This is a genomic window from Saxibacter everestensis (assembly GCF_025787225.1).
In the GTDB taxonomy this organism is placed as follows: Bacteria; Actinomycetota; Actinomycetes; order Actinomycetales; family Brevibacteriaceae; genus Saxibacter; species Saxibacter everestensis.
Genome location: NZ_CP090958.1, coordinates 1828479 through 1885604, shown reverse-complemented (window position 1 = coordinate 1885604; position 57126 = coordinate 1828479). Strand labels below are relative to the sequence as shown.

Genomic DNA, 57126 nt, shown 5'->3' with positions numbered 1-57126 from the left:
CCTCTGATCCGTCGAAACTATCCCATGCTGTCCGAAGCCCTGCTCGCCGGCGCTTCCGGTCAGCTACGAAACATGGCGACGACCGGCGGTAATTTGCTGCAGCGAACCCGCTGCGTCTATTTTCAGGATGTCAGCACCCCGTGCAATAAGCGCGACCCCGGGTCAGGCTGCTCCGCGCTCGGCGGTTACTCGCGCGACAACGCGATTTTCGGTGCATCGAGGGACTGCGTCGCCGTCCATCCATCCGACATGGCCGTGGCCATGGCTGCGCTCGACGCGACCGTCATCGTGCAGGGCGCTGCCGGAGAGCGTGGAATTCCGATCGCGGAGTTTCACCGTCTCCCAGGCGACTCTCCGCAGCGAGACACAAATCTCGATCATGGTGAACTGATAACTGCCATAGACCTACCGAGCGCCGGGGCATCGGCCAGATCGGCGTATCGGAAAGTTCGCGATCGTGCCTCATATGCCTTCGCCTTGGTTTCCGTCGCCGTAGTCGTCGAGCTTGAAGACAGTGCGGAGGCTCCGGTAGTTCAGAACATTCGGATTGCCCTCGGCGGCGTCTCGCATAAGCCCTGGCGGGCCCGTCAGGCAGAGGAAACGCTTCGTGGCAGACCCGCGACCGAGGAAGAATTTCGTGCGGCAGCCGACACCGAGCTTCGGCTGGCCGAGCCGCTGGAAGGCAATGAGTTCAAGTTGCCGATGGTGCGGAATGCCATGGTGTCCGTGCTGCGCGCGCTCACTGAGGGGAGCGGACGATGAATGACGCCTTGCCTGCCCGGGAAATTGGCAGGAGCCTTGAGCGGATCGATGGCCGGGCAAAGGTCACTGGTGCCGCGACATACGCCTACGAGCACGAGGTAGAGAGTCCGCTATACCTCTTTCCCGCGCAGGCCACGATTGCTCGGGGCCGGATTATTTCCATCGATACCGCGGATGCCGAGGCGATTGCCGGAGTGCACGCCGTGCTGACTCACCTCGATGCGCCGGAGCTGGCTAGTACCGAGGATGCCGAACTGGCGGTGCTGCAATCCGGCGATATCGGGTTTCGTGGGCAGTTCATCGCTGCCGTTCTCGCTGAGTCGCCGGAGATCGCTCGTCAGGCCGCCGGCGCGGTCAAAACCGAGTACGAACCGTGGCAGCACGACGCCGACCTGCGTCCGGACCGGGGTGACCTGCACCCACCCGGCAATGACTACGACGCTGACACGAGCGAAGGGGATGTCGCTGCGGCCCTCGCCGCGGCCGACGTATCCATTGACCAGACATACACCACGCCTGCCGAGCACAATAATCCGATGGAGCCGCACGCGACCATCGCGGTATGGCAGGGCGAGGACCTCACTCTGTACGACTCCACCCAAAGCGTTCACGGTGTAAGGAAACAGCTCGCTACTGTCTTCGGCATTGATCCGGAGCGGGTCAGGGTAATCTGCCCCCACGTCGGCGGCGGCTTCGGCTCAAAAGGCTTGCCACATGCTCACGTGGTACTTGCCGCCCTCGCAGCTAAGTTCTCATTTGGACGGCCGGTCAAGTTCGCGTTGACCCGCCAACAGATGTTCGCCCTGGCCGGCTACCGGACGCCGACGATTCAGCGGGTTCGACTTGGTGCCGATTCGTCGGGTCGGCTCGGCGTGATAACCCACGATTCAATCGAACTGACCTCGCGGATCAAGGAATTCCCGGAGGGAACCACCAAACCGACGGCGATTATGTACAAGGCGCCGAACCGCAGGGCTACCGAGCGGCTCGCCGACCTGGATGTCGCTGTTCCGTCTTGGATGCGCGCTCCGGGCGAATGCCCGGGAATGTTCGGTCCCGAGGTCGCCATGGATGAACTGGCCGAGGCATGCGGTCTCGACCCGGTCGAACTCCGGGTGCGTAACGAGCCGGACGAGGGGCCCGTGTCGGGCAAACCATTCGTCAATCGTCACCTGGTGAACTGCTTCCGGGAAGGAGCGCGACGCTTCGGGTGGGATCAGCGCGACCCTCGGCCTCGGTCCCGGCGCGAAGGTGACTGGCTGATCGGTACCGGCATGGCGGCTGCCACCTATCCTGCGCTCCGAACCCCAGGCTCAATAGCCCGGATCACGGTGACAGCTGAGGGCACCTACCAGGTGCGGATCGGGTCTGCGGATCTCGGAACCGGCGCCTGGACAGTGCTGAGCCAGATCGCCGCCGACGCGCTCGGCTGTTCCCTGGCCGAGGTGTCGGTTGAAATCGGCGACACATCGTTACCGACGGCATCGGTCGCCGGAGGATCCACCGGAACAGTCAGCTGGGGCTCGGCAATCATCGCTGCCGCCGACGCGCTGCAAGAGAAATATGGGGACAGCCCGCAGCCCGGCGATGAGGTTGAGGCGGAGATGCCAATGAATCCCGCCGATGACGAGTACGAGCGGCATTCATTCGGCGCCCAATTCGCCGAAGTTGCCGTGAACGCCGACACCGGTGAGATACGTGCCCGTCGCTTGCTTGGCGTGTTCTCCGCCGGGCGAATCATCAACGTTCGCACCGCCCGGTCGCAGCTGATCGGCGGCATGACAATGGGACTAGGGATGGCGCTGCACGAAGAAAGCGTGCTCGATCAGCGGTTCGGTCATTTCGTCAACCATGACCTGGCCGGATATCACGTGCCGTCGAACGCGGACGTCCTCGACGTGGACGCGGTATGGCTGGACGAGCACGATGAGTACGCCGGTCCCCTCGGAGCCCGCGGCATCGGCGAAATCGGCATCACCGGGGTGGCAGCTGCAATTGCCAACGCCGCCTACCACGCGACCGGAATCCGGGTGCGGGACCTGCCGCTGACCGCCGACAAATTCCTGCGATAGCGTGGTGAGGTGGCAACTCGAGAACGACCAACGGCCAAGAACAAGACGAACCTGGTTTCCTGGCATGAAGCGGAGCCGGCACCTGTCGTACTGATCACCGGTGCCGAAGAGGTTATCGTCGACCGCGCGGCCGGGTTGCTCGTGCAGAAGGCGCATGAAGCCGATCCCGCACTTGAGGTCACGGAGATTGACGCAGCAAGCTATGACGCGGGTCAGCTCGCCACCCTGACGTCGCCGTCACTGTTCGGTGAGCGCAAGCTATTGATTGCATCCGGCGTGGAAGCCACGAATGACGCATTTCTCAAAGACGCTATCGACTACCTTGGCGACATCCAGTCCGATGTGATTTTCCTGTTCCGGCACAGCGGCGGAGTCCGCGGAAAACGTCTGCTCGACGCGATTAAGGCCTCTGGCGCTCCCGTTATCGAAGCCACGCCGATCAAGAAGGATTCCGAACGCAATGACTTTGCCACCGGCGAATTCCGGCGGGCGAAACGAAGGATCACTCCCGCCGCTCTGCGCGCGCTCATCGATGCAGTTGGTGCGGATCTGCGTGAGCTAGCATCGGGCTGCCAACAGCTGATCAGCGATACCGAGGGCACCATCGACCTGGAGCACGTCGAGTTGTACTACGGCGGCCGGGTTGAAGTCACCGGTTTCAAGGTGGCCGATGCCGCGGCCGCAGGTCAGACCGGCCAGGCCCTGAACCTGCTGCGGCACGCTATTGCCACCGGGTCGGACCCGGTGCCACTCGTTGCCGCCGTGGCGATGAAACTGCGGGGGATGGCAAAGGTGTCCGCAGTCGGTCGCGGAAACCCTGCAACGGTGGCCAAGGAAGTGGGGATGGCGCCCTGGCAGGTGGACCGTGCCCGGCGTGACCTGTCCCGCTGGAGCCCGGACGCCCTCGCGGAGGCGATCATGGCAGTTGCCGATGCAGATGAGGCGGTGAAAGGCGGTGGACGTGACCCGATCTATGCGGTCGAGAAGATGATCGGCGTCGTCGCCTCCGCGGCGAAGCGCAGGAACTGAGCGCCGGTTACGACCTTCTCAGGCAAATGATTCCGGGTGCGGATCGCGCTGGAACTCGAGCGTTGCCCAGGTGTCCAGCGCCCACTGCTTGTCATCCGCCGAGTCCGAGATGAACGTCAGTGAGACGAGCTCGCCCCGACGAGCCGTGTAGGTGAACAGCGAGTGCTGCAACCGGCCGTCGATTTCCTCGCCGTACCAGTGCGCGAGCCGCAGCTCGTCCTCGCTGGCACTCTCGATCACTTCGACGCCGCCGCCGAGCTGCTCCGGATAGTCGCGAGCCTCGCTGAGAATCTCCGTTAACGGCATCTCCAGCGGGGGAGCGTAGACGGAGGCCCACACGGTGCGCACCGGCGGCCCTGCCGAGACGAGCTGCAGGTCACCATCGAGCACGCGAGACTCGAACTCTTCGCCGAGCTCTACGCTCCAGTGCGGGGTTAGCGGGCGTCGCGCCATATCGGGGCCTCTCTACATCGGCATGGAAGAAAAAACAACGGCGCCACCGAAGTGACGCCGTCGTTAGAGCTTAACTGTTCTCCTAGAGCGATGCTGCCTGCTGTGCGAGAGCCGACTTGCGGTTCGCAGCATTGTTCTTGTGCAGCACGCCTTTGCTGACAGCCTTGTCCAAGGTGCGAGCTGCGGCAGACTGTGCCTTGACGGCAGCATCCTTGTCGCCTGCCTTAGCAGCCTCGCGGAACGCGCGGATTGCCGACTTAACCTCGGAGCGGACGGCCTGGTTGCGCAGGCGAGCCTTCTCGTTGGTAGCAATACGCTTGATCTGGGACTTAATGTTTGCCAACTTGTGCACTCTTTCGTGTTAAAGCGAATACGGTCGTGAGGGCTTCCCGCGCTAGCAAGCACCGATTGGGGATCGACACACCAAAAACACGGGAGCGCATCCGCCCGACCACGGGTGAGACACACCCCAAGCGGACACGCAAGAACTAACGTTACCAGTGTTGGGCGCTATCGCGCCAAGCGCGCCTCGCGCATACCCTGCACCACCTGGTCGAAAGTCTTCCGAGGCATGGCAGCCCCCTCCCGGCGAATCCCGGTTTCCCGAAGCCGGATGACCCGATCCAGCCGAACCTCCGAGGGGCGCCCCTTGGGATCCCAGGGTCCGGATCCGATATCCAGCCAGTATCGCCCGTTGACGCTGCGCAGTCCCGGCCCACCGGCATCGACGTGGTCTCTGCTGCTCAGCATCAGCGCCAACAGGAACTCGCCGTCGCGTCCGACCAACAACATCGGCCGGTCCTTGCCCTGACTAGGGTCGTCTTCGAACGGCGCCCAGCCCCAAACAATTTCTCCCGGGTCCGGAGCGCCATCCGGGTTGGCAGAATAGGCCGGATCGAGGTCACCGACGAAGTCACCGGGATATCCCGAGCGAGGCCTGGCGGGCGCGCTTCGCGCGGTCCGGTCAGCGCGAACATCGTCTGTGACAACTTCGCCGGGAATGACGTCGCCGGTCGGCTTCCGCTGTTTCGGCGGCCGAAGGTTCTCCGGAACTGGGATTCGCGGCCCGCCGCGAGCGTCGGACGCCTTGTTGACCTGATCGATCAGCAGCCGCGATGCCTTCTGTGCGCCCTTTTCGGCGGCGCGACGCACCAGTCGGCCAGCGAATTCCCTAAGTCCCATATCTGAAGATTCTAGCCGCGGAGCCTCAGCAATACCTGGACGGGAAGGTGGTCGGATGGAAACTGGCCGCCCTCACCAAAGGGATTCACCGCCGCCTGGGTCGGCACATAGTGATCCGTGGTCAGAATCCAGTCGATCCGTTTTCCATTCTCGACCAGGCCGCGGTAAGCGTGAAAGGTTCCGTAGGCCGGACCGATGTGTTCCGCGGCATTCAGCCAGGCGTCCTGTAGCGGGCTGCCGTGCGCGGTCAGCTGGGCGTGGATGGGCGACTCGTCGTCGACGTTGAAGTCTCCGGTGACAATCGTTGGCTCGTTCGCCTCGCGAACCTTCTCCAACAGCATCTCAACCGAATGAACCCGAGCCTTCTCGGACCGGTAGTCGAGGTGGGTGTTGATAAACGTGAATGGCACGCCGGTCAGCAGGTCGACGAACTTCACCAGGGTCGTCATCCGTGGGTGCCGGCTGCCCCAGCTTTTTGATCCGGCGCGATCCGGAGTCTCAGACAGCCAGAACACGTCGACGCTTTGCGGATCGACCCGGGTGTTGTCGTAGATCACGGCGGTGAACTCACCGTTGTCGCCGCCCTCGCGCCCCTCGCCGACCCAGCAAAAGCGTTCCGGGGTGTCTTCGATGAGTTGTTCGAGCTGGTCGACGAGGCCTTCCTGGGTGCCGATCACGGCTGGGGATTCCTGCTCGATCAATTTTGCAGCGACTGGCCGTCGCTTCTTCCATGACTGGGCGTCGAAAGCGTTCGCGTAGCGCAGGTTGAATGACATGACCTGCAGGTCCAGGCGATCGCCGACGAGAATGGCTGGCACAAGACACACGATAAAGCATGTGATGATAGATATTCCCAACAACTTAGAAGGTAATACCCTAATGTCACCGAAGGTGAGTGCCCGTTCGGCGTCGTCAATCGTGGCTAGCGCAACTCCGGCCGAACTGATCCGCAATTTCTGCATCATCGCGCATATCGATCACGGGAAGTCGACCCTTGCCGACCGCATGCTCCAAATAACCGGCGTTGTGGAACAGCGGGCCATGCGCGCGCAGTACCTGGACCGGATGGATATCGAGCGCGAACGCGGCATCACGATCAAGTCCCAGGCGGTTCGGATGCCATGGGAAGTCGGCGGGGCCGGCTATGCGCTGAACATGATCGATACCCCTGGCCACGTCGACTTCACCTACGAGGTGTCCCGTTCGCTGGCCGCATGTGAGGGCACGCTGCTGCTGGTCGATGCCGCGCAGGGGATAGAGGCGCAGACGCTGGCGAACCTCTACCTCGCGCTTGAAAACGATATGACCATCATCCCGGTGCTGAACAAGATCGACCTGCCCGCCGCCCAGCCGGAGAAGTACGCCGAGGAACTCGCCAACCTGATCGGTTGCGAACCTTCAGACTGCCTGCGGGTCTCGGGAAAGACCGGACAGGGCGTCGAGGATGTCCTGGACAAGATTGTCGCCGAGGTGCCCGCGCCGGTGGGCGATCCGAACGCACCGGCACGGGCAATGATCTTCGACTCCGTGTACGACACCTACCGGGGCGTCGTCACCTATGTTCGAGTGGTTGACGGTCAGCTCTCCCCGCGCGAGAAGATCGTGATGATGTCGACCCGCGCCACCCACGAACTGCTCGAGATCGGTGTGAGCTCACCCGAACCCGAACCGTCGAAGGGCCTTGGCGTCGGCGAGGTCGGTTACCTGATCACCGGAGTGAAGGACGTGCGGCAGTCCAAGGTCGGCGACACCGTCACCAACGCTGCCAAGCCCGCCGAAGTCGCGCTCGAAGGATACCGGGAAGCGAAACCGATGGTGTTCTCCGGAATCTTCCCGATCGACGGCTCGGACTATCCGATCCTGCGCGACGCGTTGGACAAGCTCAAGCTGAACGACGCCGCCTTGGTCTACGAGCCGGAGAATTCGGCGGCGCTTGGCTTCGGCTATCGCTGTGGATTCCTTGGCCTGCTGCACCTCGAAATCATCCGTGAGCGACTCGAGCGGGAATTCGACCTTGACCTGATTGCCACCGCCCCCAGCGTGATCTACGAAGTCACCCTGGACGACGGCAAAGAGGTCGAAGTCACGAACCCCAGCGAGTACCCGGTGGGCAAGATTGCCGAGGTCCGCGAACCCATGGTCCGCACCACGGTGCTGACGCCGAGCGAATTCGTCGGTCCGGTGATGGAGTTGTGTCAGCAACGCCGCGGCACCATGCTCGCGATGGACTACCTCTCCGAGGATCGGGTCGAGCTCCGGTACATGATTCCGATGGCAGAGATCGTCTTCGACTTCTTCGACATCCTCAAATCCAAGACCCGGGGCTACGCGTCACTTGACTACGACGTGGATGGTGAACAAGCTGCCGACCTGGTCAAGGTCGATATCCTGCTACAGGGTGAGCAGGTCGACGCCTTCTCGGCGATTGTGCATCGCGACAAGGCATACTCCTACGGGGTCATGATGGCCGGGAAACTGCGTGAGCTGATTCCGCGGCAACAGTTCGAGGTGCCGATCCAGGCTGCCATCGGCGCCAGGATCATCGCCCGCGAGACCATCCGGGCAATCCGCAAGGACGTTCTCTCCAAGTGCTACGGCGGCGACATCAGCCGGAAGCGCAAGCTGCTGGAAAAGCAGAAGGAGGGCAAGAAGCGGATGAAGATGGTCGGCCGGGTCGAGGTGCCTCAGGAGGCATTCATCGCCGCTCTCTCCTCGGACGCGGACACCAAGAAGGAAAAGAAGTAACCTAGCTCGTTTGCACTTCGACGCCGAGTCGTTTCGCCCATCGGACGTAGTGGGACCGGAACGGCTCGGCGTTTTTGCTGACCGCGGACAGCAGGTCATCGGCGGATGTCCTGGCCGCGGCTATGACGTCGTCCGGATAGCCGTACAGCTCCTGATGATCGATGAACTCGTCCTCATCATCGATGAATAGTTTGCCATCCGAGCGCGCGATGATGTCGAGGTCCAGATCGACCATGGTTACTTCATCGCCACCCGGGCCGGCACGCCATTGCGGCACGGTGCCGATATCGCAGTACAGCTCCCAGATCACCGCGTCATCCAGGCTCCCGGATGCGCCGAGATCCAGATTGAAGGTTGCTGTCCACCACTTGTCTCGGGGTGCCAGGAACAACACTGCCCGGCGGAACGGGAGTGTGCGTCGAATGCCTCGGCGAGCCAGCGTTCCGGCGGGCATGCCGATCCAGACGCCGTATTCGTCCTCGCCGAGCACGGTCCCTTCGAAGTGCCAGTGCAGGGATTCGTCCCATTTGGTGAAGACGATGCGAACTGCGTTTCCCTGGTCAGGCGGAGACATGCTTTCAGCCTAGTGGAACGATGCGATCGCCTGCCGCAGGAAGCCCTTGTTCGCCTCAAGAGCGGCACGGGCGGCAGTGGCATCAACCTCGGCAACCAGCATCAGGATGGCGAGTTTCACCTCGCCGTCGGCCGCATGCAGTGCTGACGCGGCGACCGACTCGGAGCAGCCGGAAGCCAGCATCACCAGACGCTGGGAGCGAGCCAGCAGCTTCGCGTTACTCGCCTGCAGGTCGACCATCAGGTTTCCGTACGTTTTGCCCAGCCTGACCATGCTGAGGGTGGACAGCATATTACAGACCATCTTCTGTGCCGTCCCGCTCTTCAGCCTGGTGGAACCGTTGATGAACTCCGCGCCGACAACCACCTCGATCGCCACGTCGGCGATCCGGCCGATTGCGGAGTCAGCGTTGCAGGCCACGGCAACGGTGAGGGCGCCCTCGCGCCGGGCGAACTCAAGCCCGCCTCGGACGTAAGGTGTGCGTCCGGACGCGGAGATGCCCACTACGGCGTCTCTCGCCGTCAGGTGTATGTGCTCAAGATCCCGAGCGCCGAAGGACTCGGAGTCTTCCGCGCCCTCGACGGCCTGCACCAGGGCGCCCGGGCCGCCAGCGATAATGCCCAGGACCATCCCGGGATCGGTGCCGAATGTCGGCGGGCATTCGGCCGCGTCGAGCACGCCGAGACGGCCCGGAGTCCCGGCGCCCAGATAGATCAGCCGCCCGCCGTCGGCTAGCCGGGCGGAGATCCCATCCACCGCTGAAACTATGGCTTCCCGTGTCTCGCCCACCGCGGCGGCAACACCGGCATCCTCCGCGTTCATTGCGGCAACCAGCTCGGCTGTGCGCAGTGTGTCCATCTGGCGGTACGTCTCGTTGTAACTCTCCGTGCTTAGACTGTCGAGCTCGCCCAGCAGGTCAGGGAGTGGACCGTCGGTTTCAGAGGCCATCTCGGACTGCCTTTCGGATCGGCCGTAGTTACTGACTTTCATAGTAAGACAGGGTACCGAAAATTATTAACCAGATTACAGTTGGTTCTGACGTTAGTTTAAATTCTTAGAGGCCGGTGGGGCAGATGAGCGTTCAGTCGACGATTCAGTCCCGTTTGCCCGAGCTGCCCGCGTCGGCCAGGCGGGTGGCGCAGGCGATCGTGAAGGATCCTGAGCTCGTCCTGCAGAAGACCATCACCGAGCTGGCCCAGCTCTGCGACACATCAGAGACCTCTGTAGTCCGGTTCTGTCGCAGCATAGGCATGACCGGCTACGTGCAGCTGCGGATAGCGCTCGCTACCGAGCTTGGCCGCGAAGCAGCCCAGATGGCGCCGCCGGACGCGCGAGGAGCGGACCTGCTGCCAAGCGACGGTCTGAGCGAGATCGTGCGCAAGATCGCTTTCGCCGAGACTAAGGGAATCGAGGAGACCGCGGCCGGGATCGACATGAACTCACTGCAGGCCGCGGTCGCCGCCATCTCGGCTGCGCCGAAGGTGCTTTTGTTCGGGGTCGGTGCAAGCCGGATCGGGGCCGGCGACCTGGCCCAGAAGTTGTTGCGGATCGGCAGGACCGCGCTGACATTTGCCGACGCTCATGACGCCATGGTGTCGGCCGCGCTGCTCGGTGAAGGGGACGTCGCGATCGGTTTCTCGCACAGCGGGCGTACCGAGGAGACGCTGCACTTCGCGCGCTCGGCCGGCCGCAACGGGGCAACGACGATCGCCATAACGAACGGAAGTGGTTCGTCCCTCGGCGCGGCGGCTGACATCGCCCTGTTCACTGCGGTCAGGGAGACCGAACTTCGTTCCGGCGCGATGGCGAGCCGGATCGCCCAACTGACCCTGGTCGATATCCTCTTCGTCGCCGTTGCTCAAGGAAATCATGCCCAGGCTGTTGAGGCGCTGGACGCTACTTACGATGCCGTGGCTGACTGGAAGAATCCGCGCCGCTGAGTTCCGGTTCCGCGGCGTGCAGTGGCACCAGTCGCTGGGCGACCGCCTCACCGGTCGAGCGGGACGCGCCGAAACACTCGATGATCCGGCTGAAGCCAATCTCGGTGAAGAGACTCCCGTCCCCGCCATCTGGGCCGCCGCTCTCTCCGCCGCTCTCCGGGCCGGCGCTCTCCGTGTTGCCACCCTCCGGGCCGCCACTTTCAGGGCCGGCCGCGACCAGTACTGCGGTCGGATGATCGACGAGCACGTCGGCCAGCATGCTGCGTTGCTCCGGGGTCGGCCGCGCGGCGTCGGTGATCACGATCGTATCCGCGTGCCCGGTATAGCCGGTGCCTTCGAGCTGAATCCGCTGTGCCAGGGCGGCGATGAACACGTCTTGACCTGGATCGCTGACGATACTGCGTTCAAGCCGGGAATCGATGACGACGGCTCGGTCGGCGGTGAGCCCGACCTGGCCGGTACAGCGCAGGGCGCGGTCGCTGAACCGGAGCAGCTCGCCGTCATTCACCGGTCGCCTGTCCAGCTGCGACATCGCGCGCGCCTCACCCAGCCAGTTGCGCAGCCGCTCCAATCTGGCGGTGGCACGCTCCAGGGTTCCGCGATCGAGGCTGCCGTCATCGAGCGCGCCGAACAGCGCGTCCGCCACCTCGTGGAAATCTGCTTCGTCGCTTGTGCTGCCGCCCTTCGGCCCCAGGTTCGTCGGATTGCCGACGCACAGCAGATCCACCCCTGCCTGCAGCGCAAGCACGGCTCCTGGGCCGGCGCCCCAACGGTGACGGATGGCGGCCATATCCAGCGCATCGCTGATGATCACTCCCGTAAAGCCATCGTCGCGCAACAGCCGGAGAATGTCCGGATTCAGGGTCGCCGGCAGTTCCCCGAACGCGGGAATCCTGATGTGTGCGGTCAAAACCGCCTGTATGCTGGCCCCGACCGCAGCGCGGAACGGCGGAAGGTGCACGGCCGCTAACGCATCGGGTCGGATATCTGTGACCGGGAGGTCGAGATGTGAGTCGACGGCGACGTCTCCGTGGCCCGGGAAATGTTTGGCGCATGCGGCGATTCCCGCCGACTGGAAGCCCTCGCTTGCGGCAACTGTGTGCCGGGCGACCAGCTCAGTGGACGCCCCGAAGGAACGTAAGCCGATCACCGGATTCGCTGGATTGACGTTGACGTCGGCGACCGGCGCCAGATTGATGTCGATTCCTGCTTCCCGCAGCCGGAGTGCCAGGCCCGCCGCCACCGCCCTTGTGGCGTCGACATCATCGATCCGGCCCAAGGCGGCATTGCCCGGGGTGAAAGAGCCCTGTCCGGCATCGAGCCGGGTGACGGTGCCGCCCTCTTCGTCGATCCCGATCAACGCCTGCGGTCCGGCCTGGTGGACGGCCCGGGACAGGTCAGCCAGCTGCCGCTCGGAGTCGATGTTGTGGCTGAAGTACAGCACGCCTGCCAGTCCGTCGGCCAGCGCGTCGCTTAGCCAAGCCGGCACCGTGGTGCCGATAAATCCGGGCCAGATCACCCCGTAGACAAGGCGGCGCAGCTGGGGATCGTTTGAGGATGTCATAGTGACTCATCTTTGCATCGTGTCGTGCGACAAGACCAGAGACTTTCGATCGTTGTAGGCTCCGACAAGAGGCGAAACGTGCCTCTTACCGAACTACCCAGCTTGAGAACGGACTTAAACCCAAGTGCCAAGTGTGCTGCCGGAGGGGGACGCGGCTCCCCAGGACGGAAATTTGCCAGCATCGGTACTCGACGGCGCGGACGGTCGGCCATTGAGCCTCTACGTCCATGTGCCATTTTGCTCGGTGCGTTGCGGCTACTGCGATTTCAACACCTACACAGCAGCGGAGCTCGGTGGTGGCGCGAGCCAGCGGGAATACGCAGGCACGGCGATCAGTGAACTTGAGTTCGGTGCCGGCGTGCTCGCCTCGGCCGGCCTCCCGGCTCGCCCGCTGCACACAGTATTCTTCGGCGGGGGCACGCCGACCCTGCTGCCGGCCGACGACCTGGCCACAATTCTGCGCCGAGCCGGCGAGCTCTGGGGACTTGCGCCGGAAGCCGAGGTAACAACAGAAGCCAATCCGGACTCGGTGACGCCCGAGAGTCTGCAGACGCTTGCCGGCGCCGGCTTCAACCGGATCTCGATCGGCATGCAGTCAGCCGTTCCGGAGGTCCTGGCGACGCTTGACCGGACTCACGACCCACGCAGGATTCCAGATGTTGTGCGCTGGGCGCGGGATGCCGGCCTCAAGGTCAGCCTTGACCTGATCTATGGCACGCCGGGGGAGTCGAACGACGATTGGAAGCGCAGCCTCGACGCCGCCCTGGAGTGCCAGCCGGATCACGTATCGGCGTACTCACTCATCGTTGAGGAAGGCACCAAGATGCACCGCGACATCCGGCGCGGACTGATTCCGATGCCCGACGAGGATGATCAGGCGACGAAGTACGAGATCGCGGACGCCCGGCTGGCTGATGCCGGGTTCCGCTGGTACGAGGTGAGTAACTGGTCACGCACGGACGCCGACGTCTGCCGGCACAATCTCGCCTACTGGACCGGAGCTGACTGGTGGGGCGCCGGCCCCGGCGCGCACAGCCACGTCGGCGGAGTCCGGTGGTGGAACGTCAAGCACCCGCGTCCTTACGCCGCCCGGCTGGCCGCGAGACAGAGTCCCGCGGCGGCCCGGGAACTGCTCGATGATGACACCAGGCGGATGGAACGGATCCTGCTGGAAAGCCGGATCCGAGACGGGATCGACCTGAGTCTGCTCTCGGCGAATCGCCGGCCACAGGTGGCCGGGCTGATCGCCGACGGCCTGGTCGAGCCTCGGCTGGCGCTCCAGGGCAGACTTGTGCTGACCGATCGTGGGCGCCTGATGGCCGATGCCGTTGTGCGCGCGGTGGTGGACTGAAGCGGACGGGTACGAAAATGGCCGGCCAGCGAACAACGCTGACCGGCCACCACGATTGCCGCTTTACTACTGGACCATTCGAATCGACATCGGATAGCGGTAGACCTCGCCCCGGTTGGAGGCGACCGCCGCGAGAATGGAGAACACGATCACCACGATCACGACCGCCGGCAGCAGTACGAAACCGATGATCACAAACATCAGCAGGTACGAAACGACGTAGGCGATAAGCCAGGTGAGCTGGAAATTCAGCGCATTCTTCGCGTTCTCGGTGATGAACCTGGACCGATCCTTGTACACGAGGTAAATGACCAGTGCCGGGATGAAGCCGAAGAAGATCCCGCCGACGTGGGTAAGGGTTGCCCAGAGTCGCTCGTCCGAGGGGCTGACCGGTGGTCCGGCCATCGGGGCGCCGTAGCCGGGCTGCTGACCGTACGGCGGTTGGCCGGGCTGCTGCTGACCGAACTGCGGGGGCCCGGGCTGCGGGGGCCCATACTGCGGCGCGTTGTGCGCGGGGCCAGGCTGTGGCTGGCCGTACTGTGGCTGACCCTGCTGCGGCGGCTCTGGATGCGGTTGGTCCTGCTGCGGCGGCGCGTCTTGTGGAGCGCCCTGGCCGGCTGCGTCCCCGCCTTGGTCTGCCGGGCCGCCGCTTGCGTAAGGATTATTGGGATCCTGGGTGTTGCCTGGTTCAGACACCTGGAGTACCTCTCGTTCAGTAGTGGACCGATGATCGCGCTCAATCCGCTCATCGTGTGTACTGCCACGATACCGCGACGACTGCGGAATGCGGCGTCGTACCGTAGGACTCAGTCGCTCGCGGTGACGAAATCGATGAGTTCCTCGACGCGTCCGGACAAGGTCGCCTCGACATCCGCGTAGCTGCCGACCTGGCGAAGAATCCGCTGCCAGCCCATTCGAACATCCGCCGGACCGCCATGCGGCCAGCCCAGATGGGCGAGGATACCGGTCTTCCAGTCCGTGCCCTTCGGGATAGTGGGCCAGGCGTCGATACCGAGCCGTTCAGGTCTGACTGCCTGCCAGATGTCGACGTACGGATGCCCAAGCACCATGACGTGCTCCCGGAAACTGCTAGTTGCCAGCACGTCGGAGACCAGTCGGGTCTCCTTGGTTCCTTCGATCAGATGGTCGGCGAGCACGCCGACTTTCCGGCCGCGTCCGGGTTCGAATTCGGCCAGCCATTCTGGCAACAGGTCGAGTCCGCCGAGTGGCTCAACGACGACTCCCTCAATTCGGAGGTCCTCGCCCCAGATCTTCTCGACCAGCTCGGCATCGTGCTTTCCCTCCACCCAGATCCGGGAACCCCTGGCCACTCTGGCCCGGGCACCGGAGACAGCCCGCGACCCGGAGGCAGTGACGGCCGTGGTTTTCGCAGCCGCCGGGCGATGCTGGACGAGTTCCACGGGCTTGCCGTCGATCAGGAACCCTGGCCCGAGCACGAAGCTGCGCAGTTTTCCGCGCCGGTCTTCGAGTTCGACGATATGTTCCCCGCCGCTTTTCTCGACCCGGGTGATGGCGCCGACCCAGCCGGTTTCGAAGTCCTCGACCACTAGGCCGGGAGCTGCTTCCACCTTCTCGGATTGTCTGCGGCGGTGCGATGACGGTGATGAGGAGGCCAGGATGTCCGGCCCGTAACGATCGAAAGACACTTGAGTACGGTAACCCTTCGTCTCCTGCGTGCACTGTGCGAATCGCCATGGCGGCCGGTCCGATTTCGGCACCAGGGGATGGAACGCGGTAAGATTGGCACTCTAGCGTGATGAGTGCCAAATGGCTTTCCCGGTTCTGATATCCGGGGGAAAGGGGTGGATGATGGCCGACGAACGCAAATTGGAAGTTCTTCGGGCAATCGTCGAAGACTACGTCGCCACCCGTGAGCCGGTCGGCTCGAAGACGTTGGGCGAGCGACACGAACTCGGTGTCTCTTCCGCGACGATTCGCAACGACATGGCGGCGCTCGAGGACGAAGGGTATATAGCCCAACCGCATACCTCGGCCGGCCGAGTGCCCACCGACAAAGGGTACCGGCTCTTCGTGGACAAGCTGGCAAGTGTGAAACCGCTGTCCGCGGCCGAACGCCGGGCGATCAGCGGCTTACTGGACACCCGGTTCGACCTCGATGAGACTCTTGAGCGGACTGTGAGATTGCTTGCGCAGCTCACCCACCAGGTCGCCGTCGTCCAGTATCCGCAGTTCAGCCGGTCCTCGGTGCGGCATGTCGAACTCGTCAACCTGGCGATGTCGCGAACGCTGGTCGTGCTGATCACCGACACCGGACGGGTTGAGCAGCGAGTGGTCGACACCGGTGGCGCCGACGAGCCGCAGCTGGCGGAACTCAGGGCTCGCCTCAATGCGGCGCTGGGTGGTGTCCGGATGAACCGGGTGTCGCCGGTTGCGTCGACCGTGCTCGACCAGTTGCGACCCGAGGATCGTGCCCAGTTTTCCGGAGTCATCGATGCACTGCACACGCTGGCCGAGGCGAACCGGGAGAATCGGATCGTGATGGCGGGCACCGCAAATCTGGCCCGCTCCGGATTGGACTTCGGCGACTCCATTGGTCCATTGCTTGAAGCCATCGAGGAACAAGTTGTCCTGCTGAAGTTGTTATCGTCTATGGCTGAAGACGCCCGCGAGGTGGCTGTGAGCATCGGCCATGAGAACGTGCACCAATCGTTGACCGGTGCCTCCGTCGTTGCCACCGGTTACGGTTCCAGGGGAGACTCGTTGGCCACGTTGGGAATACTTGGGCCGACCCGAATGGATTACCCAACGACGATGGCGGCGGTACGCGCAGTCGCACGCTACGTCTCCCGAATACTGACCGACTAGCCGGCACGATGCGCGCATCATGAACGTTGTACCGGTTTGACGCCAAGTAGACGAACAGAACACTTGAACACTATTGACGATTTAGGACGTGACCGCCTCAGTGAGTGATCACTATCAAACCCTCGGTGTTGACCGCGACGCGAGTCCGGAAGACATCAAGAAGGCCTACCGCAAGCTCGCCCGCAAGCTGCACCCGGACGTGAGTCCCGGGCAGGAAGACGAGTTCAAGAAGGTCGCGCATGCCTACGACGTGCTGGCCGATCCGGCGAAGCGTCGAAACTACGATATGGGCGGCGGCGAAAACGGAAACGGTTTCGGCGCAGGCGGCTTCGGCGGCCAGTCCTTCGGCTTCGGCGACATCTTCGACTCGTTCTTCGGCGGCCAGGGCGGCGGAGCCTCGCAGGGGCCAGCTTCCCGGACCCAGCGCGGTCAGGATGCGCTACTCCGGCTCGGCATCGAGCTGAAAACCGCGGTGTTCGGCAGCACCGAGCGAATCGAGATCGACACTGCCGTGCTGTGTACCACCTGCAAGGGTGCCTGCACTCAGCCAGGAACCAGCCCGAAAACCTGTGAGATCTGCCACGGCTCAGGGCATGTGCAGCGGGTAGCGCGCACCCTGCTCGGGCAGGTCATGACTACCGCTCCCTGTAATGTCTGCCGCGGCTTCGGAACCACCATCCCAAGCCCGTGTGTCGATTGCCAGGGCGAAGGACGCGTTCGGCAGCGCCGCACGCTGACCATCAAGGTACCGGCAGGCGTCGACACCGGAACCCGGATTCAGCTGGGCGGCCAGGGCGAGGTCGGCCCGGCCGGAGGCCCTCCTGGCGACATCTACGTTGAGATCGACGTGCAGCGGCACGAGACATTCACCCGGAAGGGCGACGATCTGCACTGCACGCTCGAAGTTCCTGTGACGGCTGCCGCGCTTGGCGTGAACCTGCCGCTGGAGACCCTGGACGGCGAGCAGAAGCTCGACCTGCAGCCGGGGAGCCAGAACGGGGACGTCATCACCCTGCGCGACCTCGGCGTCGGCAGGTTGCGGGCAGGCGGCCGCGGCGACCTGAAGGTGGAGCTGCACGTTGTGACGCCTACCAGCCTGAGCGAGGAGCAAGCCGACTTGCTGCGGCAACTGGCCGCGCTTCGCGGTGAAACGGCTCCGGAAGCAAAACTGTCCTCGTCCGGCAACAAGATGTTCTCGAAACTGCGCGATCGGTTTGCCGGCAGGTGACCGCGCCGCTGTTCTACTCCGATGAGCTGCCGTCCGGCGTCGAGAGGGGCGACAGCATTGGAGTAGGCGGCGAGGTAGCGCACCATGCCGTGCGCGTGCGACGGATCGCACCCGGCGAGTCCATCATCCTTTCCGATGGCGCCGGCCTCGGTGCTTCGTGCTCAGTCCTGCGCGCCGATCCTGACCGGATGTCGCTGAGTGTCGATGCGGTGGTCCGCGAGACCCCGGCGGACCAGCAGTTCGTTCTGGTGCAGTCGCTGGCGAAGGCAGACCGCGACCTGCAGGCCATCGAGTCGGCTACCGAAATCGGTGCTGATGCGATCATCCCGCTGGCCGCTCAGCGCAGTATCGTGAGCTGGCCGGCGAAACGCGCAGCGAAGTCCCAAGCGAAGTGGAAGTCAACCGTTCGGGCCGCCGCTCAGCAGTCGCGCCGGCTCTGGCTGCCGAAGGTGCTGGCGCTGCACACTCCGAAACAGCTTGCCGCATTGATCGCCGATCAGCCGGATGTCGGCGCAGTCGTGCTGCATGAAGACGCGACCTTGCCGTTCGCCACCTTTGGCCGAGAGCTGAAAGCCAGGCAGTCCGGCCAGACTCTATTGATCGTCGGACCCGAAGGTGGCTTCGGCGACGAGGAGCTTGAACTGTTCACCGCGGCGGGTGCCACCACAGCGAAGCTCGGCCCCCATGTGCTCCGATCATCGACGGCCGGCCCGGTCGCGCTGTCGGTTCTGCTGGCCGCGATCGGCCGCTGGGACTAGTTGCAGCGGGTCGCTGGGATCTAGCGGCGCGCTCGGCCGCTGGGATCTAGCTGCAGCAGGTCAGCGCTCGGCCGCTGGACCTAGCTGCAGCAGATCAGCGCAGGGCATCGCCGGTTACGGTCAACGACTTCCGGTCGATGTATTCGCGTCGGCTGGCTGAGCTGGATAGGTCCTCGCCCTTGGGCACGCCGTATACCGCGACTGTGTAAGCACCGGGTTTCAGGTCGACGGTGAATTCGAAACTTGCGGGATTGTTCACGTCGGTCGACACCGGGAGGGTGCCGGCTTCGATCACATCGCCGTTGCCGGACCTCACCTCCCAGCCGATCCTGCCGTTGTCCGAGCAGGCACTGCCGGCGATTGTGACCTTCGGCGAGGAGAACCGGCCGCCTTCCGCAGGGTCGATCAGCCAGATCGGTGAGCGGGCCGCAGTAGAGCGTCCCTCCGGACGACCCAGTTCGATTGAGTCCCAGGCACGGTAGCTCGGCATTCCGTCCACCAGTACCGCGACCGACGTGATGCCGTCGGCGAGCTGGAACTGGGATGCGGCGGCCGTTGCGGTATAGATCAGTTGCTGGATCGATTGCTGGGCCTGGCGGTCGGTCAGCTTGAGCTTCGTATCGAATGCATCGGACGAGATGTCCACGGTGATGCTCTGATTCTGCAGGCTGGTGGTCACCGAACTCGCCGGTGTCCAGAAGTTCTTGTACGTCGAATCCCTCGGCCGTAACCGCGTCATGGCGGAGACCGCGTCGGCGATCGGGTCGGCGCTTGACGATGCGGAGCGGAACTCCCGGTACAGCAGTTCGTCATTGGCTTCGGCGCCGATGTAGTACACCGGGACTGTGTGCCTCGACGGCATCGACGAAGATTGCGGTGCCGCGTCCTCAGCGACGTCCGGGCCGACGTCGAGTGGTCCGGTACAGGCGGTGAGAACCACCGAACACAGCACGAGGGCAGCCAGCAGGATCGCGCCCCAGTGGAGGCGTCCCGGCTGGGACTGTGCTGTGGAGTTCACGGGTGAAGAACTCTCGCTCTCGATCGGTGGGCATTCGGCCCGGCGGGAGATGTCCGGACACAACGCATTCGAGTGTGGCATAACGCAGCTGCCCGCGTCGTCCTGGATGGGCCACTGTGACCTTGTCTTAATCAAATCGCCATTCGCCCGCAAGGTTGTTGAAGCGTCATCTACTTCGCGGTGCGCAATCCCGGTAGACAATCCGATGGAGCGATGCGGCAGACAACGTCTAGAATGGTTCTGATTCAGCTGAGTAGTTTCATCCTCAATCATTTCGTCGCTCTCAACCATAAGGAGACTCCGGGATCGCCACGATCCACGGTTCACATGACATCGTCGTATGCCTCAACTCCGGCCCAGATCACGGTTCGACTCGAGATTCCGAATGACACCTCGATGGTGGCGCTGCTCGGTCCAAACGATGAGTTCCTGAAAGTCATCGAAACGACATACTCGAGCGTCCAGGTTTTCGCGCGAGGTAATGAGATCACCCTCACTGGTCCGCAGAATCAGATAGAGACAGTTCAGCACCTGCTTGGCGAAATGCGCGGGATTGTCGAGGCCGGCCAGGAGCTCAGCGCCGAACTCGTGCAGCGCGCAGCCGCAATGCTCAGCGCACCGCAGCCCGCGAGTCCGAGCGATGTTCTCAGCATGAACATCCTGTCCTCCCGCGGACGCTCGATCCGGCCAAAGACAGTCGGACAGCGCGATTACGCCGACGCAATCGCCGCGAACACGATCGTGTTCGGCATTGGCCCCGCGGGCACCGGTAAGACCTATCTGGCGATGGCGATGGCGGTCCAGGCCCTGCAGCGCAAGGAGGTCAGCAGGATCATCCTGACCCGGCCGGCGGTGGAGGCCGGGGAGCGGCTCGGCTTCCTGCCCGGCACGCTGAACGACAAGATCGACCCGTACCTTCGTCCGCTCTACGACGCGCTGCATGACATGCTCGATCCGGACAGCATCCCAAGGCTGCTCGAGGCTGGAACCCTGGAAGTCGCGCCGCTCGCTTACATGCGCGGACGCACTCTCAACGACGCGTTCATCATCCTGGACGAGGCACAGAACACGACGCCGGAACAGATGAAGATGTTCCTGACCCGGCTCGGCTTCGGCTCGAAGATGGTGATTACCGGCGACGTCACTCAGATCGATCTGCCTGGTCGCGCGCCGAGCGGACTCCGGGTCGTCCGGGACATCCTGCTGGATATCGATGACGTGTTCTTCGCCGAACTTGACAGCGCCGATGTTGTCCGGCACCGTCTCGTGTCGGACATTGTGCGGGCGTACGGTCGCTGGGATGGGTCAGAGGGTTAAGACGTGAGTATTGAGGTAAACAACGAATCGGGCCGACCCTGCGAGGAGCGCGAGGTCTCCGAGCTGGCGCGTTACGTGCTTGACCAGATGCATGTGCATCCGCAGGTCGAACTTTCGATCATCATGGTCGGGTCCGCGGAGATGGAAAAGCTGCACATCGACTGGATGGACGAACCGGGCCCCACCGATGTGCTGTCGTTCCCGATGGACGAACTGCGGCCGGGCACCGAGGACAGCATTACGCCCGCGGGTCTGCTCGGCGACATCGTGCTGTGCCCCGAAGTGGCCGAGAAGCAGGCGATGGCTGCCGGCCATTCCGCCATGGAGGAGATCCTGCTGCTCACAACGCACGGCATCCTGCACCTGCTGGGCTACGATCACGCCGAACCAGATGAGGAGCGGGAGATGTTCGCGCTGCAACGACAGCTTCTGCTGACGTTCCTGGCAAATCGGGGTCGAGACTCATAGACGTTCCGGTAATCGGCCTTCTATTCGTCGCGGTCGTACTCCTTGCAATTGCTGGCCTGATTGCGGCCGCCGAGGCCGCCCTGATCGCACTGCCGCGCGGGCAAGTCGCCGCAATGGTGGCCGACGGAAAGCGCGGCGCACGTCGTCTGGACCGGATCATCTCCGATCTGCCGACGCACATCAATGTCGCAACGTTCGTCCGAACCATCTCCGAATCGGGCGCCGCGGTGTGCGTGACTCTCGTGCTGGCGCGCTATTTCGACTCGTGGTGGCAGCTGTTGCTGGTCGCTGTGCTGGTGCTAGCCGTGTTCACCTTCATCCTGGTCGGTGTCAGCCCCCGCACCGTGGGACGCCGTCAGGCGGCCAATATCGCCCTGGGCACCGGCTGGCTCATCCACGGCCTTCGCCGGGTACTCGGTCCATTGGCCAAACTGCTGGTCTGGTTCGGAAACGTGGTCACGCCGGCGCGGGTGTATCGGGAAGGCCCGTTCGTCACCGAGGATCAGCTTCGGGACCTGGTGGATCGGGCAGGGGAGTCCGACGTGATCGAGGACGAAGAACGCGAGATGATTCAGTCCGTTTTCAACCTCGGCGACACTCTGACCCGGTCGGTGATGGTGCCCCGGACCGATCTGGTCACGATCGACCGGGACACCGTGCTGCATAAGGCGATGACGCTGTTTCTTCGGTCGGGCTTTTCCCGGGCGCCAGTCGTCGGCGATACCGATGACGACGTGCTCGGCATCGTCTATCTGAAGGACGTCGCGCGGCGCGTGCACGGCGATCCCTCGGTCGCTCATGCCATGACGGTGGAGGCGATCGCCCGGCCGGCCATGTTCGTGCCCGAGACCAAGCCGATCGACAGCCTGATGCGTGAGATGCAGCAGGATGCGCGGCACGTCGCCGTGGTCGTTGACGAATACGGCGGCACGGCCGGTCTTGTCACGATCGAGGACATCGTCGAGGAAATCGTTGGCGAGATCGACGACGAGTACGACAAGAATGACGACGACGTCGAGGACGTGGGTGGTGGCGTCCGCCGGGTGAGTTCCCGGCAGACGGTCGAGGACGTCGGCGAGCTGTTCGACCTCACCATCACCGACGAGGACGTAACCTCGATCGGCGGATTGCTGCAGAAAGCACTCGGCAAGGTGCCAATCGCCGGATCGACCGCTACTATCCATGGTCTGAGGATCGAGGCCGAGCCCGGCGTCGGCCGTCGGCATCAGATAACTCACCTACTCGTATCCCTCGATGAAACCGCTGGCGGGAAACTCAGCAGGGATGACTCGATGCACAACGACGCAACGGAGAAGTAATGACCGGCTTCACGGAACACTCTGACAACTACCGTGCGGGCTTTGCCTGCCTTGTCGGTCGGCCGAACGCAGGAAAGTCGACCCTGACCAACGCCCTAGTCGGCTCCAAGGTCGCAATAACCTCATCGAAACCGCAGACCACCCGGCACACGATCCGCGGGATAGTGCACCGGGAGGACTCCCAGCTGATCCTGGTAGACACCCCGGGGCTGCACCGGCCGCGCACCCTGCTCGGGCAACGACTCAATGAGCTCGTCGCCGCGACCCTCGCCGAGGTGGACGTGATCGGGATGTGCCTGCCGGCGGACGAAAAAATCGGCCCAGGTGACCGCTATATCGCGGCGCAGCTCGAGGCCGTGCCGAGAACCCCCAAGGTCGCCATCGTGACGAAATCGGACCGGGTCTCAAAGGACGCGCTGGGTGAGGCGTTGTTGAGCGTATCGAAGCTGATGGAGTGGGCTGACGTCGTTCCGGTGTCCTCGACCACCGACTTCCAGGTCGATACGGTGGCCGACGTGCTCACCTCGCACCTGCCGAAGTCCCCGCCGTTGTATCCGGAGGGTGAACTGACGGACGAGCCGGAACGGATCATGGTCGCCGAGCTGGTGCGGGAAGCCGCGCTGGAAGGGGTCAGGGACGAACTGCCGCATTCCCTGGCGGCCGTGGTCGAGGAGATGGTGCCACGTGAAGGGCGCCCGGAGGGTTCGCCGCTGCTCGACGTCCGGGTCAACCTGTTCGTCGAACGTTCCAGCCAGAAGGCAATTATCATTGGCCGTGGCGGATCGCGGCTGAAGGATATCGGCACCAGGGCGCGTGCCGGCATCGAGGCACTGCTCGGCACGCGGGTCTATCTCGACCTGCACGTGAAGATCGCAAAGGACTGGCAACGCGATCCCAAGGAGCTTGGCCGCCTCGGGTTCTAGCCCGTTTAGCGCTGCGGGTGCCTAACGACGTAAAGTTCGTACTCGTGATAGGAACCGAATCAAGCGCCCTCGTACACCTCGTCGATCGCCGTCCGCAGGTCGATCCGAGCCAGATGATCTCCGCACTTGTTCCGCCGCCACACTTCGAGGACGTGTCATTCGATAGTTATCGTCCCGATCCGAATCAGCCAAGCCAGAGCGCTGCCGTCGAGGCGCTGCGCGGCTTTTCCAAAGACTCGACTGCGCCGACCAGCCTGTTCGGCAAGCTGTTCGGTGCGGGCAAGTCGGACGCGCCTGCAGGGGTCTATCTCGATGGGGGATATGGCGTCGGCAAGACACACTTGCTGGCCTCACTCTGGCACTCCTTCGACAAGCCCGCCGCCTTCGGCACGTTCGTCGAGTACACCAACCTGGTCGGTGCGCTCGGTTTCCATCCGGCGCTAGCCGCTCTGAAGGAAATGAAGCTGGTCTGCGTCGACGAGTTCGAGCTCGACGATCCGGGTGACACTGTGCTGATGTCCCGGCTGATGCGCGAGCTCGCCGACGCCGGTGTGAAGATCGCGGCGACGTCCAACACACTGCCCGACGCTCTTGGCCAGGGCCGGTTCGCCGCGCAGGACTTCCTGCGTGAGATCCAGGTGTTGTCATCGCAGTTCAAGGTTCTGAAGGTCGACGGCGAGGACTACCGGCATCGTGGTCTGCCGAAGCCGCCGGAGCCGGAAAGCAGCGCCGCCGTCGTCGAGGCCGCGCAACGGGACGCCGATGTCTCGCCAGGCGTTGCGCTGGACAGTTTCCCATCCCTGCTGGAGCACCTTGCACAGGTGCACCCCAGTCGTTACCGGGCGCTGCTCGCCGATGTGCGCGCGGTGTACTGGACGGACGTCGAAACGATCCAGGACGAAAGCGTGGCGCTTCGGCTCGTCGTCCTGGTTGATCGGCTTTACGATCGCGAGGTGCCGATTGCCGCATCCGGAATCGCCCTGGACAAGGTGGTCACCGAAGAAATGCTCGGTGGGGGGTATAAAAAGAAGTACCTGCGGGCCATCTCGAGGATGACCGCCCTTGCCCGAGAGGGAAACGAGAATGGCGGTTAAGGCTTCGGCGTCACGACCATGAGCACAGTGCGCGACGCTCTCGCGTCGCTGTGGTCGGCGTTCACCCGGACCGCGGTGGGAAGGCTTCTGCTGACCACGGTGCGGTACGTCTTCAAGTACCGGGTGTCCAATCTCGCCGCGGAGGCGGGGTTCTTCACCCTGCTCTCGTTGCCGCCACTGGTTCTAGGGCTTGCCGCCGTTGTTGCCTGGATCACCCGGAGCATAGGCGCTGCCGGGCAGTTCGATCTCGAACAGAACATCATCGACCTGACCCAGCCCTTCCTGACCGACGAGGTTGTGAACACGGTTGTGCTGCCGACATTTCGGGACGCCATCGTCGGCCCGGGATACGGCGTGCTGTCCCTCGGGTTTCTGATCTCGCTGTGGTCCGGATCGCGGGCGGTGAATACCTACCTCGACACCGTGTCGATCATGTACGGCTACGGGGGTCACCGGAGCGCGCTGAAGCAGCGGGCGCTGTCATTCACGCTCTATATCGCCGCGATGCTCGTCGGCGCGATCGCGGTGCCACTGGTTGCCCTTGGCCCCGATCTGATTGCTTCCTGGCTGCCACTGCCGCTGGAGTTCCTGGTCGCCCTGTACTGGCCCGTGGTTACGGTGCTGTCGGTTGTCATGCTCGCCGTGCTCTACCACGTGGCGACGCCGTTGCGGCGCTCCTGGTGGCGTGACCTTCCCGGTGCGTTCCTCGCACTTGCCATCTGGCTGCTGGCGAGCCTGCTGATGCGACTGATTCTGTCCTACTCGATCGGTGGGACCTCGATCTACGGGCCGCTCGCCGCGCCGATCGTCGTTATGCTGTGGCTCTACATCATCGCTCTCGCGGTCCTGGTCGGCGCCGCATTCAACGTGGCGGTCAGCGTCGAGTGGCCCCGGAAGCCGGAATGAAGCCGGTTGGCGCTTCGGTGCGCCGGTGCGGCGCGCTGGCATTCCTTGCGTCATGCCGGCGTTCCTTGCGTCGGTGACGCTGCTAGCCGTCTAAGCCGAGTTCCCGGATTACCTCTGCGACGCGGCGTCGTTGCTCGTCGTTCAATCCCTGGATCGGCAGCGGCAGGGATCGGTGCGGGGCCAGGTCGAGATGCTCAGCGATTGCCGCGACAACGCGGAGGCTTCCGCCAAATTCGCTGAACAGTGCCCACAGTGGGGCGAGATGCTCTGACTCCGCGACCGCGTCGGCCCTACGCCCTTCCTGGGCCGCTCTGGTGATCCTGAGCGCTGGCTCCGGGAGCGTTCCGCCGATAACCGAGTACCACGCATCGCATCCAGCGTTGAGTCCAGCTGCCGCGAGCGCGTCACCCGACACTCCAACAGTGACGTGCTCCGGAATCACCCCGCGGATCTCCTGGACTCGCCCGCGGGCCTGTTCTGGGTCGCTGGGCACGCCAGGAATCTTGATCGATGCGATCCTCGGCAGCGCCGCGATCCGACCGTGCAGTTCGGTCGTGAACGTGAAGTGCGTAGTCCGAGGGTTGTCGTAAACGATCACCGGCAGCGACGTCTGCTCGGTCACGGTGCGGAACAGCTCGAACACGTCGTCCGCTGTGAGCGGCTGATACGTCATCGGGGCGAGCAGCACCCCTTGGGCTCCGGCAACCTCGGCGCTGCGGACGTTTGCGAGCACCTGCGAGGTGCGCAGCGCGCCGACGCCGATGAACACGGGCGTTCTCCCGGCGTGCCGTACGGTGAGGCGAGCAACGCGGGCTCGCTCCTCGGTGGTGAGGTAGGAGTAGCAGCCGGTGGACCCGAGCGCGGTGATCGAGTCCGCACCCGAACCCGCGAGCCGCTCGATCAGACCGGTGAATGCCCGCTCATCGATGGCATCGGCCGTGAACGGGGTGAGCGGGAAGGCACTGAGTCCGGTGAACATACGGGTTACTCCTTTGTCGTGGTGTGTTCAAGGTTTGTCGGGATGTGCTCAAGGCCGAGGGCCCGGTTTCCGTACACGGATCGCACTTCGGAGATCACAACCCGGTACTCGCCGAGCCACTCCCCATGACGGCGCTTTGCGATGCCGTGGGTGTCCATGCCGACGAGCTGCTTCAGTGCGTCCATGCTCGACCAGTAGTAGACCTCGGCATGCAAGCCGGTCTCCTCGTTATGCCAGGCCTCCTCGCCGAGAAACCCGGGGATTTGGCGGGCGCGTTCCGCAATTTCACTGTCGATGCGGTGGAATTCGTCATCGAGGTCCTTGACCTCGAAGATGAACGTCGAGCTGTACTTCATCGCTGACTTCATGGTTGCTCCTTCAGAACGAGAGTTGGGTTACCGTTTTCGCCGGTCCGGGTGCCGCCACGTTGCGCGCCAGCCCCGGCGAGGACAACGAGCATAATCCCGGCGACTTGAACGAGCGAGGGGATCTGATGCAGCACGATGAGTCCGAGCACAACACCGAAGGCCGGTTCGAGAGCCATCAGTGTGCCGAACGCGGTATGGGTCATCCGGCGCAGGGCCAGCATCTCCAGACCGAACGGGAGCACGGGTGCGAGTAGTGCGAGCCCGGCCGCGATGAGGAGCACGCGCCAGTCGAGATGCCCGACGACCTGCGGCACCCCGACGAATGCGGCCATTGCTGCCGCTATTGGAATCGTCAGCGAGAGCGCGCTGATACCGGAAAAGCGGTCGCCGACCCGCTGGGTGAGCAGAATGTAGACGCCCCACCCGGTGCCCGCAAGTACGGCGAATCCGATACCAGCAAGATCGACCTCGCCGTGCCACGGTTCGGTCAGCAGGATCACGCCGGCCAATGCGAGCCCTGGCCAGGCGAGCATGCGCCGGCTGTGGCTGCGGATCGCTGCGACCGTTAACGGGCCAAGGAACTCGATCGCCACGGCGGTACCCAAGGGAATACGATCGATCGCCGCAAGAAACGCTACGGACATGAGGCCGGTCGCTGCGCCGAGACCGAGCAGCGCCGGTAGGTCGCGGCGGCGGATGAACCGAATTGGCGGCCGGGCGAGGAGCAGGAAGATCAGCGCACCCATGCACAGTCGCAGCCATGCTGTGCCTGCCGCTCCTACCTCCTCGATAAGCCCAACCGACAGCGCCGAACTCAACTGAATCATGAGCATCGCCGTCACGGCCATGGCCCACGGGGGCAGCGGAGTCTTTGTACCCTCCAGGTTCATGATGCGGCGACCATCCGTCCTGTCACTCTCACGTGAGGACCGAGCTGCCTGAACGCATCGGCAAGTTCGCCGGCCGCTGTGTGCACCGCGTCGTCGGTCATCGGATCGAGTGCGTCGAAGATGAAGAATGCTGACTCAGTGGCGTCCGACAGACCGGTGCGGCGACCCTGCCGCCAGTTCCACCGGCGGCACGTTACGCCGAGGTCGTCCCGCCACACCACCTCGCCGGCATCCGGGTGTTCAAGCATCTCCACGCCGTTCGCCACAACATCGAAGTCCTCATTGCCTGCCGCCCGTACCAGCCGGGCAGGGCCCTGGTAGTAGGCGAGGTCTTCGCCACCCAACGGCACCTGGTGCAGCACCGAAATGGCGTTATAGATGTCGGTGAGCGCGTTCACCCGCGGCAGCCCGGTCTCCGCGCGACGCAGCAGGGACTCGAGGCTGTTCCGGGTGCGCTGCGGTTTCGCCCCGAAGGCGCGGTAGGCATCCCTCCACGCGGCAACATGCGCGATTTCCTCTACGGGCCTCTCGGCAAGCAATTTCTTGGCGTGGGCCTCGGCGGCGTCGACCAATTCGTCACTGACCTCGTTGCTCGGCGCAGGCGTGAGCCCCTCCGCCACGATCAGCATGGTCCGATAGGTCGGGCACAACTGAAATACAGCCTCATCGACCTGAGCGTCGACGAGGAACTGTTCAGCACTGCTCGGCTTTTCAGGCATTCGGGGGCTCCGTTCGGTGTGCCGTTCCCACTCCGGGCTCGAAGACCGTGAGCGAGAACCGGGCAGGCTGATCATCCGGGTTGATGTAGGCATGCGCGACATCACCTGGGAACGTGAGCGCGTCACCGGTATCGAGCGAGTACGACTGTCCGGCGACTTCGACGACGATGCCGCCATCGAGAACTTGCAACAATTCCCTGGTGCCTTCCGAATGGGGTTCGCTGGCGTGGCTCTCACCCGGTTCCAGGGTCCAGTCCCACAGCTCGACAACATCAGGCGAAGTCGTACCTGCGACAAGTACCCCGCGCCCGCCGGACTCACCAGTCCACAGTGTGGCGCCCTCACCACGACGGGTTACCCTGACCGGTTTCGGAGCGGGTGGCTCCACCAGAGCCGGCAAACCGACGCCGAGCGCATCGCTCAGTCGCAGCAGCGTGCCGACACTCGGGTTGACCGACCCCTGCTCGACGTTGACTACCATCCGACGGCTCACGCCAGCCGCGGCGGCGAGCTGATCGAGCGTCCATCGCCTGGATTGTCGTTCTTGCTTCACACGCGCACCGATCGCTCGCGCAAGCGACTCTGTATCCACAGTCATAAATGCAGCATAGTGCACTTTTAATGCACTAGTTGACATCTGTGCACGCCTTGGCGGTTAGCCCCCAAGGGATCGCGGTGTTGCCTGCCGTAGCGCGGGCGGGTGAGCTGTGAGGGTGAGACTGGGGGAGTTTTCGGCGGTCGAGTGCGCCGAGAGGGGTCGCGAGTTGGATGGAAACGGATCGCGCCGCTGGAGGTGTCTGCGGATGAAGGCGTTCACGATCAAAGTGTCTGCGGAGAGAAGGTCGTCGAGAAACAGTCTCAACTGCACTAAAAACTGCACTAAGACAGAAACAAAAAAGCCCCAAACCTGCTAAACGTGCAGGTCAGGGGCTTGTGGGCGATACTGGGATCGAACCAGTGACCTCTTCCGTGTGAAGGAAGCGCGCTACCACTACGCCAATCGCCCAAGCAACGAAAATTACTTTACACGCCCGCTCAGCTCGAGCCCTAACCAGGTGGGTACCAGGTCGGCCGGCACCCAATCCGGTAGGCCCGTTAGCCGCAGGACGCCGTAGACAATGGCGCAGACGAACAGGAATGTGGATAACGACAGGGCGAGCCGGACGGCCATATGCCGGCGCATCAACCAGTGTGACCACTTGGTGACCAGTGCCCTGCCGCGATGCAGAATTCGCTTGGCCCAACCGAACTCGGTGGACAGGATGGTGATGCCAATGAAGACGATCAGCCAACCGGGGCCGGGGAGTGGCACGAGCAGCAGGCCGATGATGACGATGAGGGTTGCCAGGGCGCCGAGAATGAACCGGTACCAGAACCGGCTATGCGGGTTCGAACGGATGACGAACCGCCAACGATGAAATCCGAGCCGCAGCTTTCGCATCCAGACCGGGGCGTGCCGGTGCCGGCGTACCTGCTGCGCGCCCTCGGTTTTCGCCACGTGGGTTGTCACCGGTTACGCATTCCGAGGCGCGGACGCGTCGTCATCAATTCCTCCTTCTGCGCCGTCGAATTTCACGGCACTCTCATCATAAGAGGCACTAGAAGACTGGCCAGCGCCGAATCGGCGATATGGCAGAAATCGTGAGCAAACCCCAAGGTTGCCCGCAGCAACACCGGCGATTTGGCATCCGGTGAAAGATGTGGGTAAAGTTCTATCTCGCAACGACGACAGCGCAGAACACCGGCACGACAGGCGGTTAAGTGGTGAAAGTCGTAAAGCATGCGGACGTGGCTCAGTTGGTAGAGCACAACCTTGCCAAGGTTGGGGTCGCGGGTTCGAATCCCGTCGTCCGCTCGGAGGCACACTTATTGTGAGTCGCCTCGCGGTGGAGTGGCCGAGAGGCGAGGCAGCGGCCTGCAAAGCCGTCTACACGGGTTCGAATCCCGTCTCCACCTCGGTACGGCCTTGATGTTCTTAAGTCTGGAACACGAAGGCGCGATTGGCGCAGCGGTAGCGCGCTTCCCTGACACGGAAGAGGTCACTGGTTCGATCCCAGTATCGCGCACAGGAACTTTAACTTAACCCCCCGGTAATTCCGGGGGTTTTTTTGTTTCGGCAGACGCTATTCTCGCGGTAGATTCGTAGCTGGGCCCAGTCCACACTAAAAGAAGCGCGGCGATGTCGACTTATCCGATCTGGCAGGAACTTTGCGCGGATTTCAGCGATGATCCGTCTCTCTTTCGAGCGGTGCTCGCCGCACTGGAGTCGCCGGCCAGTTACCTGGCCGACAACGAGGATCGGCTTGCCGATCGCGGCATTGATTCGGCGTCCGAGGTCTCGCCGTGGCTGGCTTTCCTCGACTGGTTGGAGGCCAACCGCCTGATGACGGAATTGGACCGTCGGGCCGGTGCCGACGATCTGGAGTGGAGCCTTTCGCAGCTGGTCAGCGTCCGGGAACGTCCGGTCGATCTGTCGCTGCTTTCGGATTCCGGAGCCCACTTCCTGAAGCTGCTACCCGTCGCTGAGGAAGCACTGAACGAACACGGCCTGGCCATCGTCTTCTTAGGCGCCGATTGGGACGGTTACCCGGTCGCAGTGGCTTCGGTGGACAGGGTGCCCCGGATAACGGAGCTCGCAGCCGAGCTCGGCGAAAGCATCACCGCGGCCGGTGACCTGCCGGCAGAGCGCGAGCTTGAACGAGCGGCAGTGACCGCGCGGCCGTGGTGGAAGCTCTGGTGAACCAGGGTTAAATCACCGGCGCGCGCCCGGGTTGGCTGGCTAAGCTGGAAACATGAGCGCTATGGCTGGAAAGATCGCCGCCCTGAGGATTTTCCCGTTGAAGTCCGCCCGCGGAGTCGAACCTGCGGCCGTGGCGTTCGCGGCATATGGCCCGGTGGGCGACCGAAGCTACTCCGTGGTCGATCCGGAGGGCAATCCGCTGAAGGCCAAACAGTATCCGGCGATCGCCGAAATCACTCCGGTCGAAGTCGGCTTCGAGCTGCCTGGGGGGCAAGGACTGTGCAGAGCCCAGGCGGAGCGAGAAGTGGCCGTTATCGACCCTGTTCTGAGTAAGCTGCTGGGCACCGCCGCGCGAATCGTCGGGGTCGAGCCGGAGGAACAGACGACGAGCCTTACCAAGGTCGCTCCGGTGCATCTGGTGAGTAGCGGAAACCAGGAACCACGGGCGAATGTCGTGGTCGAGTGGCCGCCCGCCTCGGGGGACTCCGTTGCCGTGCCGTGGGATATCGGCGACCGGCTTCGGCTTGGCGCCGAGGTCGAGATTGAGCTGACGTCGACACCGCGCCATTGTGCCGGGATTTACGGCCGGGTTGCGGTGCCAGGCACGGCCCGGCTGGGCGACACGGTGCAGAAAATCTGAACCGATACGATGGTCTTCGCGATACTCGTTCGGCCAACGAGCAGTAAATGATCATACGAAACAAGGAGTACCTGTGCCCGCTGATATCAAGTTCACCCTCGACGGAGAATCATCCGTAGGTGAAGCGGGCACCACGGGGACTGCGCTGTTTTCCGGCCGGCGGGACGTTATAGCGCTGCGGATCTCGGGCGAACTGGTCGATCTCGATCGCGTGATCGAGGATGGCGATGTCGTGGAAGGTGTGGAGATAGGTTCCGACGACGGCCTGAACATCCTCAGGCACTCCGCCGCGCACGTGATTGCGCAAGCCACCCAGGCGGTTATCCCGGACACCAACCTCGGAATCGGCCCGCCGATCAAGGATGGTTTCTACTACGACTTTCAGGTGCCGGAACCGCTGACTCCCGAAGACCTGAAGAAGATCGAAAAGAAGGCCCAGGAGATCGTCAAGCGCGGTCAGCGTTTCGTCCGCCGGGTCGTTTCCGATGAGGAGGCCCGCGCGGAACTCGCCGCGGAGCCGTTCAAGCTCGAACTGATCGCCGACAAGGGCAGCGCAAGTGCGGATGACGGATCGTCGGTTGAGGTCGGCGGCGGAGAACTCACGATTTACGACAATGTGGATCGGTCCGGCGAGACGGTCTGGAAGGACCTCTGCCGCGGACCGCACCTGCCATCGACCAAGCTGATCGGCAATGGTTTCGCGGTCACCCGTTCGTCAGCGGCATACTGGCGCGGCGACCAGGCCAATGAGCAGTTGCAGCGGGTGTACGGGACCGCCTGGCCGAGCAAGGAGGAGCTGAAGGCCTACCAGGATCGACTGGCGGAGGCCGAACGTCGCGACCACCGCAAGCTTGGGGCGGAACTCGACTTGTTCTCCTTCCCGGATGAGCTGGGATCCGGCCTGCCGGTCTTCCATCCCAACGGCGCGATCATCCGCCAGGAGATGGAGAACTATTCGCGTGAGCGCCATATCGCCGCCGGCTATCAGTTCGCCTACACCCCGCACATCACGAAGGGCCACCTGTACGAGGTCTCGGGTCACCTCGACTGGTACGCCGACGGAATGTTCCCACCCATGCACATCGACGAGGAACGCGACGCCGAGGGGAACGTGCGCAAGCCCGGCCAGGACTACTACCTGAAGCCGATGAACTGCCCGATGCACTGCCTGGTCTTCGATGCTCGCGGACGTTCGTACCGCGAGCTGCCGATGCGTCTCTTCGAGTTCGGTTCGGTCTACCGTTACGAGAAATCGGGAGTTATCCATGGTCTCACCCGCGTGCGGGGCATGACCCAGGATGACGCGCACATCTACGTAACCGAGGACCAGGTCCAGGATGAGCTGAAGTCGCTGCTCGGCTTCGTGCTCGACCTGCTGCGTGATTTCGGCCTCGACGATTTCTACCTTGAGCTGTCGACCCGCAACGAGGACAAATATGTCGGCTCGGACGATATCTGGGCTTCCGCTACTGCGGCACTGGAAGAAGCCGCCCGCGGGTCGGGCCTCGAACTGGTGCCTGATCCGGGCGGCGCGGCGTTTTACGGCCCGAAGATCTCGGTGCAGGCAAAGGACGCGATCGGCCGTACCTGGCAGATGTCGACGATCCAGCTTGACTTCAACACCCCGGCTCGCTTCGACCTGGAATACACGGCGGCCGACGGCAGTCGCAAGCAGCCCATCATGATCCACCGGGCGCTGTTCGGCTCAATCGAACGTTTCTTCGGCGTGCTGACCGAGCACTACGCGGGCGCCTTCCCGGTCTGGCTCGCGCCGGTCCAGGTGGTCGGCATCCCGGTTGCGGCGGACTTCGCTCCCTACCTGCATGAGGTCGCGGCGAAACTGCGTAACCGCGGCATCCGGGTGGAGATCGATGACTCGGACGACCGGATGCAGAAGAAGATCCGAACCCACACCAAACGGAAGATCCCGTACCTGCTTATCGTCGGCGGCGACGACCAGGAAGCCGGCGCGGTGTCGTTCCGGTTCCGCGACGGTTCACAGGACAATGCCGTGCCGGTCGATGAAGCAGTTGAGCGGATCGTGGAAGCAGTCCGCACCAGGGCGCAGGTTTAAGCATGCCGGAGGCCACGCCGGAGGGACAGCTGGATGGTGCGGAGAGCGCCGAAGACTTCGCCCGCGTTCCGGACGGATTCCAGCGGCTATGGACCCCGCACCGGATGGCATATATCGGCGGTGCGGACAAGCCGAGCGACAACACCGAAAAGGCATGTCCGTTCTGTGCCGCCCCGGCCAGGAGCGATCCCGAGGGACTGATCGTCAAGCGAGGCGATAGTGCTTACGTCGTCTTGAATCTCTACCCATACAACCCCGGGCACGTCCTGGTGTGTCCATATCGTCACGTTGCGGACTACACCGAGATCACCATCGCCGAGCGGGACGAGATCTCAGAACTCACCTCGCAGGCGATGAGCGTCATCCGTGCGGTGTCCAGCCCGCAGGGCTTCAATATCGGCCTCAACCAGGGCGAGGCGGCCGGCGCGGGCATCGCGGCCCATCTGCACCAGCACATAGTGCCGCGCTGGAGCGGCGACGCCAACTTCTTGCCGATTATCGCGCAGACCAAGGCACTGCCGCAGGTGCACGGCGAGGTGCGATCCGCATTAGCCGCCGCCTGGGCTTCGCTCGACTGAGCGCAACCCGAAGACGTCACGTTCACCACGAATCAAAGGAGATCGAATGCGACCGAACGACATCGACCAGCTGGTCACAGTTTCCGCGCCCGCGGTGCTGCCCGGGGGTAAAACCGCGGTCTATGCAGCCTCCCGGGCGCACTCGCCGGACAATGCCTATGTCGGTCAGCTGTTCAGTCTCGATCTCGATGGAGCGGGGACGGTTCGCCAACTGACTCGCGGCTACCGCGATGCCAACCCGGTGGTTTCCCCGGACGGCTCGACATTGGCATTCCTGCGGGCTGACAAGGGCGGCAAGCCTCAGTTGTACGCGATGCCGGTGCACGGCGGTGAACCACTACGGCTGACTGATGCCCCGCTCGGAGCCGGCGAGCCCACCTTCGCGCCGGACTCCGGCTCAATCGCCTACACGGCCCGGGTGCCCGAAGAAGGCCGATACGGAACAGATCCGGACGTCTCGCCCGGTGCGGAGCCGCCTCGGCACGTGACCACGCGTAGCTATCTGTCGAACGATGCCGGATATGTGATCGACCAGCGCCAGCAGGTCTTCGTGGTCGATGTCCCGTTGCGAGACGACAGTCTGCCTACTGCTCCGGCTCAGTTGCCGGAGTCGCGTCAGCTGACCGCCGGTGATTACGACGCCTCGTCTCCGCGCTTCCTCGCCGATGGGCAGCGGATCGCATTCCTCGCGGCTGCCCACGACGGGCGGGATGAGGACCGCTTCTCGGATGTGTACACCGTCGGCGCACACTCCGACGTAAGCACTTTCGAATCGCGGGAGAAGCCGTCCCTGCTGACAAACACCACGCTCGGCATCTCCGCCTTCGAACCCGCTACCGATGGCACCAGCCTCTTCCTGCTGGCGCAGGACCTGGGCGAAAGTGGCTCAGACTTCGTCGCTCAACTGACCGGACTGTACCGGCTGGACCTGAATGCGGGGACGGTGCCCGAGCGGCTGACCGACACCGAGGCGAGCGACCTGGACCCAGGCACGGGAATTGCGGAATTGCGGGACGGCACGGTCCTGGTCGGGCTGACCGAGCGCGGGTCGGTCCGGCTCGCCAGTTTCGGCTCAGCAGGCCTGACGTATCTCTCGGAGCCCGGAACGGTGCTCGGCGGCCTCGACGTGGATGAAGAGAGCGGAATCATCGTCGCGTCGTTCAGCAACGAGAGTTCAGCGGGGGAGATTGGCACCGTCGTCGACGGGGAACTGACAGCAGTCACCGACTTCTCCGCGTCGCTGCGGAAGAACGTGCCGTTGCGCATCCCGGAAGAGTTCGAGGCGAAGGCGTCCGACGGCTACCCGGTGCACGGCTGGGTCGTGCTGCCCGAAGGCGAAGGGCCGCATCCGGTGCTGCTTACAGTGCACGGCGGCCCGTTCTCGCAGCACAGCTGGGCATTGTTCGACGAGGCCCAGGTTTACGCCCGGGCCGGTTACGCCGTCCTGTTGCCGAATCCACGAGGTTCGGCGGGTTACGGCCGCGAGCATGGGCTTGCGGTGAAAGGCAATTTCGGCAATCTGGCGATGGACGACGTGCTGTCGTTTCTGGACGCGGCGCTCAAGGAGTTTCCGGCGCTGGATTCAGGCCGGCTCGGAGTGCAAGGCGGTTCGTACGGCGGCTACCTGACCTCGTGGATCGTTGCCCACGATCACCGTTTTGCCGGTGCGATAGTCGAGCGGGGATACATCGATCCGGAGTCCTTTATTGGCACATCGGACATCGGCACGTTCTTCGGTCAGGAGTACGTCGGCGCCGATCCGGAACAGATGCGGTCGCAGTCGTCCTACGACATGATCGACCAGGTCCGCACCCCGACCTTCGTTATTCACTCGGAGCGCGACTTCCGCTGCCCTCTGGAACAGGGCCAGCGATACTATATGGCGCTCAAACTGCGCGGTATCGACACCGAACTGTTGATCTTCCCGGGAGAAACTCACGAACTCTCCCGCTCCGGTCAACCGCAACACCGAGTTGCCCGCTTCGAGCACATCCTGCGCTGGTGGAACAAGCACCTGCCGGTCGGCTAGCCGGGCAAGACCGCGAACTCTGTGTCAACCCTGGCGGCAGGACGCGGACGTCAGGCAGGACCGCGCGCGTATTCGCGCGCGGTCTCGCCTGAAGCTCGCGGTCTGCGCCCGTGCGGGTGCGGGGCCCGCCTTGGTTCCGGCTAGGTGGGCCGCCGGGAAGTGATCGCCTGTCCGAGCCGCGAATCGATGCCGAACACCTTTTCCAGCGGGGCGAACGACAGCAGGCAGATGACCAGCGGCAGGAAATGGATTTCCAGGGTGAGGAAGGTGAACAGGTGGAATCCGCAGAAGAACAGCACCGCGACGGCCAGCCACCGCTTGCGCAGGAACAACAGGATCGGTGAACCGAATTCCGCGATCAGCATCAGCCATTGGCCGAATCGCGGGAACCATGGAAATGTCAGCAGCCACTGGGCGAAGTCGGTGCCGCGGCGGGCAAATGCCCAGCCGATCACGACCTTGTTGGCCCAGCCCCAGCCGCCGTAGCGCATTTTTGCCCAGGCGGAGAGGAAGTAGCACAGCACGACGCCGACATGGACGGCGCGCAGCGTGAAGCCGGCGGCCTCGCTCAATGTCCGGTCGCCCCACTTGGCCTGGCCGGCCAGCGGGAGCACCAGCAGTGTGACGAAGAAGGCGTACTGGTCGTGGTCGACCTTGGTGAAGCTGTACCCGATGGTCGCCCAGTCCACGAATGCGAGCAGCGCGACCGTTCCGGCGATCCGGGGCAGCCTGCCGCTGGCGGCGATCAGCGCACTGACCACGAGCACGATGTGCAGCACCGTCACATAAGGCACATTCGGCGCCGGCAGGTGAAGCACCTGGCGCAGAATGATCGGCTGATACAGATCGGCCGGGACATTGGCAAGGGCGGGTGGATCGTTCAGGATGAAAAACGTGTTCGCAATCAGGAACAGGTAAATGAAGGTGCGAAAGATCGCAATCCGTTCCAGCGGGACCAGGGGAGCGGCCCATCGCCGGAACGCGGAGCGGGTATCGGGTTGTGTGCCGGTGGCCGCGACTCTGTCCTGTGCAGTCATCCCAGATTCTCCGGATCGATGACTGTCCACTCTGCCAAGGTGACATCCTGAGGCGCCTGCTCGACGCCGTTGATCAGCGGAGTGTGCTTCTGCATCAGGGTGACCTGGACGTAGTCCGGCTCATCCGGCATCTTGCGGGCATGCGCCACGGCAAGCGCCTGCAGCAGCGATGGATCGTCGATGAAGCGCTGCAGCTGCCCTTCGATCTCCGCTCGCCCGATGCCGATGCCGTTGACACCGAAGGGAACCCGGACCTGACGGCCGTCGTCCAGGGTGGCGACAGCATAGGCTGACCGGATCATGCCGTTAAGGTTAGCGCCGGTGGCATATTGTTTCTGGGGCCCGATCGGCCACCAGGGGTCATGTAGGACAGCGGTACCCAGCACAGTCAAAGCGAACAAGAGTCCGAAGCTGATCAGCCGCCAGACAAGCCCAGAGCGGGACAGGAAGCGAGTTTCGGCCATGGCTACCATTTTTACATGGCTCGGTGGCCAGGGCCGTATTCGGCGGGTCGGTGGGCCGCGAAGCCAGCCAGGCTGATTAGGCTGACGTTTGAGATGCTGAACAAATTTGCCCGCGCACTGTTCACCCGCCTGCTGACGCCTGTGGCCAGGTTCCTGCTGCGTATCGGGCTGGGGCCCGATGCCGTCACTGTGATCGGCACGGTCGGGGTATGTCTTGGCGCCCTGGTGTTCTATCCACTTGGCCAGCTCTTCTGGGGCACCGTTGTCATCACTGTCTTCGTGTTCGGAGACATGTTGGACGGAATCATGGCCCGGCTGCAGGGACGAAAGTCGACCTGGGGAGCGTTTCTGGACTCCAGCCTCGACCGGTTCGGCGACTCAGCGGTGTTCACCGGTCTGGCGGCGTGGTACTTCCTGGACGGCGATCATCACCTCACCGCGATGCTGTCGATGGCGTGCCTCGTGATGGGAAGCATCGTCTCCTATGTGCGAGCTCGGGCGGAAGGACTCGGCGTCCAGGCCGCCGGTGGAATCGCCGAACGGGCAGACCGGCTGCTGCTGACCCTCGTGGTGACTGGCCTGGTTGGACTCGGGCTGCCGCGGATGGTGCTTACAGTTGTTCTCGGCGTGTTGGCCGTCCTGTGTCTGGTCACCATCTGTCAGCGGATCGTGGCGGTGCGTCGTCAGCTTCTCGTTGCGACGGAGCAACCGGAGATTGCACCCGATGCCGATGCCGACCCGCTGCACGAATGGACCCCGGACCCGGACGGCGTGCCGGCGCGGGAGGCTGCGCGGGTTTTGCTGGTGAACCAGCACGACGAGGTGCTGTTGATTCACGGCTATGACACTGACGATTCGGCACACCACTGGTGGTTCACCGTGGGTGGCGGGCTGGAACCGCACGAAACGCCCGCCGAGGGTGCGGCGCGTGAAGTCGCCGAGGAAACCGGATTGCGACTGGACCCGGCCGAGCTCGTGGGGCCGGTATGCCGGCGCAGCGCGGAGTTCAGGTTCATCAGCAAGACAGTGCGCCAGCGCGAGGAGTTTTTTCTTGCACGGGTTGACGGCGACTATGATTTCAGTGCTGAAGGCTGGACGGATATCGAACGCCGGACGCTCGGAGAATTTCGCTGGTGGTCGCTTCCGGCAATCGCCGCATCGGAGGAAACTATCTATCCCTCCGAACTCTGCGCGATTCTCGAACCGCTGCTCGCCGGCGGCTGGGACGGGAATACCAGGCACATCAACTAGAAGCTAGAGGAGACGGGCGGACAATGTCGGGCCACTCAAAATGGGCAACAACCAAGCATAAGAAGGCGGCCATCGATGCCAAACGCGCCAAGCTTTTCGCCAAACTGATCAAGAACGTCGAGGTGGCGGCCCGGGTCGGCGGCGGCGATATTAGCGGCAACCCGACGCTGTACGACGCGATTCAGAAGGCCAAGAAGTCGTCTGTCCCGAACGACAATATTGACCGTGCGGTCAAGCGCGGGTCCGGCGAGGATGGCGGTGGCGCCGACTATCAGACCATCATGTACGAAGGCTACGGCCCGCAAGGAGTGGCGCTGTTGATCGAGTGCCTTACCGACAACCGCAACCGCGCGGCCTCCGACGTTCGCCTAGCTGTCACTCGCAACGGCGGCAACATGGCCGATCCGGGATCGGTGGCATACAACTTCAGCCGCAAGGGAGTCGTCGTGGTGCCGAAGGACGGCACCTCCGAGGACGAGGTCCTGGAGGCCACGTTGGAGGCCGGAGCAGAGGAAGTCAATGACGACGGCGCCCAGTTCGAAGTGCTCAGCGAGGCCACCGACCTGGTCGCCGTGCGCACGGCGTTGCAGGATGCCGGCATCGACTACGACTCGGCCGAGGCATCGTTCGTGCCATCCGTCGAGGTGCCGCTGGACGCCGATGGCGCCGCCAAGGTCTTTCGGCTGATCGACGCGCTCGAGGACAGCGATGACGTGCAGAACGTCTACACCAACGCCGACATCTCCGACGAGGTCCTCGCCGCACTGGAAGACGACGAGTAGCCGGCGGCGATGCGGGTACTCGGCGTCGATCCCGGCCTGACCCGATGCGGACTCGGCGTGATCGACTCACTGCCAAGCCGGCGCGCAACCATGGTTGCGGTCGGTGTGCTCCGCACGGACAAGAATTCGTCCGTGGACGTTCGGCTCGGTGAACTGGCCGAGCAGTTCGACCAGTGGCTTGACGACTATCGTCCGGATGTCGTCGCAGTAGAGCGCGTCTTCGCTCGGCACGATGTCTCCACCATCATGGGCACGGCACAGGCGTCCGGCCTCGCCATCGGCCTGGCCGCACGACGCGGTATCCCGGTTGGTATGCACACGCCGAGCGAGATGAAGGCGGCGATCACCGGTTCGGGGCGCGCCGACAAGGCGCAGGTAACCGCGATGGTCACCCGGATTCTCAAGCTGGACGCCCCACCGAAGCCGGCCGACGCTGCGGACGCGCTCGCCCTGGCGATCTGCCACTTGTGGCGGGGCGCGGCGGTCGGATCGTCGACGCCTGGAGCGGCGAAGGATCTGCCCGACCGGCTCGGGCTCCGACGGGAAGGCTCCGGGCTGACCCGCGCACAGCAGCAGTGGGCGCAGGCGCTGAAACAGACGCGCAAATAGCCGCCACACCGCGCATCGGTGCCGCCACGCCATCGGTGCCGGCCGCGGGTCGGTACCGGAAATGTCGGAGTCCCGCGCTAGGGTATTAGTACAAGTGTTCGTTCGGAAAGCCTGCCGACAGCGCTGACGGATCTAAGTAGGGATGGGATTGCGCGCGTGATTGCTTCTGTGACCGGAGTAGTAGCAAGCCTGCGGCTGGACGCCGCGGTGATTTCGGTGAACGGCATCGGAATGCTGGTTTACGCCGCGCCGGGAACCCTGGCCGAGCTGCGGCTGGGCAGCGAGGCGACACTGTCGACCTCCCTTGTGGTCCGTGAGGACTCACTTACCCTTTACGGCTTTTCCGACGACGATGCTCGGGACGTGTTCGAGACGTTGCAGACGATATCTGGCGTCGGGCCCCGGCTCGCCCTGGCGATGCTCGCCGTGCACGCCCCGGACGGGCTGCGCAGAGCGGTGATCGACGGCAACCTCACTGAACTGATGAAGGTACCCGGCGTCGGCAAGAAGGGTGCGCAGCGAATTGTGCTCGAACTCGGGGACAAACTTGGTATTCCGCGTGGCATCGGTCTGCCCGGAGTTCAGACGGCGATGCCGAGCGCCAAGGAGGAGCAGATAATCGATGCGCTGATCGGCCTCGGCTGGAATCAGAAACAGGCGGCAGAGGCCACCAAGACGGTCGTGGACGGTGCCGGCGAGGAGTCCGTCGCCGTGCTGCTCAAGGAAGCGCTCAAGGAACTTGGCCGCCGCTGATGGAAACTGACGGATCATTCGAAGTCAGCCTCGGGGGCTCCGAGTTGACCGGTGCCGAATCGCAACGGCTCACCTCGGTCAACGCGGATTCCGTGGAGCGGGCAGCCGAAGCTGCGCTCCGTCCGAAGGGCCTGGGGGAGTTCGTCGGCCAGGCGAGCGTCTGCGACCAGCTGTCTCTCGTGCTCGAGGCGGCGCAAGGCCGTGGCCGGGTCCCGGACCACGTCCTGTTATCGGGTCCGCCCGGGCTGGGCAAGACGACGCTTGCAATGATCATTGCAAGCGAACTGGGTTCGCCGTTGCGTTTGACCTCGGGTCCGGCCGTGCAGCATGCGGGCGACCTGGCCGCAATTCTCTCCTCGCTCGAAGAGGGCGAGGTGCTTTTCGTCGACGAAATCCACCGGATGGCCCGCGCAGCCGAGGAGATGCTGTACGTCGCGATGGAAGACTTCAGGGTCGATGTGGTCGTCGGAAAAGGGCCGGGAGCTACCGCGATTCCGTTGGAGATCCCGGCATTCACCCTGGTTGGAGCCACCACGCGCTCCGGCCTGCTGCCGGCGCCGTTGCGCGACAGGTTCGGCTTCACCGGACATCTTGACTTCTACAGTTCGGATGACCTGGTTCATGTGCTGCATCGCTCCGCGAAACTGTTGGGTATCGAGGCCACGGCTCGAGGCACCGAAGAAATTGCCACCCGATCCCGCGGAACACCCCGTATCGCCAATCGCCTGCTGCGACGGGTTCGTGACTGGGCCCAGGTGCGCGGCGAGGGCATCGTCGACCAGAAAGCAGCCAAGGCCGCCCTCGCTGTGTACGAGGTGGATATGCGTGGCCTGGACCGCCTGGACCGCGGAGTTCTGGAGATTCTGTGCACCCGTTTCGGCGGGGGACCGGTAGGTTTGAACACCCTGGCGGTCTCCGTCGGCGAAGAGCCGGAAACCGTGGAGACTGTGGCGGAGCCGTTTCTGGTCCGCGAGGGCTTCATTTCCCGCACTCCGCGCGGCCGGATCGCGACGGCGGCCGCCTGGAAGCACCTCGGGCTGAATCCGGAGCGCGGGGACAACCCGCTGCCACTGTGATCGGCTGTCCGTCCCGCGGTTATTCCTTGACTTCACTCTCAGCGAAGTACCAGTTCGCCGTGAAAGTATGCATCTGAGGCCGGGCTCACTTAGACTCGGTCGGTGACGTTGTGTGCGAACCGACGTTAAATCAGACATTCGCGGCGTAGAGAACGCCGCACATCGAAAGGCTGTGAAGTCCCACCGTGGAAATTCTACTTGTCGTCGTTCTGGGCGGTCTGCTCATCTTCATGATGTACAACTCCCGCCGCAAGCAGAAGGCGCAGCAGCAGGAAATGGCCACCAAGCTAGGTCCGGGCGCCGAAGTCATGACCACGTTCGGCGTTTTCGGCACCGTCATTTCGGTGAATGAAGAGACAAACGAAGTCTTACTCGAATCCGGTCCAAGCACCACCCTTCGCATTCACAAGCAGGCGATCGGCAAGATCACCGAGGCTGCCTCGGTCCACTCGACACATGACGACGCGGCAGTGGACGAAATCGATGTCCAGGTTCCGAACGACGCTTCGGGCCTGAGCGAAACCGAACCGGAGTTCGGCAAGCGTGCGGACACGACTAATGGTGTCGACGCCAGGGATAACGCTGTTCAGGACGATGTCGACGTCCGTGACGACCTGGTTGTCGAAGGCGACGTCGTTGAAAGCGATGACGCTGCCAAGACGAACCGTCCGGTGGACGGTACCGTCGAGTCGCCTCGCAACGCCGATTCGGCTCGCGACGCTGACTCGGACTCAAACGACAAGAAGTAGCGTCCTGCCGGCCGCAGGGCCGGACCAGACCAGGCGACGAGCGGGCAGTGCTGCTGCCTACTGAACGAGAAGAGATTGTTCGTTGGCATCATCAACTTCCGGCACACGCCCGGGCCGGAGCTTTATCGGGCTCGCGGTCATCACCCTGGTGCTGGCTGCCGTTCTGACCGGTGGCGTGATCTGGGGAAAAGCGAGTGCGTCGCCTAAGCTTGCCCTCGATCTGGAGGGCGGCACCTCGATCGTGCTGGCGCCGCAGCTTTCCGGCGGCCAGGAGATCACCAAGGAGCAGCTCGACCAGGCGGTGGCGATTATTCGCCAGCGCGTGGACTCGACCGGGGTCTCGGAGTCGGAGGTCACGACGCAGGGTGGCCGCAACATCGTGGTCAACATTCCCGGGAATCCGGACGAACAGACCCGGCAGCTGATTCGGTCTTCGGCCCAGCTTCGCTTCCGGCCGGTACTTGTCCAGGGCGCGCCGGGACCGGCAGGGGCCACCGAGCCCGCCGAGTCGGAAAAAATTCCCGAAGACGTTCAAAAGCAGATCGACGAACTGAATAAGGGCAAGACGCAGGAACCGAAGCAGGACGAGAAGTCCGACGCCCCGTCGGGCGGTGGCAACGCGACGCCGGATGCCGGTGGCAACGCCACACCGGATGCCGGTGGCAACGCAACCTCGGACTCCAAAGACGAGCCCAAGCCAAGCGAGCCCGCACCGGAAGACGGCGGGATCAACGTTCCCGTGCCGGAGGACACGCCAAAGACGAAGCCGAGTAACGGCTCGGACATGGCCTGGATCACCGATTCCATCGCCGCTAAGTACTACGCGCTTGACTGCACGAAGGAAGAGAACCGCACCGGCGGTTCGCTCGACGCCGCGGACACCGCGCTCGTCGCCTGCTCGCAGGACGGCTCGGCCAAGTACATCCTGGGGCCGGTGGAGATCGAAGGCCAGCACATCAAGGATGCGAGCCAGGGATACAAGTCGACGTCCTCCGGTCAGCAGACCAGCGAACCGGTGGTCAACCTGGAGTTCGATCGGGAAGGCACCGATCAGTTCCGTGAAATCACCACCAGGCTGACCGGTCAGCAGCCTCCGCTGAACCAGTTCGGCATCGTGATGGATGGCAACGTGATCTCGGCACCGAGCTCCGAGGTGATCATCAGCGACGGCAAGGCCGAGATCAGCGGTAGTTTCACCACTGAATCGGCGCAGACTCTCGCCAACCAGCTGAAGAACGGCGCGCTGCCAATCTCCTTCAAGGTGCAGACCGAGCAACAGATTTCGGCAACCCTGGGTTCCGACTATCTGGCGAAGGGCCTGTTGGCCGGAGTGATCGGCCTGCTGCTCGTCGTGGTGTACTCGCTGTTCCAGTACCGGACGCTCGGCCTCGTGACGGTCGCCAGCCTGGCGGTCGCCGGCGTGCTGACCTATCTGCTGCTCTGCCTGGTCGGCTGGCGGTACGGCTATCGGCTGTCGCTTGCCGGTGTCGCCGGTGTGATCGTCGCCATCGGTATGACCGCTGACTCGTTCATTGTCTACTTCGAGCGGGTTCGCGACGAACTTCGTGGCGGACGCGGTCTGGTGTCGGCAGTTGAGATCGGCTGGAACCGTGCCTCACGCACGATTTACGCCTCAAAGAGCGTCAACCTGCTCGCCGCCATCGTGCTGTACGTGCTCGCGGTCGGCAGCGTCCGTGGTTTCGCTTTCACGCTCGGCCTGACCGTGCTGATCGACGTGCTGGTCGTGCTGCTGTTCACCCACCCGATGCTGCAGCTGCTGGCGAAGACGAAATTCTTTGGCCAAGGACATCCCTGGTCCGGGCTGGACCCGCGACGGCTGGGAGTCAAGAAGGCCCAGTACCGCGGTGCGATGGGCTTCGACTTCGACGAGGCGAAATCCAAAGCAAAGAAGAAGAACACCGGTGCGGCGGCCGAGGCCGAACGCCGGATGACGATCGCAGAGCGTCGCGCCGCGGCAGAAGCCGGCACGGCCGATTCGTCTGCAACCGATGCCGACAAGGTGAGCGCCTCCAGCTCGAAGGAGTCCTAAATGGCCAGCTTTTCCAACTGGGGCAACGACCTTCACAGCGGTAAGCGGTCGATCCCGTTCGTCGGCCGTCGGAAGCTCTGGCTGACCATCAGCCTCGCGTTCGTAATCCTGTCGGTCCTGGTGCCGGTGTTTCGCGGCGGGTTCAATCTCGGTATCGAGTTCCGTGGTGGCTCCGAGTTCCAGATCGCCGACGTCAAGGACACTTCGGCAGAGCTTGGCCAGAACGCGATCCGCGAGGTGCTTCCAGAGGCCGAGCCACGGCTGACACCCACCTCGGACACTGCGGTGCGAATCCAGACCGAACAGCTGACCGACGACCAGATGCAGCAGGCCCGGGAAGCGCTTGTCGCGGCCTACCAGGTGGAGAACGGCGACGTGACGTCATCGTTCGTCGGACCGGCCTGGGGCCAGGACGTCACCGAGAAGATGGCCCGCGCGCTGGTCATCTTCGTGGCCCTGGCCGCTATCGGCATGGCCCTGTACTTCCGCACCTGGAAGATGTCGGTCGCCGCGATGGTCGGCCTGCTGCAGGTGATGATCGTGACGATGGGTATTTACTCCGCGACCGGCTTCGAGGTGACTCCTGTCGCTGTGATCGGATTCCTTACGGTGCTGAGCTTCGCGCTCTATGACACCGTGGTGGTGTTCGACAAGATCCGTGAGAACACCCAGGACTTCCAGCGCAACACCCGGCAGAAGTTCAGTGACATGGTCAATCTCGGTGTCAACCAGACAACTGTGCGTTCGATCAACACGTCAGTTGTCAGCGTCCTCCCGGTTGCGGCAATTCTGTTCATCGGGGTCTTCGTCCTTGGTGCCGGCACGCTGACCGATATCGCCTTGTCGCTGTTCGTCGGCACCATCATCGCGGCGCTCTCGACGCTGTTCGTCGCATCGCCGTTGTACTCGCTTCTCCGCAGCACCGAGCCTGCCGTCAAAGCGCAGGAACGCAAGGTCGAGAAGACCCAGGCCGATGCCCGGGATAAGGGTACGGGGAACACCACGACGCAGGCTAAGGTTAGGTCTAACAAGTCTTCGAAGAAGGCCGAGGCAAGGGCTTAACAGATCCTGGGAGGTGCATGATGGCTGACACCGGAGCACGAACCACAAACAACTCAGCCGACCAGGATGCGCCCGGGCCGAAGTCTTCGAGCTATTCGCCGGGCAGGCGCGACCGGGCCCTTGCCAGGCTGGCCCGACTCGCTGGGCGGGGTTCGGCCGGGCAGTCGCCTATGATCGAACCCCTGATCCGCGCGATCAGGATGAACCACCCCAAGGCTGATGTCGGTGTGGTTCGCAGGGCCTACGAGGTCGCCGCCGCCGCGCACCGTGGTCAACGGCGTAAGAGCGGCGATCCATACATAACGCACCCGATCGCGGTGGCGACAATTCTCGCCGAACTCGGCATGACGCCGGACACGCTCGCGGCCGCCCTGCTGCATGACACGGTAGAGGACACCAGCTACACGCTGGACCAATTGCGCGCCGAGTTCGGCGACGAGATCGCGATGCTGGTCGACGGCGTGACCAAACTGGACAAGCTGAACTATGGCGACGCGGCCCAGGCTGAGACAGTGCGCAAGATGGTCGTCGCAATGGCCAAGGACATTCGCGTCCTGGTGATCAAGCTCGCCGACCGGCTGCACAACGCCCGCACCTGGCGTTACGTTTCCCCGGCGTCCTCTGCCCGGAAGGCCAAGGAGACCCTGGAGATCTTTGCCCCGCTGGCACACCGGCTGGGCATGAACACGATCAAATGGGAACTTGAAGACCTGTCGTTCGCCACGTTGTACCCGAAGGTCTACGACGAGATAGTTCGTCTGGTCGCGGAGCGCACACCCGAACGCGAGCAGTTTCTGACCTCAGTCCGAGACCAGGTCAACCAGGATCTGCTGTCGGCGAAGATCAAGGCGACGATCACCGGCCGGCCGAAGCACTACTATTCGATCTACCAGAAGATGATCGTTCGCGGACACGAGTTCGCCGACATCTACGACCTGGTCGGCGTCCGGGTCCTGGTCGACACCGTGCGGGAGTGTTACGCGGTGCTCGGCGCCGTGCACGCAAGGTGGAATCCGGTGCCGAACCGGTTCAAGGACTACATTGCGATGCCGAAGTTCAATATGTACCAGTCGCTGCACACAACGGTGATCGGCCCCGGCGGCAAGCCGGTCGAGATCCAGATCCGTACCCACCAGATGCACCGCCGGGCAGAATTCGGCGTAGCGGCGCACTGGAAGTACAAGGACCTCAGCAATCGCGACGGCAAGGAAGATCCGGGCATGACCGTGCATGACACGGGCTCGGTGAACGATATGGGCTGGCTGCGCCAGCTGCTCGATTGGCAGAAGGAAACCCAGGATCCGGGCGAATTCCTCGACAGCCTTCGATTCGAGATGAACGCACGCGAGGTCTACGTCTTCACCCCGAAAGGGGAAGTGATCTCGCTCCCGGCCGGATCGACGCCGGTAGACTTCGCGTACGCCGTGCATACCGAGGTCGGCCACCACACAATGGGTGCCCGGGTCAACGGCAGACTGGTCTCCCTGGAGAACACACTCAGCAACGGCGACGTGGTTGAGGTCTTCACCTCCAAAGATGAGAACGCCGGGCCCAGTCGCGACTGGCTGACGTTCGTGAAGAGTCCGCGGGCGCGGAATAAGATCCGGCAGTGGTTCTCGAAGGAGCGCCGGGACGAGGCAATCGAGAACGGCCGCGACGCTATCGCCAAGGCGATGCGAAAGCACAATCTTCCGCTGCAGCGACTGATGTCGCACGAAACGCTGCTCACTCTGGCGACGGAGATGCGCTATCAGGACGTTTCCGGGCTCTACGCCGCCGTCGGAAACGGGCACGTGTCCGCACAGCATGTAGTCGAGCTGCTGGTGCAAAGCCTCGGGGGAGAGGAAGCCACCAGGGAGGACCTCGAAGAGGCCGCGCTGCCATCGAGACCGCCGCGCAGCCGCAGCACCGAGAGTGGTGTGCTGGTGCGCGGGATGGACGACGTCCTGGTTAAGCTCGCCCGCTGCTGCACACCAGTTCCGGGCGATGAGATCCTGGGCTTCGTGACCAGGGGTTCCGGTGTTTCGGTTCACCGGGCCGATTGCACAAATGCCGCGGAGCTACAGGCCCAGCCCGAGCGCCTGGTCGAGGTGGAATGGGCGGGCGCCTCCTCCGGCGTCTTCCTGGTCCAGATCCAGGTCGAGGCGCTCGATCGGGCGCGTCTGCTCTCCGATGTCACGCGCGTGCTGTCCGACAGTCACGTGAACATACTCTCCGCGTCGGTTGCGACGTCACGTAACCGGGTGGCCATTTCCCGGTTCGTCTTCGAGATGGGCGACGCGAGCCACCTGGACCACGTTCTCGCCTCGGTGCGGCGGATCGACGGAGTCTTCGACGTCTATCGGATCACCGGCGGCTGACCCAGCACCCTCGGATCGACGGTGTGAACGCAGTCTGGTCAGGCTCGCGATGACGGCATTGCGTCCCGGTACTCGTCGGCGGTCGCGAAGGTATCGTTCCAGCTCGGCCAGCGAAATGCAGCCCTCCGACCGCGCCAGCAGTGCGTCGATCGCCGCCGCTGATTTTCCGCGACAGCTATCGAACAGGGTGCGTGCCGGAGCGGTGATCGCCTGGCCCGCCACCACCGTGACGTCACCCGGCCGGAGCCTTGCCTCCCGGACGTGCACGCCCGGGACGTACGTACGATGCCGACGGCCCGCCGGTGTCAGCAACTGAACCGGACCGTCGTGTTTTCCGGTGCCGGACCAGACCCAAAGCGCCGATTGATCGCCGACAACCAGATGCGCCTGAATGCCGTCAGGACACAGCGCCCGCATGCGCAGCTCAGGTGACAAGGGAGTCGAGACGACGGTGAACCATTCGTCGCTGAGCCAGGCGATGACCCGGTCAAGCCGCATCGCCTGGACATCGATCTCCGAGCAGTAGTTCCCGGACCGCTCGAGTCCGGCACTGTCAGTCATGGCACTGTCAGTCATGGCACTACTGTTACCGCTGCGGCAGCTACCGAGCTACGCCACGAGCCTGATCTGTGGATAACCCTGGCCATCCACAAACCAGCCTAGGAGAAGTCGGCGGCAGCCTTAACCACCTGTTCACGCCAGGCCTTGCGCGCGGTCAGCGCTTCTTCGGCAGCGGCTACGGCCTTGGCGTCGCCCTTGTCCTGAGCCTTGGCAAGATTCGCCTCAAGCTCGGCGATCGAATCGTCGAGTTGGCTGAGCGCACCTTCGGCACGCGCTTTCGCTTCGGGGTTACTCCGGTTCCATTCGCGATCCTCGGCGGCCGACAGGGCGTTCTCAACGGCACGAAGCCGGGATTCAACCTTGTGCATCTGGGAGCGAGGCACCTTACCGGCCTCCTCCCATTCGTCTTGGATGGCGCGTAGTTCGGCCTTGGCCTGTCCGAGCTGCTTCACCGGAACCAGTGCCTCGGCGCGTTCAAGCAGAGCCTCCTTGACTTCGAGGTTCTTCTCGTACTCGGCATCCAGTTGAGCGTTTTGTTCCTCGCGGGCGGCGAAGAAGACGTCCTGTGCGCCACGGAACTTCGCCCAGAGTGCATCGTCGTCCTTCCGGCCGGCGCGTGGTGAAGCTTTCCACTCGTCCATCAGCCGCCGGTATTCGTGCGTGGTCTCCGCCCAGTCGGTGGAATTCTGCAGCGCTTCCGCCGCTTCGACCAACCGCTGCTTGACCTTCTTGGCTTCGGCGTTGCGCTGATCCAGAGAGACGAAGAATTCCCGACGATGCTTGTCGAATGCTGAGCGGGCTTTACGGAAACGCCCCCAGAGCTCGGCGTCGGCGCTGCGGGCGAGCCGAGGCCCACTTGCCTGCAGCGCTTTCCATTCATCGAAGAGCGCCGCCATCTGGGCACTCGAAGTCTTCCACTGCACCTTTGCCGGGTCGGCCGCGGCCAGTTCTTCGGCCCGTTCGACCAGTGCGGTGCGTTCGGCGAGTGCCGCGGCCTTCGCGTCCTGAGCGGCGGCGTTCTGACTGGCTTCCAGCTCGTCGATCCGCGCCTTGGCCGCTTCAACCCGGCCAAGCAGTGAATCGAGATCGCCCACGGCGGCGGCCTCAGGCAGGGTTTCGGCCAGTTGCTTGACTGTCGACCGCAGGTCGTGCGCGGGCGCACCGGCCGCGAGGCGCTGTTCGAGCAAAACGACCTGTGCGGCGAGGTCGGCGTACTTGCGGGCAAAGTAGTTCAATGCCTCTTCCGCGCTGGCGTTCGGATACTGACCGACGACCCGCTCACCACCGGCGGTGCGGACGAAGACCGTGTTGTCATCGGCAACCCGGCCGAATTCCCTGGCCTTGCCCAGATCTTCGCCGCCGATCGCCGGAGCTTTGGGTGTGCCGGGTCGAATTGCGGCCGGCGAGGGGACTGGGCCGGGAGTCGGGCGCGGCATCGGTTTCGGCACCGGCTTGGCGGCGTTCTGGGGAGGAGTGTTGTCAGCCATTACTTCACCGTCACTGTGTTGATATTTGCTGGAGTCGAGGGTTGTTCTGATCCCGGAGCGGAGCGGGCTTCGATATCCCGTTTTACTGTATCGAGAGCCGAGGGCGCTTTTCCAAGCACCGGGTAATACGAACGTGTCACGCCGATGTCGTAGCCCGGGCTGCATCCGGGCTCTTGCTGCCGGAACTGTGGCCTCGCGCAGAGTGCCCGGTACTGGGACCTCGCGGTGTTCCGGTCACGTCTGATCCGTGACACGCCGTGCTCCTCGTTGTCTAGTGGGTTGAGACAAAGACAACGTGACAGCTGCCCCTTTGCCGAAGTCAACCCTAGCGGAACGCCTTGCCGGGCGTATGCCTAATTCACCTGGCGGGACAGCAGTGGCATTGAATTGTGACTAAGGTTCGTGAACATGAACGTTGAAACAGTGGTTTCGGATTTCCTGGCTGTCAATTGCTATGTCGTTTCCGCGGATGCGGCCGCCGACGCTGGCGCCAATGGACGGTCGAATGCAGCCTCCGAAGTGCCGCAGCCCTGCGTCCTCGTCGATGCTGGTCTCGACGCGGCCGAGGGCATCGCAGAAGTCTGCGCCCGGGCGGATCTGCGTCCGGTCGCGGTACTGCTGACCCACGGACATCCCGACCATGTCCTGGGACTGCCGGCAATTTTGGAGAGATGGCAGATACCGGTGTATCTGGGCTCAGCGGACTCCTATCGACTGGATGACCCGATCCAGACGCTGGGTCCTGAATTTGCGGCGATGATGGGAGCACTAGCTGCCGACTGGCGCCGGCCGCAGGTTAACGACTGGCATCCGGGCGCCCCTGTGCTCGTCGACGGCTTAGCGGTACGCGGCATCGGCGCACCAGGACATACCGAAGGCTCGACGCTCTGGGAGCTGAGTGAGCCCGGTCAGCGGCCGCCGCTGTTCACCGGAGATGTGCTGTTCGCGTCAAGCATCGGCCGAACAGATCTGCCTGGCGGTGATTCCGCGATCATGCAGCAGACCCTCGACTCGGTGATCAGGAAGCTACCGGAGGCCACGCCGGTCTATCCGGGACACGGCCCATCGACGACGATCGGTCGCGAACTGGAGGGTAATCCGTTCCTTTAGCCGGCTGCGGCATCGCGTCGCAGCAGGGACTAACCTTGTAAGGTCTGTCTCGGCTCCTGGCTGAGAACCACCTGACCTCACGTCCAACCTCACGAAGGAGCACACGCCGTGGCGCGTCCCAAGCCGCTGTCCGGATTCCCGGAATGGCTACCGGCAGAACGGATCCTGGAAAACCACATCGTGGAGACGCTGCAGCGCACCTTCGAGTTGCATGGCTTCGCCTCGGTGAACACTCGGGCCGTCGAGCCGATCTCGTTACTGGCCAAAGATGGCGAGATCGACAAGGAGATCTACGCGGTCAGCCGTCTGCACGGCGAAGGGACTGCGGACGCGAAGAACCCGCTCGGCCTGCACTTCGACCTGACCGTTCCGTTCGCGAGGTACGTTGTCGAGAATGCCGGCAAGCTCGCCTTTCCGTTCAAGCGGTATCAGATCCAGCCGGTATGGCGCGGCGAGCGTCCGCAGGAGGGAAGATTCCGCGAGTTCTATCAGGCCGATATCGACGTTGTCGGCGATGGCGAACTTCCCGCCCATTTCGAGGCGGAGCTTCCGCTGGTTATGGCCGAAGTGTTCAGGAAGCTGTCAGAGATCGGAGTTCCGCCGATCAGGATTCAGGTCAATAACCGCAAGCTGCTCGAAGGGTTCAGCCGCGGCATCGGTCTGTCCGATGTTCAGCCGGTGCTGCGTGCCCTGGACAAGATCGACAAGATCGGCCCGGACGCCGTTGGCAGGCTGCTGGCCGAAACGGCCGGTGCGGACGCCGAGCAGCAGCGGCTTTGCCTTGCTCTGGCCCAGATCGAGGGCGACGACGTGTCATTCGCCGACGAGGTGCGTGCCCTCGGGGTCTCGCATCCGATGCTGGACGAAGGGCTTGAGGCGCTGACGGCGCTGATCGCGACAGCACAGCAGCGTGCGCCAGGGGTCGTTGTGGCGCAGCTGAAGATCGCGCGTGGCCTGGACTACTACACCGGAACGGTTTACGAGACCCTCCTGCAGGGGCACGAGGACCTCGGCTCGGTCTGTTCCGGCGGACGATATGACAGCCTGGCGAGCGAAGGCGACCGAACCTATCCGGGCGTTGGCGTGTCGCTCGGCATCTCCCGGCTACTGACCCGGCTGGTCAATCACAATCTTGTGACTGTGAGCCGATCCGTTCCGACCGCGGTGCTTGTAGCTGTTGCGGATGAAGGGCAGCGCGGTCTGGCAGATGCAATTGCCTCGACGCTGCGTTCCCGTGGAATCCCGACCGACGTATCGCCGTCGGCGGCGAAGTTCGGCAAGCAGATCCGGTTTGCCGACCGTCGCGGCATCCCGTTCGTCTGGTTTGCCGAGGATGCCGATTCGCACCAGGTGAAGGACATCCGCAGCGGCGAGCAGGTGGCTGCCGACCCGGGTAGTTGGACTCCACCCGAGGCAGATCTCAAGCCGCTGATCACGGCCGCAGGTTAGACCGCTGATCACGGCAGCCGGTTGATCCGGCGATCACGGCAGCCGGTTGACCCGGCGATCACGGTAGCCGGTTGACTCGCGGCCGGCAAACTTCGGCAGCCGGTAATGGGTCAGGACGTCTCTGCGGATTCCCGGATCGGCCGCGGGGTCCGAGGCGCCGGGTCCGGTGCGATGCTTCCGTCCGCGGCGATATGGTCGAAGATCTCCACCACCAGCGTCACAACGTGTGGATCATCAACCGTGTAGTACAGGTGTCGGCCGTCCCGCCTGGAGCTGATCAGTCCGGCGAGGCGGAGCTTAGCCAGATGTTGGCTGACCGTCTGCAGGCTTGCGCTGGCGGCCTCGGCCAGGCCTGACACGTCGTACTCGGCGTGCACGAGAAGCCAAACGATCCGAAGCCGTGTCGCGGAAGACAGCATGTGGAAAGTGGCGGCCGCAGCTGCTACCTGTGCTTCGGTGGGATGGTCGGTGCTCATTGGCTGATCTTAACCAATGGCCCAAAACTCGCTGACGAACCGGATGCCGTATCCGGGTATCCGGCACAGCACGTAGAATTGTGGCGCTGACCCCAAACTCAAGGAGTATTACTTTGTTGCGCACCCATGAGTCCGGCGCCCTGCGCGCCGAACATGAAGGCCAAACGGTCACATTGACAGGCTGGGTGGACCGTCGCCGGGATCACGGCGGAGTGGCTTTCATCGATGTGCGTGACGCATCCGGTATCTCTCAGGTGGTCGTCCGCGAAGAGGCCGCGCATGAGCTGCGCAACGAGTGTGTTGTCAAGGTGACCGGGCCGGTCCAGGCCCGTCCGGCCGGAAACGCGAACCCCAACCTGCCAACCGGCGATATCGAAGTGATCGCCGAGCAGCTCGAAATACTCAGCCCGTCAGAGGCACTACCCTTCCAGGTGTCCGCCGCCGCAGAGGACTCCGCCGGTATCGGCGAGGAGGCCCGGCTGCGCCATCGCTACCTTGACCTCCGCCGTGCGGGTCCGTCCGCAGCCATCAGGTTGCGCAGCGAGGTCAACCGCGCGGCTCGCCAGGTGCTCGAGGAACAGCGGTTCGTCGAGATTGAAACCCCGACCCTGACTCGGTCGACCCCCGAGGGTGCACGGGACTTCCTGGTGCCGGCCCGGTTGAAGCCAGGTAGCTGGTATGCGCTGCCGCAATCACCGCAGTTGTTCAAGCAGCTGCTGCAAGTTGCCGGTTTCGAGCGCTATTACCAGATTGCCCGTTGCTACCGGGACGAGGACTTCCGCGCGGATCGTCAGCCGGAGTTCACCCAGCTCGATATCGAGGCCAGCTTCGTCGAACAGGACGACATCATCGCGCTGGGCGAAGAGATCCTGGCGTCGCTTTGGCGTCTGGTTGGGCATGAGATCACCAAGCCGATCCAACGGATCACCTATCGCGAAGCCATGAAGCGCTACGGGACTGACAAACCGGATCTTCGGTTCGACCTCGAGCTGTCAGAGCTGGCGAAATACTTCTCGAACACCAGTTTCCGGGTGTTCCAGGCCCCCTACGTCGGTGCGGTTGTCTATCCAGGCGGAGCATCGCTGCCGCGCAAGCAGCTGGACGGCTGGCAGGACTGGGCCAAGCAGCGCGGGGCCAGGGGACTCGCCTATGTCCTTCTGGCAGAAGATGGCTCCCTCGGCGGCCCGGTGGCCAAGAATCTCAGCGATGAGGAGAAAGCCGGCCTGGCGGAGGCCGTTGGCGCCAAGGTCGGCGACGCGATCTTCTTCGCCGCCGGTGACGAGGCATCATCCCGTCAGCTGCTTGGCGCCGCGCGCAATGAGATCGCCCGGCGGGTCGGACTGATCGACGAGTCGGCCTGGTCGTTCGTCTGGGTCGTCGACGCCCCGATGTTCGAGCCGGCCGAAGCTGCGGTCGCCGCTGGCGACGTAGCCGTTGGCCAGGGACAGTGGACGGCAGTGCATCACGCCTTCACCTCGCCAAAACCGGAGTTCCTGGACACCTTCGACACCGATCCCGGTGAGGCGCTGGCCTACGCATACGACATTGTCTGCAACGGCAACGAGATCGGCGGCGGATCGATCCGTATTCACAGTCGCGATATTCAGGAACGGGTCTTCAAGGTGATGGGGCTGGCGGCGGACGAGGCCGAGGAGAAATTTGGCTTCCTGCTCGAGGCGTTCAAATTCGGCGCACCTCCGCATGGCGGCATCGCATTTGGTTGGGACCGTGTCGTGTCACTGCTAGCCGGAGCGGACTCGATCCGGGAGGTCATCGCCTTCCCGAAGTCGGGCGGCGGATACGACCCTCTGACTGCGGCCCCTGCGCCGATCACCGAGCTGCAGCGCAAGGAAGCCGGCGTCGATGCCGCGCCCGAAGAGGACGACGGGGAATAACGACGCGACCTGCGGACGAAGCGGCGGTGTGCACCGAGTGCGCGCCGCCGCTCCATTAGGTTAGGCTACCATTAGTCTCATTTTCCTACAGAAAGACCTCCCGTGCGCAGACGACATGTGTTCTCAGTGGCCGTGGCCACTCTCGGCGGACTCAGCCTGGTGCTGTCAGGCTGCTCTACCCCCAAGGACTCCGCTCCTGCTGCGGAGACCGGAGGCGAGGGCTTCCCGGTCACCATCGAACACGCCATGGGCACGGCCACGATCGACAGCAAGCCGAAGCGCATCGTTACCCTCGACTCCAGCTACAAGGATGCGACGCTGCTGCTTGGCGGCGAAGTGCTCGGATACACCGTCTACGACCCGAAGGCCGATGTGTTTCCGGTGTACCTCGGCAGCGTGCCTGAGGAAAACAAGGACGCCGAGAATCTCGGTCAGCTGGGCGAGCCAAGCCTCGAGAAGATCATTGCGCTGGAACCCGATCTGATCGTCTCGGCCAAGGTGCGCGACGAGAAGAACTACAAGGAGCTCACCAAGATCGCGCCCACGGTTTTCAGCGAGACAACCGGCCCAACCTGGAAAGAGAACATCCTGCTGCTCGGTAAGGCGATGGGCGAGGAGCAGCGCGCCAAGGACGAGATAGCGGCATTCGAGGCGCGGGCGAAGAAGGTTGGCTCGGCCGTGCTCGCGGAGCATCCGGACGCCAGCTACTCGATGGTGCGCTTCGCAGGGGAAGATACCGCGCGACTGTATTCAAGTAACTCCTTCATCGGAGAGATCATGGCGGCGACCGGAATCCCCAGGCCCAAGGGCCAACCGGATACCGAAGCTGAGATCTTCACGCCACTATCGTTGGAACAGTTAGAGCAGGCGGACGCGCAGAAGATCTTTGTCAATGAAACGGCGAATGAACTGCCGGCCGCAGCCAGCCAAGCCAAGGAGTTCGAGTCCAGCCCGCTATGGAAGTCACTGACCGGTGCGGTAGTCAAGGTCGATGAAGACGTCTGGATTTCCTCGGTCAGCATTCAGGGCGCGAACGCGACGCTCGACGACATCGCGAAGGAGTGGGGAGTCGACGACTTCCGCTAGGTAGCGCTGGTTCTCGGCCTCACATGCCAGCCTGATGCGGGGCCTGGAAGCGAGACCAGGACGGCATCCGGCACGTCGCACGCCGAGCATCACAGACGGGCGCAAGCAGCGGGCCTTGCCACGCTGAGTCCTTCAGGACGAGATGAGAAGCATCTTCGCGAGCACTCGCCGCACCTCGGCGAGTTCGTCCTTGGCCAGTGTGATCTCCGGCGCCGGCCTGCGAAAGCGCTCCATAGCTATGGTCCGAACCTGTTCGGTAATCACCCATCCACTCGCATTGGCGACCGGAATCCGATGCAGCC

The 57126-nt window shown here is 63.6% G+C and carries 54 protein-coding genes, 4 tRNA genes and 1 pseudogene (2 of these 59 running past the window's edge); 37 read left to right on the top strand and 22 right to left on the bottom strand.

The features are described from left to right. The 3 genes in view from LWF01_RS09065 to holA are tightly spaced (at most 9 nt apart) and all read left to right on the top strand, a layout consistent with a single transcriptional unit that may run on beyond the window. Nucleotides 1-762, top strand: the 3' portion of a protein-coding gene (locus LWF01_RS09065; RefSeq protein ID WP_349640690.1) for an FAD binding domain-containing protein. The gene continues 243 nt to the left of window position 1, outside the view; only the last 762 of its 1005 coding nucleotides appear in the window; its start codon lies beyond the left edge, outside the window; it ends in the stop codon at nucleotides 760-762. After that, the gene (locus tag LWF01_RS09060) at nucleotides 759-2834 is read left to right on the top strand and encodes a xanthine dehydrogenase family protein molybdopterin-binding subunit (protein ID WP_349640689.1); all 2076 of its coding nucleotides are present in this window, start codon (nucleotides 759-761) and stop codon (nucleotides 2832-2834) included. Before LWF01_RS09065 ends, LWF01_RS09060 begins: the two co-directional genes overlap by 4 nt. Nucleotides 2835-2843: 9 nt before the next feature. Further along, nucleotides 2844-3863: a DNA polymerase III subunit delta gene (gene holA, locus LWF01_RS09055; protein ID WP_349640688.1), complete on the top strand. Its 1020-nt coding sequence runs from the start codon at nucleotides 2844-2846 to the stop codon at nucleotides 3861-3863. Nucleotides 3864-3881: 18 nt separating this feature from the next. On the opposite strand, the gene LWF01_RS09050 is transcribed toward holA, so the two are convergent. The 4 genes from LWF01_RS09050 to LWF01_RS09035 all read right to left on the bottom strand — a co-directional run bounded on the left by LWF01_RS09050 (nucleotide 3882) and on the right by LWF01_RS09035 (nucleotide 6316). After that, nucleotides 3882-4316 (bottom strand): hypothetical protein, encoded by a 435-nt coding sequence (locus LWF01_RS09050; RefSeq protein ID WP_349640687.1) that lies wholly within the window; start codon nucleotides 4314-4316, stop codon nucleotides 3882-3884. 82 nt (nucleotides 4317-4398) lie between these two features. Continuing rightward, nucleotides 4399-4659, bottom strand: coding sequence for a 30S ribosomal protein S20 (gene rpsT, locus LWF01_RS09045; protein WP_349640686.1), 261 nt, complete (start codon nucleotides 4657-4659; stop codon nucleotides 4399-4401). A gap of 167 nt (nucleotides 4660-4826) precedes the next feature. After that, on the bottom strand, nucleotides 4827-5498 hold the full coding sequence (locus LWF01_RS09040) for a type II toxin-antitoxin system PemK/MazF family toxin (protein WP_349640685.1): 672 nt from the start codon (nucleotides 5496-5498) through the stop codon (nucleotides 4827-4829). Nucleotides 5499-5509: 11 nt separating this feature from the next. After that, entirely contained in the window at nucleotides 5510-6316 is an 807-nt protein-coding gene (locus LWF01_RS09035) for an endonuclease/exonuclease/phosphatase family protein (RefSeq protein ID WP_349640684.1), read from the bottom strand. A gap of 61 nt (nucleotides 6317-6377) precedes the next feature. Between LWF01_RS09035 and lepA the strand changes: the two genes are divergently transcribed. Continuing rightward, nucleotides 6378-8243 carry a translation elongation factor 4 gene (gene lepA, locus LWF01_RS09030; RefSeq protein WP_349640683.1) on the top strand — a complete coding sequence of 622 codons (1866 nt, stop codon included), beginning with the start codon at nucleotides 6378-6380 and terminating at the stop codon, nucleotides 8241-8243. A 1-nt stretch (nucleotide 8244) separates the two neighbouring features. On the opposite strand, the gene LWF01_RS09025 is transcribed toward lepA, so the two are convergent. After that, nucleotides 8245-8817: a DUF402 domain-containing protein gene (locus tag LWF01_RS09025; RefSeq protein ID WP_349640682.1), complete on the bottom strand. Its 573-nt coding sequence runs from the start codon at nucleotides 8815-8817 to the stop codon at nucleotides 8245-8247. A 9-nt stretch (nucleotides 8818-8826) separates the two neighbouring features. After that, nucleotides 8827-9765, bottom strand: coding sequence for an N-acetylmuramic acid 6-phosphate etherase (gene murQ, locus LWF01_RS09020; protein WP_349640681.1), 939 nt, complete (start codon nucleotides 9763-9765; stop codon nucleotides 8827-8829). Between the two features lie 125 nt (nucleotides 9766-9890). Here murQ and LWF01_RS09015 point away from each other — a divergent pair, with 125 nt between their 5' ends. After that, entirely contained in the window at nucleotides 9891-10757 is an 867-nt protein-coding gene (locus LWF01_RS09015) for a MurR/RpiR family transcriptional regulator (RefSeq protein WP_349640680.1), read from the top strand. Here the strand turns inward: LWF01_RS09015 and LWF01_RS09010 are convergent. Continuing rightward, the gene (locus tag LWF01_RS09010; RefSeq protein WP_349640679.1) at nucleotides 10714-12321 is read right to left on the bottom strand and encodes a glycoside hydrolase family 3 protein; all 1608 of its coding nucleotides are present in this window, start codon (nucleotides 12319-12321) and stop codon (nucleotides 10714-10716) included. The two genes, LWF01_RS09015 and LWF01_RS09010, sit on opposite strands and share 44 nt — an antisense overlap. A gap of 124 nt (nucleotides 12322-12445) precedes the next feature. On the opposite strand from LWF01_RS09010, the gene hemW reads away from it, so the two are divergent. Then, nucleotides 12446-13672, top strand: coding sequence for a radical SAM family heme chaperone HemW (hemW, locus tag LWF01_RS09005; RefSeq protein WP_349640678.1), 1227 nt, complete (start codon nucleotides 12446-12448; stop codon nucleotides 13670-13672). A gap of 66 nt (nucleotides 13673-13738) precedes the next feature. On the opposite strand, the gene LWF01_RS09000 is transcribed toward hemW, so the two are convergent. Both LWF01_RS09000 and LWF01_RS08995 read right to left on the bottom strand, forming a co-directional pair. Next, a complete protein-coding gene (locus tag LWF01_RS09000) occupies nucleotides 13739-14368 on the bottom strand; it encodes a DUF4870 domain-containing protein (RefSeq protein WP_349640677.1) in 630 nt (209 codons plus the stop codon). 110 nt (nucleotides 14369-14478) lie between these two features. Beyond that, nucleotides 14479-15339 carry a DUF3097 family protein gene (locus tag LWF01_RS08995; RefSeq protein ID WP_349640676.1) on the bottom strand — a complete coding sequence of 287 codons (861 nt, stop codon included), beginning with the start codon at nucleotides 15337-15339 and terminating at the stop codon, nucleotides 14479-14481. A 163-nt stretch (nucleotides 15340-15502) separates the two neighbouring features. Here LWF01_RS08995 and hrcA point away from each other — a divergent pair, with 163 nt between their 5' ends. The 3 genes from hrcA to LWF01_RS08980 all read left to right on the top strand — a co-directional run bounded on the left by hrcA (nucleotide 15503) and on the right by LWF01_RS08980 (nucleotide 18505). Continuing rightward, a complete protein-coding gene (gene hrcA, locus LWF01_RS08990; protein ID WP_349640874.1) occupies nucleotides 15503-16519 on the top strand; it encodes a heat-inducible transcriptional repressor HrcA in 1017 nt (338 codons plus the stop codon). Between the two features lie 100 nt (nucleotides 16520-16619). After that, entirely contained in the window at nucleotides 16620-17747 is a 1128-nt protein-coding gene (gene dnaJ / locus LWF01_RS08985) for a molecular chaperone DnaJ (protein WP_349640873.1), read from the top strand. After that, entirely contained in the window at nucleotides 17744-18505 is a 762-nt protein-coding gene (locus LWF01_RS08980; RefSeq protein WP_349640675.1) for a 16S rRNA (uracil(1498)-N(3))-methyltransferase, read from the top strand. Before dnaJ ends, LWF01_RS08980 begins: the two co-directional genes overlap by 4 nt. A gap of 94 nt (nucleotides 18506-18599) precedes the next feature. Here LWF01_RS08980 and LWF01_RS08975 read toward each other — a convergent pair whose 3' ends face one another. Continuing rightward, nucleotides 18600-19523 (bottom strand): Gmad2 immunoglobulin-like domain-containing protein, encoded by a 924-nt coding sequence (locus LWF01_RS08975; protein WP_349640674.1) that lies wholly within the window; start codon nucleotides 19521-19523, stop codon nucleotides 18600-18602. A 327-nt stretch (nucleotides 19524-19850) separates the two neighbouring features. On the opposite strand from LWF01_RS08975, the gene LWF01_RS08970 reads away from it, so the two are divergent. From LWF01_RS08970 to LWF01_RS08945, 6 genes are all read left to right on the top strand, one after another. Next, nucleotides 19851-20840, top strand: coding sequence for a PhoH family protein (locus tag LWF01_RS08970; protein WP_349640872.1), 990 nt, complete (start codon nucleotides 19851-19853; stop codon nucleotides 20838-20840). Nucleotides 20841-20843: 3 nt separating this feature from the next. Further along, nucleotides 20844-21308 carry an rRNA maturation RNase YbeY gene (ybeY, locus tag LWF01_RS08965; protein ID WP_349640673.1) on the top strand — a complete coding sequence of 155 codons (465 nt, stop codon included), beginning with the start codon at nucleotides 20844-20846 and terminating at the stop codon, nucleotides 21306-21308. Further along, nucleotides 21305-22627, top strand: coding sequence for a hemolysin family protein (locus LWF01_RS08960; RefSeq protein WP_349640871.1), 1323 nt, complete (start codon nucleotides 21305-21307; stop codon nucleotides 22625-22627). The genes ybeY and LWF01_RS08960 overlap by 4 nt, the downstream gene beginning before the upstream one ends. After that, a complete protein-coding gene (era, locus tag LWF01_RS08955; protein ID WP_349640672.1) occupies nucleotides 22627-23550 on the top strand; it encodes a GTPase Era in 924 nt (307 codons plus the stop codon). Before LWF01_RS08960 ends, era begins: the two co-directional genes overlap by 1 nt. 113 nt (nucleotides 23551-23663) lie before the next feature. Then, nucleotides 23664-24644, top strand: a complete 981-nt coding sequence (zapE, locus tag LWF01_RS08950) for a cell division protein ZapE (protein ID WP_349640870.1) — start codon at nucleotides 23664-23666, stop codon at nucleotides 24642-24644. Nucleotides 24645-24662: 18 nt separating this feature from the next. Then, entirely contained in the window at nucleotides 24663-25550 is an 888-nt protein-coding gene (locus tag LWF01_RS08945; RefSeq protein ID WP_349640671.1) for a YihY/virulence factor BrkB family protein, read from the top strand. A gap of 82 nt (nucleotides 25551-25632) precedes the next feature. Here LWF01_RS08945 and LWF01_RS08940 read toward each other — a convergent pair whose 3' ends face one another. From LWF01_RS08940 to LWF01_RS08910, 7 genes are all read right to left on the bottom strand, one after another. Further along, complete coding sequence (locus tag LWF01_RS08940) at nucleotides 25633-26529, bottom strand: dihydrodipicolinate synthase family protein (RefSeq protein WP_349640670.1); 897 nt, start codon at nucleotides 26527-26529, stop codon at nucleotides 25633-25635. Between the two features lie 5 nt (nucleotides 26530-26534). Next, entirely contained in the window at nucleotides 26535-26897 is a 363-nt protein-coding gene (locus LWF01_RS08935; RefSeq protein WP_349640669.1) for an antibiotic biosynthesis monooxygenase family protein, read from the bottom strand. Beyond that, on the bottom strand, nucleotides 26894-27787 hold the full coding sequence (locus tag LWF01_RS08930) for an EamA family transporter (protein WP_349640668.1): 894 nt from the start codon (nucleotides 27785-27787) through the stop codon (nucleotides 26894-26896). Before LWF01_RS08930 ends, LWF01_RS08935 begins: the two co-directional genes overlap by 4 nt. Next, complete coding sequence (locus tag LWF01_RS08925; RefSeq protein ID WP_349640667.1) at nucleotides 27784-28506, bottom strand: B3/B4 domain-containing protein; 723 nt, start codon at nucleotides 28504-28506, stop codon at nucleotides 27784-27786. Before LWF01_RS08925 ends, LWF01_RS08930 begins: the two co-directional genes overlap by 4 nt. Then, on the bottom strand, nucleotides 28499-29104 hold the full coding sequence (locus LWF01_RS08920) for a helix-turn-helix domain-containing protein (protein WP_349640666.1): 606 nt from the start codon (nucleotides 29102-29104) through the stop codon (nucleotides 28499-28501). Before LWF01_RS08920 ends, LWF01_RS08925 begins: the two co-directional genes overlap by 8 nt. A gap of 336 nt (nucleotides 29105-29440) precedes the next feature. Continuing rightward, nucleotides 29441-29512 (bottom strand) — tRNA-Val (locus LWF01_RS08915). Nucleotides 29513-29524: 12 nt separating this feature from the next. Next, entirely contained in the window at nucleotides 29525-30016 is a 492-nt protein-coding gene (locus tag LWF01_RS08910; protein WP_349640665.1) for a TIGR02611 family protein, read from the bottom strand. Between the two features lie 272 nt (nucleotides 30017-30288). Here LWF01_RS08910 and LWF01_RS08905 point away from each other — a divergent pair. From LWF01_RS08905 to LWF01_RS08870, 8 genes are all read left to right on the top strand, one after another. Beyond that, nucleotides 30289-30361: transfer RNA gene (locus LWF01_RS08905), tRNA-Gly, on the top strand. A gap of 30 nt (nucleotides 30362-30391) precedes the next feature. Continuing rightward, nucleotides 30392-30462 (top strand) — tRNA-Cys (locus LWF01_RS08900). Nucleotides 30463-30500: 38 nt separating this feature from the next. Beyond that, nucleotides 30501-30572: transfer RNA gene (locus LWF01_RS08895), tRNA-Val, on the top strand. A gap of 113 nt (nucleotides 30573-30685) precedes the next feature. Then, nucleotides 30686-31246: a DUF6630 family protein gene (locus tag LWF01_RS08890; RefSeq protein WP_349640664.1), complete on the top strand. Its 561-nt coding sequence runs from the start codon at nucleotides 30686-30688 to the stop codon at nucleotides 31244-31246. 52 nt (nucleotides 31247-31298) lie between these two features. Continuing rightward, complete coding sequence (locus LWF01_RS08885; protein WP_349640663.1) at nucleotides 31299-31886, top strand: MOSC N-terminal beta barrel domain-containing protein; 588 nt, start codon at nucleotides 31299-31301, stop codon at nucleotides 31884-31886. Nucleotides 31887-31959: 73 nt separating this feature from the next. After that, nucleotides 31960-33960, top strand: coding sequence for a threonine--tRNA ligase (gene thrS, locus LWF01_RS08880; RefSeq protein WP_349640662.1), 2001 nt, complete (start codon nucleotides 31960-31962; stop codon nucleotides 33958-33960). Nucleotides 33961-33962: 2 nt separating this feature from the next. Beyond that, on the top strand, nucleotides 33963-34538 hold the full coding sequence (locus LWF01_RS08875) for an HIT family protein (protein ID WP_349640661.1): 576 nt from the start codon (nucleotides 33963-33965) through the stop codon (nucleotides 34536-34538). A 46-nt stretch (nucleotides 34539-34584) separates the two neighbouring features. Next, nucleotides 34585-36567 carry a S9 family peptidase gene (locus LWF01_RS08870; protein WP_349640660.1) on the top strand — a complete coding sequence of 661 codons (1983 nt, stop codon included), beginning with the start codon at nucleotides 34585-34587 and terminating at the stop codon, nucleotides 36565-36567. A gap of 140 nt (nucleotides 36568-36707) precedes the next feature. Here the strand turns inward: LWF01_RS08870 and LWF01_RS08865 are convergent, their stop codons facing one another. Together LWF01_RS08865 and LWF01_RS08860 are read right to left on the bottom strand one after the other, a co-directional pair. Then, on the bottom strand, nucleotides 36708-37604 hold the full coding sequence (locus LWF01_RS08865; RefSeq protein WP_349640659.1) for an HTTM domain-containing protein: 897 nt from the start codon (nucleotides 37602-37604) through the stop codon (nucleotides 36708-36710). Continuing rightward, entirely contained in the window at nucleotides 37601-38068 is a 468-nt protein-coding gene (locus LWF01_RS08860; protein WP_349640658.1) for a hypothetical protein, read from the bottom strand. The genes LWF01_RS08865 and LWF01_RS08860 overlap by 4 nt, the downstream gene beginning before the upstream one ends. 93 nt (nucleotides 38069-38161) lie before the next feature. Here LWF01_RS08860 and pgsA point away from each other — a divergent pair. The 10 genes and pseudogenes from pgsA to LWF01_RS08810 all read left to right on the top strand — a co-directional run. After that, nucleotides 38162-38761 (top strand): annotated as a pseudogene (pgsA, locus tag LWF01_RS08855) (phosphatidylinositol phosphate synthase); the annotation flags it as partial. Then, nucleotides 38738-39319 (top strand): NUDIX hydrolase, encoded by a 582-nt coding sequence (locus LWF01_RS08850; protein WP_349640869.1) that lies wholly within the window; start codon nucleotides 38738-38740, stop codon nucleotides 39317-39319. The pseudogene pgsA and the gene LWF01_RS08850, both read left to right, overlap by 24 nt. 23 nt (nucleotides 39320-39342) lie before the next feature. After that, nucleotides 39343-40101, top strand: a complete 759-nt coding sequence (locus LWF01_RS08845) for a YebC/PmpR family DNA-binding transcriptional regulator (protein WP_349640657.1) — start codon at nucleotides 39343-39345, stop codon at nucleotides 40099-40101. Nucleotides 40102-40110: 9 nt separating this feature from the next. Further along, on the top strand, nucleotides 40111-40710 hold the full coding sequence (gene ruvC, locus LWF01_RS08840) for a crossover junction endodeoxyribonuclease RuvC (protein WP_349640656.1): 600 nt from the start codon (nucleotides 40111-40113) through the stop codon (nucleotides 40708-40710). 156 nt (nucleotides 40711-40866) lie between these two features. Further along, on the top strand, nucleotides 40867-41463 hold the full coding sequence (gene ruvA, locus LWF01_RS08835) for a Holliday junction branch migration protein RuvA (protein WP_349640655.1): 597 nt from the start codon (nucleotides 40867-40869) through the stop codon (nucleotides 41461-41463). After that, entirely contained in the window at nucleotides 41463-42539 is a 1077-nt protein-coding gene (gene ruvB, locus LWF01_RS08830) for a Holliday junction branch migration DNA helicase RuvB (protein WP_349640654.1), read from the top strand. The genes ruvA and ruvB overlap by 1 nt, the downstream gene beginning before the upstream one ends. Before the next feature lie 185 nt (nucleotides 42540-42724). Continuing rightward, nucleotides 42725-43288 (top strand): preprotein translocase subunit YajC, encoded by a 564-nt coding sequence (yajC, locus tag LWF01_RS08825; protein ID WP_349640653.1) that lies wholly within the window; start codon nucleotides 42725-42727, stop codon nucleotides 43286-43288. 82 nt (nucleotides 43289-43370) lie between these two features. Then, entirely contained in the window at nucleotides 43371-45338 is a 1968-nt protein-coding gene (secD, locus tag LWF01_RS08820; RefSeq protein WP_349640652.1) for a protein translocase subunit SecD, read from the top strand. Next, nucleotides 45339-46400 carry a protein translocase subunit SecF gene (gene secF / locus LWF01_RS08815; protein ID WP_349640651.1) on the top strand — a complete coding sequence of 354 codons (1062 nt, stop codon included), beginning with the start codon at nucleotides 45339-45341 and terminating at the stop codon, nucleotides 46398-46400. It abuts the gene before it with no gap. Between the two features lie 20 nt (nucleotides 46401-46420). Then, nucleotides 46421-48760 (top strand): RelA/SpoT family protein, encoded by a 2340-nt coding sequence (locus LWF01_RS08810; protein WP_349640650.1) that lies wholly within the window; start codon nucleotides 46421-46423, stop codon nucleotides 48758-48760. Between the two features lie 659 nt (nucleotides 48761-49419). Here the strand turns inward: LWF01_RS08810 and LWF01_RS08805 are convergent. After that, the gene (locus tag LWF01_RS08805) at nucleotides 49420-50808 is read right to left on the bottom strand and encodes a DUF349 domain-containing protein (RefSeq protein WP_349640649.1); all 1389 of its coding nucleotides are present in this window, start codon (nucleotides 50806-50808) and stop codon (nucleotides 49420-49422) included. 408 nt (nucleotides 50809-51216) lie between these two features. On the opposite strand from LWF01_RS08805, the gene LWF01_RS08800 reads away from it, so the two are divergent. Both LWF01_RS08800 and hisS read left to right on the top strand, forming a co-directional pair. Then, nucleotides 51217-51918 (top strand): MBL fold metallo-hydrolase, encoded by a 702-nt coding sequence (locus tag LWF01_RS08800; RefSeq protein WP_349640648.1) that lies wholly within the window; start codon nucleotides 51217-51219, stop codon nucleotides 51916-51918. Nucleotides 51919-52026: 108 nt separating this feature from the next. Then, the gene (gene hisS / locus LWF01_RS08795; protein WP_349640647.1) at nucleotides 52027-53367 is read left to right on the top strand and encodes a histidine--tRNA ligase; all 1341 of its coding nucleotides are present in this window, start codon (nucleotides 52027-52029) and stop codon (nucleotides 53365-53367) included. 110 nt (nucleotides 53368-53477) lie between these two features. On the opposite strand, the gene LWF01_RS08790 is transcribed toward hisS, so the two are convergent. Then, on the bottom strand, nucleotides 53478-53843 hold the full coding sequence (locus LWF01_RS08790; RefSeq protein ID WP_349640646.1) for an ArsR/SmtB family transcription factor: 366 nt from the start codon (nucleotides 53841-53843) through the stop codon (nucleotides 53478-53480). Nucleotides 53844-53956: 113 nt separating this feature from the next. Between LWF01_RS08790 and aspS the strand changes: the two genes are divergently transcribed. Both aspS and LWF01_RS08780 read left to right on the top strand, forming a co-directional pair. Then, nucleotides 53957-55738: an aspartate--tRNA ligase gene (aspS, locus tag LWF01_RS08785; protein ID WP_349640645.1), complete on the top strand. Its 1782-nt coding sequence runs from the start codon at nucleotides 53957-53959 to the stop codon at nucleotides 55736-55738. 102 nt (nucleotides 55739-55840) lie between these two features. Further along, nucleotides 55841-56824: an ABC transporter substrate-binding protein gene (locus LWF01_RS08780; RefSeq protein WP_349640644.1), complete on the top strand. Its 984-nt coding sequence runs from the start codon at nucleotides 55841-55843 to the stop codon at nucleotides 56822-56824. A 132-nt stretch (nucleotides 56825-56956) separates the two neighbouring features. Here LWF01_RS08780 and LWF01_RS08775 read toward each other — a convergent pair whose 3' ends face one another. Next, nucleotides 56957-57126: the 3' portion of a type II toxin-antitoxin system PemK/MazF family toxin gene (locus LWF01_RS08775; RefSeq protein ID WP_349640643.1), read on the bottom strand. Its footprint extends 148 nt past the window's final position; 170 of the gene's 318 nt are visible here — the last part of the coding sequence; its start codon lies beyond the right edge, outside the window; the stop codon is at nucleotides 56957-56959.

What these genes read in the sequence shown, in the direction of transcription:
- LWF01_RS09010 (WP_349640679.1), bottom strand. Translation starts at nt 12,321, where the DNA reads ATGACATCCTCAAACGATCCCCAGCTGCGCCGCCTTGTCTACGGGGTG.
- LWF01_RS08890 (WP_349640664.1), top strand. Translation starts at nt 30,686, where the DNA reads ATGTCGACTTATCCGATCTGGCAGGAACTTTGCGCGGATTTCAGCGAT.
- LWF01_RS09060 (WP_349640689.1), top strand. Translation starts at nt 759, where the DNA reads ATGAATGACGCCTTGCCTGCCCGGGAAATTGGCAGGAGCCTTGAGCGG.
- ruvC (WP_349640656.1), top strand. Translation starts at nt 40,111, where the DNA reads ATGCGGGTACTCGGCGTCGATCCCGGCCTGACCCGATGCGGACTCGGC.
- LWF01_RS08885 (WP_349640663.1), top strand. Translation starts at nt 31,299, where the DNA reads ATGAGCGCTATGGCTGGAAAGATCGCCGCCCTGAGGATTTTCCCGTTG.
- LWF01_RS08790 (WP_349640646.1), bottom strand. Translation starts at nt 53,843, where the DNA reads ATGAGCACCGACCATCCCACCGAAGCACAGGTAGCAGCTGCGGCCGCC.
- lepA (WP_349640683.1), top strand. Translation starts at nt 6,378, where the DNA reads ATGTCACCGAAGGTGAGTGCCCGTTCGGCGTCGTCAATCGTGGCTAGC.
- LWF01_RS08970 (WP_349640872.1), top strand. Translation starts at nt 19,851, where the DNA reads ATGACATCGTCGTATGCCTCAACTCCGGCCCAGATCACGGTTCGACTC.
- LWF01_RS08810 (WP_349640650.1), top strand. Translation starts at nt 46,421, where the DNA reads ATGGCTGACACCGGAGCACGAACCACAAACAACTCAGCCGACCAGGAT.
- LWF01_RS08945 (WP_349640671.1), top strand. Translation starts at nt 24,663, where the DNA reads ATGAGCACAGTGCGCGACGCTCTCGCGTCGCTGTGGTCGGCGTTCACC.
- LWF01_RS08925 (WP_349640667.1), bottom strand. Translation starts at nt 28,506, where the DNA reads ATGCCTGAAAAGCCGAGCAGTGCTGAACAGTTCCTCGTCGACGCTCAG.
- LWF01_RS08875 (WP_349640661.1), top strand. Translation starts at nt 33,963, where the DNA reads ATGCCGGAGGCCACGCCGGAGGGACAGCTGGATGGTGCGGAGAGCGCC.
- LWF01_RS08940 (WP_349640670.1), bottom strand. Translation starts at nt 26,529, where the DNA reads ATGTTCACCGGACTCAGTGCCTTCCCGCTCACCCCGTTCACGGCCGAT.
- era (WP_349640672.1), top strand. Translation starts at nt 22,627, where the DNA reads ATGACCGGCTTCACGGAACACTCTGACAACTACCGTGCGGGCTTTGCC.
- LWF01_RS08920 (WP_349640666.1), bottom strand. Translation starts at nt 29,104, where the DNA reads ATGACTGTGGATACAGAGTCGCTTGCGCGAGCGATCGGTGCGCGTGTG.
- LWF01_RS08870 (WP_349640660.1), top strand. Translation starts at nt 34,585, where the DNA reads ATGCGACCGAACGACATCGACCAGCTGGTCACAGTTTCCGCGCCCGCG.
- LWF01_RS08845 (WP_349640657.1), top strand. Translation starts at nt 39,343, where the DNA reads ATGTCGGGCCACTCAAAATGGGCAACAACCAAGCATAAGAAGGCGGCC.
- LWF01_RS09025 (WP_349640682.1), bottom strand. Translation starts at nt 8,817, where the DNA reads ATGTCTCCGCCTGACCAGGGAAACGCAGTTCGCATCGTCTTCACCAAA.
- LWF01_RS08865 (WP_349640659.1), bottom strand. Translation starts at nt 37,604, where the DNA reads ATGACTGCACAGGACAGAGTCGCGGCCACCGGCACACAACCCGATACC.
- zapE (WP_349640870.1), top strand. Translation starts at nt 23,664, where the DNA reads ATGATCTCCGCACTTGTTCCGCCGCCACACTTCGAGGACGTGTCATTC.
- LWF01_RS08930 (WP_349640668.1), bottom strand. Translation starts at nt 27,787, where the DNA reads ATGAACCTGGAGGGTACAAAGACTCCGCTGCCCCCGTGGGCCATGGCC.
- LWF01_RS09050 (WP_349640687.1), bottom strand. Translation starts at nt 4,316, where the DNA reads ATGGCGCGACGCCCGCTAACCCCGCACTGGAGCGTAGAGCTCGGCGAA.
- LWF01_RS09015 (WP_349640680.1), top strand. Translation starts at nt 9,891, where the DNA reads ATGAGCGTTCAGTCGACGATTCAGTCCCGTTTGCCCGAGCTGCCCGCG.
- LWF01_RS09040 (WP_349640685.1), bottom strand. Translation starts at nt 5,498, where the DNA reads ATGGGACTTAGGGAATTCGCTGGCCGACTGGTGCGTCGCGCCGCCGAA.
- murQ (WP_349640681.1), bottom strand. Translation starts at nt 9,765, where the DNA reads ATGGCCTCTGAAACCGACGGTCCACTCCCTGACCTGCTGGGCGAGCTC.
- LWF01_RS08800 (WP_349640648.1), top strand. Translation starts at nt 51,217, where the DNA reads ATGAACGTTGAAACAGTGGTTTCGGATTTCCTGGCTGTCAATTGCTAT.
- ruvB (WP_349640654.1), top strand. Translation starts at nt 41,463, where the DNA reads ATGGAAACTGACGGATCATTCGAAGTCAGCCTCGGGGGCTCCGAGTTG.
- hrcA (WP_349640874.1), top strand. Translation starts at nt 15,503, where the DNA reads ATGGCCGACGAACGCAAATTGGAAGTTCTTCGGGCAATCGTCGAAGAC.
- secF (WP_349640651.1), top strand. Translation starts at nt 45,339, where the DNA reads ATGGCCAGCTTTTCCAACTGGGGCAACGACCTTCACAGCGGTAAGCGG.
- LWF01_RS08860 (WP_349640658.1), bottom strand. Translation starts at nt 38,068, where the DNA reads ATGGCCGAAACTCGCTTCCTGTCCCGCTCTGGGCTTGTCTGGCGGCTG.
- LWF01_RS08935 (WP_349640669.1), bottom strand. Translation starts at nt 26,897, where the DNA reads ATGAAGTCAGCGATGAAGTACAGCTCGACGTTCATCTTCGAGGTCAAG.
- LWF01_RS08805 (WP_349640649.1), bottom strand. Translation starts at nt 50,808, where the DNA reads ATGGCTGACAACACTCCTCCCCAGAACGCCGCCAAGCCGGTGCCGAAA.